Consider the following 57,671-nt stretch of genomic DNA (forward strand, 5'->3'; position numbering starts at 1 on the left):
CGTCGGGGTCGACCTTCAGCGGATGCATCAGTCCCGGGGAGCTTAGCACCAGACCGTCTTCCAGACGCTCCTTCACCAGCCCTTCAAAGACGTTCACCGAGCCAATAAACTCGGCGCTGTAGCGGGTGGTCGGGTGCTCGTAAATCTCTTCCGGTTCGCCAATCTGCACAAACTTGCCGCGATTCATGATGGCGATACGGCCCGCCATGGTCATCGCCTCTTCCTGATCGTGGGTCACCATCACGCAGGTCACGCCAACGCGCTCAAGAATATCCACCACCTCGAGCTGCATGCGATCGCGAAGCTTTTTATCCAGCGCCCCCATCGGTTCATCAAGCAGCAGCAGCTTGGGCCGTTTCGCCAGGCTGCGCGCCAACGCGACGCGCTGCCGCTGGCCGCCTGAGAGTTGGTGCGGCTTACGTTTGGCAAACTCCTGCATATGTACCAGGGCCAGCATCTCCTGCACCCGGGCGGTGATTTCCGCCTTAGGCAGGCGGTCCTGCTTCAGGCCGAAGGCAATATTCTGCTCAACGGTCATATGGGGAAACAGGGCATAGGACTGGAACATCATATTAATAGGCCGCTGATAGGGCGGCACGCGCGCCAGATCCACGCCGTCGAGCATAATCTGCCCGGCGGTCGGTTGTTCAAAGCCCGCCAGCATGCGCAGCAGCGTCGATTTCCCGCAGCCTGACGCGCCCAGCAGAGCAAAAATTTCGCCTTTGTAGATAGTGAGACTGACGTCGTCGACCGCATGCTGGCCATCAAACGACTTGGTTAAGTTACGGATTTCCAGTAGCGGGGTCAGCGCTTTGGGGGCTTTCGCCTGTGGGCGGGGCATTACGTCGTTCAATCGGGTGCTCTCCGGCAAAAAAACGATCACCATATGGTCCGGTGCCATACTTCGTGCTTAACAGTGCATTTGCACCATCCTGGTGCTTCTGCTCGCCGGGCGCGCTGCTATTTCCCGGCGAGTGCAGATCTGATTTGGCCCGTATTCGACGGGCCGTCAGGAATTATTTGCCGCTCTTCACTTTGGTCCACGCGCGGGTGCGCACGCGGTCAATCTTCGGATCCTGCACCTTCAGCGTGAACAGTTTGGCGAACACATCCGCTGGCGGATAAATCGCCGGGTTGTTACGGATAGTCTCGCTGACCAGCGGCGTGGAAGCCTTGTTGCCGTTGGCGTAGAACACCTGGTCGCTGATTTTGGCGATGACGTCCGGACGCATCAGATAGTTAAGGAACTGATAGGCTTCATCTTTATTCTTCGCGTCGGCCGGCATGGCAAAGACGTCAAAGAACGCCAGCGCGCCTTCCTTCGGAATAAAGTAGGAGACATTGACGCCGTTCTTCGCCTCTTTCGCGCGGTTGGCCGCCTGCCAGACGTCCCCTGCCCAGCCGATCGCCACGCAGATGTCGCCATTGGCAAGGTCGTTAATATATTGCGAAGAGTGGAAGTAGCGAATGTTCGGCCGCAGCTTCAGCAGCAGATCGGTCGCCGGGCCGGTGTAATCATCCGCTTTGCTGCTGTTCGGATCTTTGCCGAGGTAGTTCAGCACGGTGGCGAAAATCTCTTCCGGCGCGTCGAGGAAGGAGACGCCGCAGCTTTTCAGTTTTTCGAGGTTCTCCGGCTTCAGCACCAGATCCCAGCTGTCCACCGGCGCATCTTTGCCGAGAACGGCTTTCACCTTATCCACGTTGTAGCCAATGCCCGTCGTCGCCCACAGGTAAGGCATGGCGTATTTATTCTCCGGGTCATGCTTGGCGACCAGCTTCAGCACTTCGGGGTCAAGGTTCTTCCAGTTGGGCAGCTTACTTTTATCCAGCGGCTGGAACACGCCCGCCGCCAGCTGGCGTTCGAGGAAGCTTGCCGACGGCACCACCAGGTCGAAACCGGTGCTACCCGCCATTAATTTGCCTTCCAGCACTTCGTTGGAATCAAAAACGTCATACACCACTTTAATCCCGGTCTCTTTTTCGAAATTCGCTACCGTGTCCGGCGCGATATAATCAGACCAGTTATAAACATGCAGGGTTTTTTGTTCGGCGGCGAGCGAACCGGCAGAGACGGCCATCAGCGCACCCGTAACCAGACCTGTTAACCATTTTTTACCAAAGGCGGTCATATCTCTTTTCCTTCTCAACGCCCGTTAACTTACGGGCTCAAATATACGCATTTCTACGCATGCAAAAATCATGCATATTTTTTCATTGCCTGAGAAAAGGAGAGCGGATCTCTCCCGGAGTGGTTGCTCGCAACTGGAAGCATCGTCAGAATAACTGTAGCCAGAATAAGAGGCTATAGCCCAGGTAAAAAAACGCCTTTTATCAAATTTTTATGCAATAACGGTCTACGTGATAAGCCAAAACGGCCTGAATGGCGGTGAATAATGCTTTAAAGAAAGGTTAAATGCAGAATAAAAGCGGGTAATACGCAGCCGCTGCGGTAGTGGCTGCGCTAATTTTAGGCAGGTTTAGTGAAGAAAATGGTATTGCACGTTTTCCGCCGCAGGCTCTTCTTCTTCGCCTTTGTACAGCAACTGATTTGCGCCAGCTTCGAGGATTACCATCGAGATCTGCTCTTCGCTTTGGCGGAAGAACCAGGCGAACTGCTCCATGGTCACCCCTGGGCCGATAGACAGCGACTGGCAAACCACCAGCTTGGGCAAATTATCGTCCTGAATGTCGATAAACGCCTTCACGGTTAACGAGCTGGCGTTGATGGCCGAGAGATCCGCCGACAGCGCCAGCAGGGCAGACGGCTTCACCTCCGCCAGGGCGGAAAAGAGCACCACGTTGTCCACCAGGTCAATTTTGGCATCAAAAATACCGTCGAAATTCTGCATATGCGGCAGGTGCAATGCCTGACAGGAATCGCACTCAAAAAAGCTGATGCCGATTTCGTCCAGCCAGCGACGTAGCGTATCCAGACCTGGAACGACCAGTGAATCCATAGTGCCTGTGACCTCTTACAGTGGAAAAACGACGCCATAGCTTACGCAAAAAAAGCGCCGCATACCATGGCCGTCTTGCATCCGGCGGTTAGCCGCCTATTTTCAAACAGAATTCCGGCGTCGCCTGGCGCTCGATCCAGGCGATCATCTTGCCGGCGACATCCACGCCGGTGGTGGTTTCCACCCCTTCCAGCCCCGGCGAGGCATTCACCTCCATCACCAGCGGCCCGCGGGCGGCGCGTAAAATATCGACACCGGCGGCGTCCAGCCCGAGAGTTTGCGTTGCCTTGATGGCAATGGCCCGCTCCTCGTCGCTAATCTGCGCCACCGTGGCCATGCCGCCGCGGTGCAGGTTAGAGCGGAAATCCCCCTCTTTCGCCCGCCGCTCGATCGCCGCCACCACCTCATTGCCGACCACCAGGCAGCGGATATCGCACCCTTTCGCTTCGGCAATGTATTCCTGCACCAGAATATGAGCGTTCAGTCCGCGAAAGGCGTCGATCACGCTCTCCGCCGCCTGGCGGGTCTCCGCCAGCACCACGCCGATCCCCTGGGTGCCCTCCACCAGCTTCACCACCAGCGGCGCGCCGCCCACCATGGCGATCAGATCGCTGGTGTCATCCGGGGAATGAGCGATGCCGGTCAATGGCAGATCGATGCCCTGGCGCGCCAGCAGCTGCAGCGAGCGCAGCTTATCGCGAGCGCGGGTGATGGCGACCGACTCATTCAGCGGATAGCTTCCCAGGAGCTCAAACTGGCGCAGGGCCGCGGTGCCATAGTAGGTGATCGCCGAGCCAATGCGCGGGATCACCGCATCAAAGTGCGGCAGCTGACGCCCTTTGTAGTGGATCGACGAGGCCACCGGGCTGACGTTCATATAACAGGAAAGCGGATCGAGGATCTCGATCTGATGACCGCGCTGTTGCGCTGCTTCGCGCAGGCGCCGACATGAATAAAGCGTTCCATCCCGGGATAATATGGCAATTTTCATCCTGCACCTCTGCGAAAAGACCCGCTCTGGCGGGCCTCAGCTATCGAACACACTTTCACCTTTCCTGCGGCCGGCGGCGGATATCACCTGGCCGGAGCAGCAGTGTACACGTAATCAGCGCGTTGCCCACCCCTGCTTATGCAGATAGTCAAGAATAAACGGACGACTCTCTTTCACGATAGTGCGCCGGATATGGTCGCTCCAGGTATCGCGGCGGGCGTTGCTGCCGCGCGACAGATAATAGTGCGCCAGCTGTTCGTCATACTCCGCCAGCAGCGCGTTATCCAGCGGCTGATAGCGGTTCTCATGCACCAGCATGGCCGCCGGCATCCGCGGCTTGATATCCGGGTTATCCGCCGGCCAGCCAAGGCAAAGACCGAACAGCGGCAGGACGTGCTGCGGCAGCTCCAGCAGCTCTGTGACGGCCTCAATGCTGTTGCGCAACCCGCCGATATAGACGCCCCCTAGTCCGAGGGACTCGGCGGCGGTCAACGCGTTTTGCACCAGCAGCGCCGTATCGACAACGCCGATCAGCAGCTGTTCCGCCAGCCCCAGCTGCGCCTGTGGGCAGATCTGCAGGTGGCGATTAAAGTCGGCGCAGAAGACCCAAAACTCCGCTGCCTGGGCGACGTGCTGCTGGCCGCCGGTCAGCGGGACCAAACGTTCACGCAGGGCCGGGTCAGTAATACGGATGATGGAGGTGCACTGTAAAAAACTCGAGGTAGATGCCGCTTGCGCGCTGGCGATAATCTCTGCGCGCTGTTCGTCGCTCACGGGGGCATCGGTGAAGTGGCGGATGGAACGGTGGCTGCGCAGCAGCTCAATGGTCGGCGTCATTACGTTTTTCTCTGTCAGACAAGGATTCAGGCTTTGGAGAGTGCGTTAACTGCGGGGCCACGATCTGCGCCATCCGCCACATAACGACGAGGGCGGCGGGGATCATCAGCACGATCCCGGCAAAGAGCATCACCAGCGCCGCGGTCGGGCTGGCAATGGGCGCAGGCAGCTGGACATACTGGTTAAGGGAGAGCCAGGCGAGGGTTAACAGCCCCATCCCGAGGATCTCAACCAGCAGTATGCTTTTCGGCAATGGGGCAAATTTTCGCATCACGCCTCTCCGGTTGATAAACGCGGCGCGCCAGCCAATTCCACCGCGCCGTCGGGCCAGTATACGGGTTTTGACAGTCCGACATTTATCAAACATAGCCGTAAACCATCGAAGTAAAAGGCAGAACCTTCTTTCCCTCCCCGCCCGTTGCAGGCATCATAAGCGCCATTCGCCATCCGGCTGAGGTTTAAGGAGAGAAGCAATGTTTACCGTTATTTTTGGTCGTCCAGGCTGCCCTTACTGCGTTCGCGCTAAAGAACTGGCAGAAAAACTGACCAACGAGCGTGATGATTTCAACTACCGCTACGTGGATATTCATGCCGAAGGCATCAGCAAAGCTGACCTGGAAAAAACCGTTGGCAAACCGGTTGAAACCGTGCCGCAGATTTTCGTCGACCAGAAACACATCGGCGGCTGCACCGATTTTGAAGCCTGGGCAAAAGAGAATCTCGGCCTGTTTGCCTGAGTCAATTTATTTGCTCGATGAATGACTGCGCCAGGTATCAAGCCAGGCGCAGATAAACAAAAAGCACAATGCCCCAAGCGCGCACCAGAACACGGCGCTCAACACCCACGCCATCTCCTGCCAGAACGTCCGGTGGGTCACGAAGAACAGCCGCATCGTCACCATGCAGACCGGCGCCGCCAGTATCGCGCCGAGCAAAGGACGCAGCACCCGCCGTCCGGGAGAGAGACAGCTCGCCGCCGCCCCTGGCAGCAAAAAGAAGAGCAGGCCCAGCTCCGGGTTGCCGCTGGCGCGAAATGCCCCTTTCATATGTAACAACAACGATAAGCACACCACAATGAACAGAACGAAGCCACAGATAATGCCGGCCCAACTACGCTCAGATTTCACCGTATCCTCCTGATGTTGCCTCTAACTCACGTCCACGTCGCCCAGTCAGATAAAGCATTTCGGCAATCCATGCCAATAACTCCCCTACCAGCCTAAAAACGATTGTCACTAGCCGCCGCATCCAGGAAGGATTAAACTAGCGGTATATTTTTGCTGGTTATAACAGGGTGCCAGAATAGGTTCGCGACAACGCGAACGCCTGAGCAACCTTAGACCAAATAACCATTTCCTTCAACAACTTACTAGTAAATGAGAAGTTGGCTTTCGTGAATATAAACGTCGCAGATTTGTTAAACGGGAATTACATCCTGTTATTATTCGTTGTACTTGCATTAGGACTATGCCTGGGAAAACTGCGTCTCGGCTCAGTACAACTTGGTAATTCCATTGGCGTTTTAGTCGTTTCTCTATTATTAGGCCAGCAGCATTTCGCGATTAACACCGATGCCCTTAATCTCGGCTTTATGCTGTTTATTTTTTGCGTTGGCGTAGAAGCCGGGCCCAACTTTTTTTCTATTTTTTTCCGCGACGGGAAAAACTACCTGATGCTGGCGCTGGTGATGGTCGGCAGCGCGATGCTGATCGCCATGGTGCTGGGTAAAGTGTTCGGCTGGGATATCGGGCTCACCGCCGGTATGCTGGCAGGCGCCATGACCTCCACCCCGGTGCTGGTGGGCGCGGGCGACACCCTGCGCCATTTCGGCCTGCCCAGCGATCAGCTGGCGCAGTCGCTTGACCATCTGAGCCTCGGCTATGCCCTGACCTATCTGGTTGGTCTGGTGAGCCTGATCGTCGGCGCCCGCTATATGCCCAAGCTGCAGCATCAGGATCTGCAGACCAGCGCCCAGCAAATCGCCCGCGAGCGCGGCCTCGATACCGATTCCAAACGTAAAGTCTACCTGCCGGTGATCCGCGCCTACCGCGTCGGCCCGGAGCTGGTGGCCTGGGCGGATGGCAAAAATCTGCGCGAACTGGGTATTTACCGCCAGACCGGCTGCTATATTGAACGCATTCGTCGCAACGGCATTCTGGCCAACCCGGACGGCGACGCGGTGCTGCAGATGGGTGACGATATTGCGCTGGTGGGTTACCCGGACGCCCACGCCCGCCTCGACCCGAGCTTCCGCAACGGTAAAGAGGTGTTCGACCGCGATCTGCTCGACATGCGCATCGTCACTGAAGAGATTGTGGTCAAAAACCACAACGCCGTCGGCCGCCGCCTGGCGCAGCTCAAGCTTACCGACCACGGCTGCTTCTTAAACCGGGTTATTCGCAGCCAGATCGAGATGCCTATCGACGATAACGTCGTACTGAACAAAGGCGACGTGCTGCAGGTCAGCGGCGACGCCCGCCGCGTAAAAACCGTGGCCGACCGCATCGGCTTTATCTCCATTCACAGCCAGGTGACCGATCTGCTGGCCTTCTGCGCCTTCTTTATCGTTGGCCTGATGATCGGCATGATCACCTTCCAGTTCAGCTCCTTCAGCTTCGGCATCGGCAACGCCGCCGGCCTGCTGTTCGCCGGCATCATGCTTGGCTTCCTGCGCGCCAACCACCCAACCTTCGGCTATATCCCGCAGGGGGCGCTGAACATGGTGAAAGAGTTTGGTCTGATGGTGTTTATGGCCGGGGTCGGTCTCAGCGCCGGGGCCGGGATCAATAACGGGCTGGGCGCCGTCGGCGGCCAGATGCTGGCGGCAGGGCTTATCGTCAGCCTGGTGCCGGTGGTGATCTGCTTCCTGTTCGGCGCCTACGTGCTGCGCATGAACCGGGCGATGCTGTTCGGCGCCATGATGGGGGCCCGCACCTGCGCCCCGGCGATGGAGATCATCAGCGATACCGCGCGCAGCAATATTCCAGCGCTCGGCTACGCAGGCACCTACGCCATCGCCAACGTGCTGCTTACCCTTGCCGGGACGCTCATCGTGATCATCTGGCCAGGGCTACAATAATTTTTTGAGAAAAAAGCCGTCACAGGCAGAACTTTTTCTCAGGGCATCAGTCATAAGTAATGCCACTGCTTTTCTTTGATGTCCCCATTTTGTGGAGCCCATCAACCCCGCCACTTCGGTTCAAGGTTGATGGGTTTTTTGTTGCCTGCATTTAGCCATTCCGGGTGAAACGCCGCTTCAGCGCCCCTCTTCCTGCGCCCTCTCCCCCGCCAGCTGCCCGACCATCATGCGGATTGCCGCCTTCGACAGCGGCGCGCGGTCGGTGACAAAGTGCAAGGTCATCCCTTCAATAAAGGCGTCGAGACCGCGGGCGGTATCGGGGGCGAACCACTGCTCCAGCGTCTGCTGGCTGCGCCGCATCCAGTTCTGCATCACCGCCTTCAGCGCCGGCTGACTGCTGCAGAACGCGTACAGCTGGTACATCAGCTCCATATTGCGCGCCGTGGTCACCTGGGCGCTGAAGATCAGATCCGCGATGGCATCGCAGGCTTGTTCCCGGTTCGTTACCCCGACGAAGCCTTGCTGATACTGCGCCGACATCTCGGCGGTAAACAGGCTGAACGCCTCCTCAATTAACGCCTCAATGCCGCTGAAATAGTAGGTCAGCGATCCCAGCGGCACATTCGCGCAGGTGGCGATTTTACGGTGCGTCACCGCATGGATGCCGTGCGCCGCGATGGTATCCAGCGTCGCCTGCAGGATGCGCTCGCGGCGCTGCGGATCGTTTGGTCTACGGGCCATGATTTTCCTCTTCCGGTTTATGTACAAATGTACACATACTTGCTACTGTTGTCTTCACTCTTCTCCTTTAAGGCGTTTACGGATGACGACGCAATCCTCGCGCAGAGCGCTGCAGCTTCGGCTATGGGCGCTGTTTATGTTCTTTTTCATCCCCGGCTTGTTAATGGCCTCCTGGGCCACCCGCACGCCGGCGATCCGCGATCTGTTGGCGCTATCCACCGCAGAGATGGGCGTGGTGCTGTTTGGTCTGTCGGTGGGGTCGATGAGCGGTATTCTCTGCTCGGCGTGGCTGGTGAAGCGCTTTGGTACCCGCAAGGTCATCCGCACCACCATGTCCTTCGCCGTGCTTGGCATGCTGGTGCTCAGCCTGGCGCTGTGGGTCACTTCCGCCCCGCTGTTCGCCTTCGGTCTGGCTATCTTCGGCGCCAGCTTCGGCTCTGCAGAGGTCGCTATCAACGTCGAAGGCGCGGCCATCGAGCGGGAGATGAATAAAACGGTGCTGCCGATGATGCATGGCTTCTACAGCTTTGGCACCCTGTTCGGCGCCGGGGTGGGCATGGCAGTGACCGGATTCGGTCTGCCGGCCGCCCCGCACATTCTGGCGGCGGCGCTGGTGGCTATCCTGCCCATCGCCATTGCTATTCGCGCCATTCCCGACGGCACCGGTAAAAATGCCGCCGAAGTCGCCCACGGTGAGGCGAAAGGTCTGCCGGTGTGGCGCGACGCGCAGCTGCTGCTGATCGGCGTCATTGTCCTGGCGATGGCCTTTGCCGAAGGCTCGGCCAACGACTGGCTGCCGCTGCTGATGGTGGATGGCCACGGCTTTAGCCCCACCTCCGGCTCCCTGATTTATGCCGGTTTCACCCTCGGCATGACGCTGGGCCGCTTTACCGGCGGCTGGTTTATCGATCGCTACAGCCGGGTGGCGGTGGTCCGCGGCAGCGCAGTGATGGGCGCCCTCGGCATAGGCCTGATCATCTTCGTCGATAACCCCTGGGTGGCGGGCATCTCGGTGCTGCTGTGGGGCATTGGCGCCTCGCTCGGCTTCCCGCTGACCATCTCCGCCGCCAGCGATACCGGGCCGGACGCGCCCAAGCGCGTCAGCGTGGTGGCGATCACCGGCTATCTCGCTTTCCTCGTCGGGCCGCCACTGCTGGGTTTCCTCGGCGAACACTTCGGCCTGCGCAGCGCCATGATGGTGGTGCTGGGTCTGGTGATGGTGGCGGCGCTGGTCGCCCGCGCGGTGGCTAAGCCACAATCTGAACCCGTTATGGAGAACAGCTAATGAGCATCAAACTGATTGCGGTGGATATGGACGGCACCTTTTTAAGCGATGCCAAAACTTACAACCGGCCGCGCTTCCTCGCCCAGTACCAGCGAATGCGCGAACAGAATATTCGCTTCGTGGTCGCCAGCGGCAACCAATATTATCAGCTGATCTCCTTTTTCCCGGAGATCGCCCATCAGATCGCCTTCGTGGCGGAAAATGGCGGCTGGGTGGTGAGCGGCAATGAAGACGTCTTCAACTGCCAACTGCCGGTTCACCACTTCAACGCCGTGGTCGACCATCTGCAGACGTTGCCGAATATCGAAATCATCGCCTGCGGGAAGCGCAGCGCCTACACCCTCAATCGCTACAACGACGCGCTGAAGACGGTGGCGGCGAAGTATTATCACCGCCTGGAACTGGTGGATGATTTTAACCATCTCGATGACACCATCCTCAAATTTGGTCTCAACGTGCCAGACAGCCTGATCCCGGAAATTCAGCCGAAGCTGCACGCGACGCTGGGGGACATGGTCACCGCGGTGGCCACCGGCTACGGCAGCATCGACTTAATTATCCCGGGTGTGCACAAAGCCAACGGGCTGCGCATTTTGCAGCAGCGCTGGGGCATTGAGGATCACGAGGTGGTGGCGTTCGGCGACAGCGGCAACGATATCGAAATGCTGCAGCACGCCGGGTTTGGCTTTGCCATGGCCAACGCCCGGGAAGACGTCAAAGCCGTCGCCCGCTATCAGGCGCCGCATAACAACGAAGAAGGTGTCCTGCAGATTATTGATAAGGTGTTGGATCGCGAAGCGCCGTTCGCCTGATAAGACCCGGATGCGAGCGCATCCGGGTTGAAAACAACTACCCCTGCTGCGAATTGCCGACGCTTTTATCTTTCAGAAAGTAAATCATCAGCCCCAGCCATAGTACCCCACCCAGCAGGTTAAACAGGCTGAACAGCCCGTTGCCGCCCAGCTCGTAAGCATGTTTGCTGAGCTCGATGCCGACGGTGAAGATCAGCATCTGCAGCATTCCCATCGCCGCCGAGACCGTGCCTTTACTCATCTCGCTGGCGAACAGGGTTAAACGCACCAGGCCGGCGTTCGCGAGGCCAATCCCGAAGGCGTAGAAGCTCAAACCGGCCGTCATCCACAGATAAGCGTGGGAAGAGACCACGGTCGCCGCCGCAGAGAGGATCAGGCCAAACATGATCGGCCAACCGCCCATGATAATCAGCGAGCGCACGGTCCGGCGCGCAGTCAGGCGCGCCAGCACCAGGTTGCCGGCAATCAGCGCCCCGAAAATCGGCACCTGCAGCATGCCGTACTCATAGCTGGTGGCCTGTTCGCCGCTGATAATAATCACCGGCGACTGGGCAATCCACGCCAGCAGCGGCAGGCTGACAAAGCCGGTGGCCAGCGCGCCGGCGACGAAGCGCAGGTTCTTCAGCACCAGCCGATAGTCGCGGCCCAGCTCTTTCACCGACAGCTTTTCGCCCAGCCGCGTCGCGGTCTCCGGCATCGCCCGCTGCAGGCCGAAGAACGAGATGGCCGCCAGCACGGCGAACAGGACAAACATCATCTCCCACGGCAGGACATGCACCCAGGCGGCGCCCACCAGCGGCCCCAGCAGCGGGGCAATCAGCGCCACGTTAGCCATCAGGGCGGTGATTTTGATACACACCGCCTCCTCAAAGGACTCCTGTATCGCCGCATAGCCCACCGCGCCAATAAAGCACAGGCTGATCCCCTGCAGGAAGCGCAGCAGGGTAAACTGCTCAATGGTCTGCGCCAGCAGCGTCGCCAGGCAGGTGACGATGAACCATACTACGCCGGTCAACATCACCGGACGGCGGCCAATACGATCCGACAGCGGCCCCAGCAGCCACTGTAAAAACATGCCGCCTGCCAGATAGGCAGTCATTGAGGTAGGTACCCATTCGTTGCCCACCTGAAATTCCTGCACCACGGCTAACATGCCCGGCTGAATCATATCGTTGCCGATATAAGTGGAAAACTCGTACAGCACCAGACATAACGGGAACAACAGCGCCTGCCTTCCGAGGCGGCGGCCTGAAAGCGAATAATTTTGCATGAAATCTCTTATCTATCAAAAATCGCGCAAAGTGTAATGAAACTCCCGGCGCGGAGATAGTGAATTGTGGGTGACACCGCACAATATTACGAGCCGTGCGCCATCGTCCTGCCTCTCCCCTGTTATTCAGCCTGTGTATATATTCCGTTTATGTTTCAGCAATGTGACAAACGATATACTGACGTTTTTCAGGCTGTTAGCCGTAGACTTTATGGTAGTGGATTTCATAACAACCTGATCTTTAAGACAATGCCGCCTTTAACTCCGCACCGCTTTTATTTAGGGTAGGCGGCTTAATTGCTATCGGACCAACGAGCCTGGAAGTCTATGCTGGAAAATATTAACTATGCGCTGTTCGCCCTGCTCAACGCGACGCCTGCCTCGCCGCAGTGGGCCATTGAGATGGCGATCTTCATCGCTAAAGATCTGATTCTGATCGTACCTCTGCTGGTGGTGACATTGTGGCTGTGGGGGCCTGCCCAGCGGCAGATGGTGTTTAAGCTGATGCTGGCGCTGACGATCAGCCTGACCGTGTCGTGGGCGATCGGCCATCTTTATCCGCACGATCGGCCGTTTGTCGCCGGCGTAGGCTATAACTTCCTGCACCACGCGGCGGACGACTCCTTCCCCAGCGACCATGGCACCGTCAGCTTTACCTTTGCCCTGGCCTTCCTGTTCTGGCATCGCCTGTGGTCCGGCGCCCTGCTGATGGCCATTGCCGCCGCCATCGCCTGGTCCCGTGTCTATCTCGGCGTGCACTGGCCGCTGGATATGGTCGGCGGGCTGCTGGCCGGGATGTGCGGCTGCCTTGGCGCGGCGCTGATCTGGCACACGTTCGGCCCGGCGCTATACCATCAGCTGCAGCGGCTGTATCGTCTCTGCTTCTCCTTGCCAATCCGCAAAGGCTGGGTGCGCGGCTAAACGCCGCCGTCGCTGCGGCCACCGCGTGACTAACCCGCAAGCGACAGGTAAAATCCCGCTAACGCCCTGCCCCCGCAGGGCGATTTTAGCGCAGAGGGAATATGGAAACTCGCCGTGACGAACGTATCAGTCAGCTCATTCAGGCACTTAAACGCAGCGATAAGCTGCATCTGAAAGAAGCCGCTTCCCTGCTTGGGGTGTCGGAAATGACCATTCGTCGCGACCTCAATGGCCACAGCGGCCCGGTTGTGCTGCTCGGCGGATACATTGTGCTGGAGCCGCGCAGCGCCACCCATTATCTGCTCAGCGATCAAAAAACCCGGCTGGTCGAGGAAAAACGCCGTGCCGCTCGCCATGCGGCCGCGCTGCTGGAGGCCCATCAGATGGCCTTCTTCGACTGCGGGACCACCACGCCGTGGATTATTGACGCCATTGACGATGCCCTTCCCTTCACCGGCGTCTGCTACTCCCTGAACACCTTTCTGGCCCTGCAGGAAAAACCCCAGTGCCGCGCGGTCCTGTGCGGTGGGGAGTTTCATGCCAGCAACGCGATTTTTATGCCGCTGAGCCTTGAGGATACCCTCAGCCATCTGAGCCCTGATATCGCCTTTTACTCGGCGGCGGGGATCGACTGCGAGCAGGGGGCGACCTGCTATAACCTGGAAGAGCTGCCGGTTAAGCACTGGGCGATGCGTCACGCGCGCTACCACGTGCTGGTGGTCGACCACAGCAAGTTTGGCAAAGTGCGTCCGGCGCGCATGGGGGCGTTAGCGAAATTTGACGTGATCGCCAGCGATATCTGCCCGGATGATGAGCTGGTCGCGCTGGCGAAGGCGCAGCAGATTTCCCTACTGTATTGAAGCGTCGCTGCCCGCGCCCCGCAGGGCGCGGGCAGGCATCAGGAGAACCAGCTGCCGAACCAGCCGTGCAGTTTCATCAGCACGAAGTCGATCATCCGGCTGAAGAAGCCGCCCTCTTTTACCGACTCCATGACAATCAGCGGACGCTGTTCAATGGTTTTATCATTTAGCTTAAAGTCGATAGTCCCGACCACCTGTCCCTTCTCCAGCGGCGCGGTAAGCTGCGGCTGATTTAAGGTATAGCTGGCTTTCAGGTTTTTCAGCTGGCCCTTCGGCAAAGTGATAGAGCCCGCCTCGCCAGCCCCCAGTTTCGCTTCATTGCTATCGCCAAACCACACGCGCTGGGTAACGAAGGTGGCATCTGGTTTAATCGGCGTCACGGTTTCAAAGAAGCGGAAGCCCCAGGTCAGCAGTTTTTCTGACTCGTTAAAGCGAATGCGGTCGGTTTTGGTCCCCAGCACCACGGCGATCAAACGCATATCACCCTGAGTGGCCGAGGAGACGAGGTTATAGCCGGCCCCGGCGGTGGTCCCGGTTTTCACGCCATCGGCGTTGAGGTTGCTGCTCCACAGCAGGCGGTTGCGGTTCGGCTGGCGAATTTTATTGAAAGTGAACTCTTTCTCTTTATGTACCGCGTACTCTTCCGGTACGTCGTGGATCATCGCTTTGGTCAGCAGCGCCATATCGCGGGCGGTGCTGAACTGCCCCGGCGCGTCAAGGCCGTGGACGGTCATAAAGGTGGTGTTGGTCAGCCCCATTTTTTTGGCGTAGCCGTTCATCAGGCTAACGAAAGCGTCCTGGCTGCCCGCTACGTAGTCAGCAATCGCAATGCTGGCGTCGTTACCGGACTGAATGATGACCCCTTTGTTCAGATCTGCTACGGAAACCTGCATGCCAGGCTTGAGGAACATCACCGATGAGCCGCGCAGCGCCGGGTTGCCGGTCGCCCAGGCATCGCGCCCAACGGTCACCATATCGGTCAGTTTGATTTTTCCCGCTTTTATTGCCTGCCCTACCACGTAGCTGGTCATGATCTTCGTCAGACTGGCCGGGTCGAGTTTTTCATCGGCATTGCCTTCGCTGAGCACCTTCCCGCTGGCATAGTCCATCAGGATCCAGGCGCGAGCGTCAATTGAAGGGGCGTCGGGGAGTTGTTCCGCAGCCTGCACCGCAGGTGCGACAAGAAATAACAGCGCGCAACCTGCCGCGAGGCCGCGAAGGGAAAAAGCGTCATGCATCATAAGAGCCACCCAAGTATCCTTTCCAAACAAAATATGCCGCGCCACTCTGACCGCGCCGCAGCAACCGGTGAGTAAAGCGTACAAATGACCTTAAAGAAACAGCGAGTTGGTAAAGTTTTTAAAGTTTACGCAATAACATGCCGCTGTGCTTTAATCAGAACAATTTTTTTGATCGTAATCGCCTTAATGTTAACTTTATTATGGCAAGAAAAAAATCGCCTTTCAAAACCAATTAGTCACCGAAATTTCAATGACATAGCTCACTTGCCTTCGGGAAAAATGCTACTAAAGAGAGGTCGCAAGCGTGTCTTTCATTGTGGTTTGCCTGGTTATAGATTCTCATTATGGCGGGGCCGTGTGGGGTAAGCGAAAGCCTGGCCAGTGATATCCAGTCGCGTCGCCCCTACCCCCTTCACCTGAGAACCGGGGATGGTTGTTACTGCTGATACCCTTCACAAAACTCAAAATGTCGGCCCGGTTGCATTCCATGAGGCCCAGTTCAACTTCCGAACTCACAATAACCACATCTGGCTTGCTGCTGTAGAAGTCTCAGACGCTTAAATATAAACCTGAAGGTTCTGTAGGCCGTATTTACGCCTGAAATGCAGTTGAGAACTCCCGGGCTATGCTTGAGACGGTCATTACGCCCGTCTCAGGAAATTAGCAACAACGCCCGCACTTTTCTCTCCATCGGGCCTGCCTGATCGCCATGTTCAGCAGGGCTTCGATTGCCATAGCATTCCGCCGATGGAGGCGCAATCTCCTTGATAAAGGATATCAATCAGCTATCCCCTCTATACGCCACCATCAGGAATTGAGGTCAGGAAGGGAGAGCCTCCCGCTAATGATATGAATTATTCGCCCACTGGATAAGCAGGCAGACGGCTTTCCTGTTTTAGTCGGCATATCGGTAAAAGATAGTTTATCGGGCTATTTTCCCTTTCCGTATTACACAAGTAAGAAAAATAGCACATCGATAAGGATGGATTCCTGGTCATTAAATACAGTATAGTTTCCCCTGCAATCTTTATGGAAGCGGGTAGCTCACCCGCAGTTATTCCATAAATTAAGATTCGCATATTGTGTTGAAAATGGCATATCCCTTTATGCGTGTAATTACACCCCAGCCTGTCGCTGGGCTTTTTTTTTCAAGGCGACTCTGGATGGTGATAAATTTTACAAATACATTCATAACAGCGCATCCACAGCCGTGGCCTTTACAGAAGTATTGCTCTCAAAACCCCGGGCCGCTCTGATTCTGTTGCCCGTTATTAATCACGCCGGTTTGATGAAAAGGTTAACATCTCTTCCCGGGTAATCTCCTACCCTTCTCGTCCGATGCCATATCGAGCTCTACGACTCGCTCTTCCAGACTGCAGTTCGCCAGTGCTTCTTTTATCCCTATTTCGTTTTGCAGGGATGTTTTGATAGCACCGCGATAGTATGCTGGCCATCCTTATCAGTCATTCATTTTAACCGCCTTTTTCAAATCCTTCCGGGGAAAGTAAAGTCCTCTACCAGGCTCTGCTCGTTTAACGCTATAGATTCAAATACTGATTATTGCATTATATACCACTTACCCCCGCCGTGATTACCCAGGTAAGATAAATAGCACAAAAGTAAGGGTGGATTCCTGGTTATTTAATACAGTATATTTCCCATGTAGTCTGTATGGAAGTTGATGGTTACCTTTGGTTAACCCATACTTCGAGACTCGAATATTATCTTGAGAACAGCATGCAACCCTGAGTAAATTTACTCCCCAGTGCCAGTCACTGGGTTTTTTTTGCTATTTTTCAGAATATCTTCCAGCCAGTCGGCGCCTCTCATGGTCTATTTTTTCTGGGTGGGATGAAAAAGATGTATATCCGATCGATAAAAACAACAGTTCATCCCTGTAAAAATATAATTCTTTCACTGACTTTCTATTTATTAATATTAACCTGTGTTCCTCAGATGATTGCGATGCAATAATCAGCATCAAATTATACCCTCAGGCGACATTGAGATTTTAACCGAGACGGAGAGGGAGCGTTTTTATAGATGCATGCATGATTTAAAGCTTTAATTATCAATAAGATACACCATATTCACGCCCTTTCCTTCGTAGCGTAACACCCTATAGATATTACTCCTGTAAAATAGTAAAAACACTTTCCGGGCCCTGTAACCCAGGAGTGCCCCTGGCTGAAGGGAGTAAGCATAAAAACCTTTAATAACAGCCAAATAAAAAAGCTTGCCGGATTTTTAACTTTATCCCAACATGATCGCCGATCGCGCTGCAACGGCAGTGAAACAAACTCAGGAGCGAAAATGATTACACTGTGGGGACGTAATAACTCGACCAACGTGAAGAAAGTACGCTGGGTGCTGGAGGAGCTGGATCTACCTTATCAGCAGATCCTCGCCGGGCTGGAGTTTGGTCTCAATCATGACCCGGAATATCTGGCGATGAACCCGAACGGGCTGGTGCCGTTGTTAAAGGACGATGCCACCGGGGTGGTATTGTGGGAATCAAATACGATTATTCGCTACCTGGCGGCCCAGTATGGCGTTGACCGTCTGTGGCTGGCCGCGCCGGCGCAGCGCGCGCAAGGGGAAAAGTGGATGGATTGGTCCAACGGCACCCTCTCACCCGCCCATCGCCCGGTATTAATGGGCCTGGTGAGAACGCCACCGGAGCAGCGCGACCCGGCGGCCATCGCCGCGGGGATCAGCGCCTGCGAAGCGCTGTTCGCCATGCTGGATGACGAACTGGCCAAAACGCCGTGGCTCTCCGGCGAGCAGTTCGGCCTTGGCGATATTGCCGTCGCTCCCTTCGTCTACAATCTGTTGTCGATCCTCGACAGCTGGCAACCGCGGCCCCATCTGCAGCGCTGGTATCAGCAGATTAGCCAACGTCCTGCCTGGCGCGAAGTAGTGCAGATCCCGGTGACCTGAGGCTAAGCCTCGGGACTCAACCGCAATAGCTCGCCGTTAGACTCGTCGGTTAAAACGTACAGATAGCCGTCGGGTCCCACGCGAACATCGCGGATGCGTTTTCCGCGCGCCTCCAGTAATCTCCCCTCCTCGCGGACCTGATTACCGTCCACCGCCAGGACAATCAGCGATGTCTCCTTCAGCGCGCCGATAAACAGCTTATGCTGCCACTGGGGAAAGGTCGGCGCCGAATAAAAGGCCATCCCGCTCACCCCGGGAGAGACCGGCCAGACATACAGGGGAGGTTCGGTCCCCGGAACCGTTTTGCCTTTTGCTTCCGGAATGGGCAGGCCGCTGTAGTTAATACCGTGCGTCGCCAGCGGCCAGCCGTAATTTTTCCCCGCCTGCGGAATATTAATTTCATCTCCGCCGCGCGGGCCATGCTCGTTCAGCCACAGCGCCTCGCTCCAGGGATTCATCGCCATGCCCTGCGGATTACGGATGCCGTAAGCCCAGATCTCCGGCCTGGCGTCAGCCCGGCCGACAAAAGGGTTATCCGGCGGTACACCTCCGGTCTCCGTCAGGCGGACCACTTTCCCCTGCAGCTTGCTGAGATCCTGGGCGGTGGCGCGCTGATTATTTTCGCCCAGCCCGATAAACAAATATCCTTTGCCGTCGAACACCAGCCTGCCGCCAAAATGATTGCCGACGGAGAGCTTCGGCTGCTGGCGAAAGACCACGGTAAAGTTCGTCAGCTGCGTGGCATCCTCGCTCAACCGCCCATAGCCCACCGCGGTGCCCGCCTTACCGCTGGCGTCGCTTTCCGCATAGCTCAGCCACACCCGCCGCGACTGGGCGAAATCCGGGGCCAGCGCCACGTCCAGTAGGCCACCCTGGCCGTTGGCCCATACCTGCGGCACGCCGGCTATCGGCGCCGACAGACCTTTACCCGGCTGCCAGCGCTTGAGCTCGCCGCCGCGCAGGGTGATCAGTATGCCCTGATCGTCAGGCAGAAAGGCCATGCCCCACGGCTGGGCCAGCCGGTTTTGCAATACCTCCACCCGCACCGCGGCCTGGCTCAGGGCTGGTAGCGCTAAGGCGCTCAATATCAACAGCAGTGGGATCGGACGCATGGCATTCTCCTTTCGTCAGCTCTGGGCTAAAGGGTAGCCAGCGGGGAAATTTGCGCGGGGATTTTTACATAACCTTTAACAGGGGAAGCATTCACTTCCCCTGGGTTTCAGCCGATCAGGCATGAGTGATTGGCGCCAATTTATTCAATTTATGAATATTTGAGGTCAATCCTGTCAGACAGCGTTCTAGCTTCTCTACGTTAACAGCGATGTATAGCGGACAATCATGATGCCCGCTCATCAGGCATAGTGCAGCGGCGGCGACCGATTCGCCGGCCAGGCGAAGGACATCCCTCTCCTCCGGTGAAATGGCATTCTGCAGGCGCGGCGCCTGCGCACGCATTTCACGGCAAAGCTCAAACAAGTTATCACGCAGATGGTCATTTTCGCTGACTGACATGTAGCCTTTGGCCTTTCGCAGTTGCAGATAGGCGTCAATATCGATATTGGCGTTAATAAGCTTCTGCAGAAGGTGGCGGTATAGTCTGTCAACGGTCATCACGGTTCCTCCTCTGTCGTCCTTTACCCTTTCCATAATACGGTTATTTTTTGTGCAAAATGATGCGCCAGGTCAATAATCCCCAGTTCTTTAACATCATTTACAATGTGGAAACTTTAACGCATTGTAGGGTGTATAACAAAAACAATGTTATACGATCACAATTAATTTCAATCTGAAATTAATAAACAGAAAATGGCAATAAGAGACAAAATTAGTGCAGCAATGATCACAATACCTCATATGACCTGTTGCACCATCGTCAATTAGGATGTCATAACAAATAATTAATGTAATACGTATAACATGCCTGGAAAACAGCGAACGCGGCCCGCGGATCGCTGACATTCTCTCTGCCCATTTGCAAGGAACTGAAACATGACGTCCGGTAAAAGAAACTACCTTCTGTTGAGTCTTTTCGATTTCCTCTACCTGTTCGCCTGGTCGTCGACCATGGCTTTCTTCGTTATCTGGACCACCCAGCATCTTGGCATCAGCGCCACGAAGACCGGGCTGCTTTACTCGGTCAACGCCTTTATCGCCCTGCTGATGCAGCCTTTCTTCGGCTTTATCTCTGACAAGTTCGGCCTGAAAAAACGGCTTATCTGGCTGCTGGTCGCCCTGCTCCTGCCGGTGGGCCCCTTCTTTATCTACGTTTACGCGCCGCTGCTGGTGCACAACTTTTGGTTTGGCGCCTTGCTGGGAGGGATCTATCTGGGGATCATCTTTAACTCCGGCTGCGGAGTAATCGACTCTTATATCGATAAGATTTCCCGGCGCTATCAGTTCGAATATGGTCGTGTGCGGATGTGGGGCTCGTTAGGCTGGGCAGCGGCGGCCTGGATTGTGGGTAAGTATATCGACAGCAATCCTAATCTGGCCTTCTGGCTCGCCAGCCTCGCCATTGTCATCGCCGCCATCTGCTTTATGCTAACCAAAATTGAATTAACCGACGCCGATGTGGCGCGAAGCGAATCGCTGAAGGTCTCTCATGCCCTTGAGCTGGCGAAGAATGGTCAGTTCTGGATGCTGCTGCTCTTTACCCTGTTCGTCACGCAGATTTACGACACCTACGATCAGCAGTTTGCCCAGTACTTCTCGCTACAGTTCCCGACGCCGGAGGAAGGCAACCGCTGGTACGGGATCCTCGCGTCTATTCAGGTCTGCGGTGAAACCCTGTTCCTCTGCCTGATGCCATGGTTTGTTAACCGGACCGGCGCCAAATGGGCGCTGATCATCGCCGGGCTGATCATGTCGGTACGTATTGTCGGCTCAGCCGTGCCCCTCGGCCCGGTGTGGATTGGTGCGGTGAAAATGATGCATGCTCTGGAGAAGCCGTTGATTCTGGTATCGGTCTTTAAATTCATCGCCGCCAACTTCGACCACAAGCTCTCTTCGACGGTCTATTTGCTGGTGCTGTTCGTCGCCTCGATCGCCACCGCCATTTACTCTCCGCTGGCAGGCTATCTGTACGATACCATTGGCTTCGCCAACACCTATCTGATTCTCGGCAGCGTCGCCGGGCTCTTTACCCTGATCTCTATTTTCACGCTGCAGGATAAGCGCGAGCCGAAAAAAACCGGCGCCACGCCCTCCGCAGCCATTAACCCGGCGCAATAAGTCTCTGCCCGGCAGCCACGCCGGGCTTGAGCCGCCTGTGCGCACGGCTTGTCAGAAGCGTGTCCCGCCCCTCTGCTCCGGGGCGTGTGGGATCCGCTCTGGCGGTGGGGGGCGTAAAAGACAGGTCGGGGGCGCTTTTTCACCATTAACCGCGACGGAGCTATACTCTTTTTCGCAAAGATCTGTAGAATTCCTGCCCTGACCACTCCAATAATTGAACACTTTTTAAGCTATGAGCAATGTCACGCATCAGCCGAAAATCGGCTTCGTCTCCCTGGGCTGCCCGAAAAACCTCGTGGACTCAGAGCGTATCCTGACCGAACTGCGCACCGAAGGTTATGACGTCGTACCGACCTACGACAACGCCGATATGGTGATCGTTAACACCTGCGGCTTTATTGATAGCGCTGTGCAGGAATCGCTGGAAGCGATCGGCGAAGCGTTGAAAGAGAACGGCAAGGTAATCGTCACCGGCTGTCTCGGCGCGAAAGAGGATCAGATCCGCGAAGTGCATCCGAAGGTGCTGGAGATCACCGGTCCGCACAGCTATGAGCAGGTGCTGGAGCATGTCCACCATTATACGCCGAAGCCGAAGCACAACCCGTTCCTGAGCCTGGTGCCGGAACAGGGGGTTAAGCTGACGCCGCGCCACTACGCCTACTTAAAAATTTCTGAAGGCTGCAACCATCGCTGCACCTTCTGCATCATCCCGTCCATGCGTGGCGATCTGGTGAGCCGTCCGATTGGCGAAGTGCTGGCCGAAGCCAAACGCCTCGCTGACGCCGGCGTGAAAGAGCTGCTGGTGATTTCGCAGGACACCTCTGCCTACGGCGTCGACGTCAAGCACCGCACCGGCTTCCACAACGGTATGCCGGTGAAGACCAGCATGGTCAGTCTGTGCGAAGAGCTGGCGAAGCTCGGCATCTGGGTGCGCCTGCACTATGTCTATCCGTACCCGCACGTTGACGATGTGATCCCGCTGATGGCGGAAGGCAAGATTCTGCCGTACCTCGATATTCCGCTGCAGCACGCCAGCCCGCGTATTCTGAAGCTGATGAAGCGTCCAGGTTCTGCGGACCGTCAGCTGGCGCGCATTAAGCAGTGGCGTGAAATTTGCCCGGATCTGACCCTGCGCTCCACTTTTATTGTGGGCTTCCCGGGCGAAACGGAAGAAGATTTCCAGATGCTGCTCGACTTCCTGAAAGAGGCGCGTCTCGACCGCGTCGGCTGCTTCAAGTACAGCCCGGTTGAAGGCGCTACCGCCAACGAGCTGGCGGACCAGGTGCCGGAAGAGGTGAAAGAAGAGCGCTGGAACCGCTTTATGCAGCTGCAGCAGCAGATCTCTGCCGAGCGTCTGCAGGAGAAAGTGGGGCGCGAAATCCTGGTGCTGGTAGATGAAGTTGATGAAGAAGGCGCCATTGGCCGCAGCATGGCCGACGCTCCGGAAATCGACGGCGCGGTGTACCTGAACGGCGAAACCCGCGTTAAGCCGGGCGACGTGGTGCGGGTGAAAGTCGAGCACGCCGACGAATACGACCTGTGGGGTACCCGGGTCTAGTCCAGCTTCCCGGATAGCGGCTTAGCGCATTCCCCAGCCTACGGGGTCCTCCCGTAGGCTCACCCCCCAGGTCCGCGCAAGCGCAGCGCCACGGGCAAGCATTGATTACCTTCCAGGCAGCCCTGTTGCGCCGTTATTTTGCTGCGCCATAAGAGACATAACGCAGACGATTAACCGGGAGCGCAAACTACGCTGAAGCCACAGATAACATAAAGGACTTTCCAGCGATGCTTCGCCTCACCCTGGCCCTCTCCCGGGAGGAGAGGGAACCGTCCGGCGGTCGTTTCCGCCTCACACCGCTCCCTGCGCCATGAGAGACATAACGCAGAAAATTAACCGGAAGCGCAATGTGCGCTGAAGCCGCAGATAACATAAAGGACTCCCGGCGGAGCTTTCCCTCACCCTACCCCTTTAACTTCGGATCCAGCGCATCGCGCAGGCCATCTCCCAGCAGATTAAACGCCAGCACGGTCACGAAAATCGCCACCGCCGGAAAGAGCGCCACGTGCGGAGACATCACCATATCCGCCCGCGCTTCGTTGAGCATCGCGCCCCACTCCGGGGTGGGCGGCTGCGCGCCGAGGCCGAGAAACGACAGACTGGCCGCCGAAATAATCGATACCCCAATGCGCATGGTGAAATAAACCACGATCGATGACACCGTCCCCGGCAGAATATGGTTGAACAGAATGGTGGCGTCGCTGGCGCCGATGCTGCGCGCCGATTCAATAAAGGTCTGCTGCTTCAGAACCAGCGTATTGCCGCGCACCAGACGAGCAAACGCCGGGATCGAGAAGATCGCCACGGCGATGATCACGTTGGCCATCCCGCTGCCCATGACGGCGACCACCGCGATCGCCAGCAGGATCCCCGGAAAGGCGAACAACACGTCGCAAAGTCGCATAATGAGCCGGTCCCACCAGCCCTCATAGTAGCCAGCCAGCAGCCCAAGCACCGTGCCGATGGCCGCGCCAATCAGCACCGCCAGTACCCCGGCGGCCAGCGAGATCTGCGCCCCGACCAGCACCCGGCTGAAAATATCCCGTCCCAGGGAGTCGACTCCGAACCAGTGCACCAGCGAAGGTCCCTCGTTCAGACGGTCGTAGTCGAAATAATTTTCCGCATCGTACGGCGCTATCCATGGGGCAACGATGGCTACCGCAATCAGCAACAGCACGAAAATACCAGCGCCCATCGCCACCGGCTGGCGACGAAAGCGCCGCCAGAACTCATGCCAGGGGGTATGGATCTCGCCGGGTCTGATGCCCGGCATGGCGTTCAGCGCCGCCTGCCTTCTCCAGTTAAGCAATCGCACCTTACTTATACCTGATAGCCGGGTTTATGGCCGCGTACAGCACATCCACCACTAAATTGATAAGAATAAACTCCAGCGAAAAGAGCAGCACTTCCGCCTGAATCACCGGATAATCGCGCATCTCCACCGAATCGACCAGCAAGCGCCCAAGCCCCGGCCAGTTAAACACCTTCTCCACAACGATCGACCCGCCGAGCAGAAAGCCGAACTGCAGCCCCATCATGGTCACCACCGGGATCATCGCATTGCGCAGACCATGCTTGAGCACCACCCTCGTTTCGCTCACCCCCTTCGCCCGGGCGGTACGCATATAGTCTTCATGCAGCACATCGACGAATGACGCGCGGGTAAAGCGCGCCATGACCGCCGCCACCGCCGCGCCAAGGGTCAACGACGGCAAAATATAGTGCCGCCAGCTGTCGGCCCCCACCGTCGGCAGCCAGCCCAGCTCAACCGAAAACACCTGCATCAGCAGCATACCAAGGGCAAAAGCCGGAAACGAAATGCCGCTCACCGCCAGCGCCATTCCCAGACGGTCGGGCCAGCGATTGCGCCACACCGCGGCCGCAATCCCCGCCGCCATCCCGAACAGTACCGCCCAGCTCATGCTGGCCAGCGTCAGCCACAGCGTGGGCATAAAGCGACTGGCTATCTCACTGGCAACGGGACGCCGCGAGGCCATGGAAATGCCAAAATCGCCGCGCAGCACGTTGGTGATGTAGTGCCAGAACTGGACATGCAGCGGCTGGTCAAGCCCCAGCTGCTGGCGCACCATCGCCACCACCTGGGCATCGGCCTCAGGTCCGGCAATCAGCCGCGCCGGGTCACCGGGCAGCATATGGACGAACAGAAACACCAGCACCGCGACGATAAGCAGAGTAGGGATCAGGCCCAGCAGGCGCTTAATCACATAATTCAGCATCGCTCCCTCCCATTCCGGGAGAGAGGACGCATGAAGATGAACATGATCACGGCGTCAGGTCCGCCTGTTCGAAGCTAAAGCCGGTATCCGGCTGGATATAGAAACCGGTGAGGTTCTTGCTGTGGGCGGAGACCAGTTTCTCGACCACCAGCGGCACCCACGGCGACTCTTTCCAGATAATATCCTGCGCCTCTTTATAGAGTTTGGTTTTCTGTTGCGGATCGGTGGTTTTCAGCGCCTCGCTCAGCGCGTTATCCACCTGCGGGTTGCTGTAAAACGCGGTATTAAACAGCGTCGGCGGCCAGTTTTGCGAGGCGAACAGCGGCGACAGCGCCCAGTCGGCTTCACCGGTGGAGGCGGACCAGCCGGTATAGAACATCCGTACCCCGCTCTCTTTCTGCCCTTTACCTTCCACTTCCGCCGCCCGCTGACCAGCGTCCATCGCCGTCACCTGCGCCTTAATCCCCACCTGCGCCAGCTGCTGCTGGGTGAACTGCAGTACTTTCTGCGCGGTGCTGTGATTATGTGATGACCACAGCGTGGTGCTGAAACCGTTAGGGTAGCCCGCCTCTTTCAGCAGCTGGCGCGCTTTCGCCGGATCGTATGGCCAGGCGGTGTAGGTCTGGGCATAGGCGATCGACGGCGGCACCACTCCGGTCGCCGGGGTGGCGTAGCCGGCGAACGCTACCTTCACCAGCGCCTGGCGGTTAATCGCATAGTTGATGGCTTCCCGTACCTTCGGATTATCGAACGGCTTCTGCGTCACGTTCATGCTGATGTAGCGCTGCATGATCGACGGGCTGGCCACCAGCTCCAGTTTGCTGTTTTTCGCCAGCAGCGGCGCCTGTTCGTAAGGGATCGGGAAGGCGAACTGCGCCTCGCCGGTCTGCAGCATCGCCGCCCGGGTATTGTTATCCACCACCGGACGCCAGGTGATAGAATCCAGCTTTGGCAGCCCCGGCTGCCAGTACCCATCGAACTTGCTGACCTTCACAAAATCCGTCTGGTTCCAGGTGTCGAGCTTATACGGCCCGGTGCCCACCGGGTGGAAGCCGATATCCTTACCATATTTTTTCAGCGCCGCCGGCGAAATCATCGCTGTCGCCGGATGGGCGAGAATGTTAATAAACGCCGAGAAGGGCTGCTTCAGGGTAATTTTGACCGTAGTCGGATCGACCGCCTCGGTACTGGCGATATTTTTATATAGGTTATAGCGCTTGAGATGGTTATCCGGGTTACTCGCGCGATCGAGGTTAGCCTTTACCGCCTCGGCGTTAAAGTCAGTGCCATCCTGGAATTTCACCCCGCTGTGCAGCTTAACGGTGTACACCAGGCCGTCCGGTGACACGGTATAGCTCTCAGCAAGAACGTTTTGCAGCTTCATCTCTTTATCAAGGCCGAACAGGCCTTGATAAAAGGACTTCGCCACCGCCTGCGACAGGGTATCGTTGGCATCATAGGGGTCGAGGGTCGTGAAGTTAGACCCGACCGCCACCACCACATCTTTGGCGGCAAAGGCGGGAGCGCTCGCCAGGGCTGCCGCGATACTCAGCGCCAGCCACCATTTGCGTGAAACAGGTTGTGTCATCGTGTTCTCCTGAAAAGATGCGTTATGTGTTGTTATGTTCTGCCCAGCACATCGGCGGATTCGCGGGCGACGAAGTGGCCCGGCCCGACCTGCTGCAACGGCACGCTGGCGATCTCCTCGCCCCGCTTATAAATATTGCCCGGGACGTCATCAGACAGCAGGACCCGCTGCGGATGACGGTGGCCCGGGTCGGCCACCGGTACGGCGGCCATGAGCTTACGGGTATAGGGGTGCTGCGGGTTTTCAAACACCGCGCGGCGCGGGCCTATTTCGACAATGCGACCGCGATACATCACCGCCACGCGGTGGCTGATGCGCTCCACCACCGCCATATCATGGGAAATAAACAGAAACGCGATGCCCATCTCGCGCTGCAGGTCGAGCATCAGGTTGATAATCTGCGCCCGAATGGAGACATCCAGGGCCGACACCGACTCGTCGGCTATCACCACCTTCGGATTCAGCGCCAGCGCGCGGGCAATGCAGATCCGCTGCCGCTGGCCGCCGGAAAAGGCATGGGGATAGCGCCAGGCATGCTCCGGCTGCAACCCCACGCGCTTCAGCAGCCAGGCGACCCGCTCACGCGCTGCTTCCCCACGCAGCAGGCCATGCACCCGCAGCGGCTCCATAATCGAATCGCCGACCGTCTGACGCGGATCAAGCGAGGCGTAAGGATCCTGAAAAATAAACTGAATATTGCGCCGCAGAGCCTGCAGCTTGCCGCCGGCGAGGGTATCGATCCGCTGACCGTCGAAGGTAATGGTGCCTCCCTGGGTCTCTACCAGCCTCAGCAGCGCCCGGCCGGTGGTCGACTTGCCGCAGCCGGACTCGCCCACCAGCGACAGGGTCTCTCCCGGCCAGAGATCAAAACTGACCTTCTCCACCGCATGCACTTCGCGCGTCACGCGATTGAGCAGCCCGCCGCGCACCGGAAAACGGGCCACCAGGTCACGCACCTGCAGGATCGGCTCGCCGGCGACTACCGTATCGGGCGTTTCGCTCTCCGCCAGCGGCTGGCCCGGCAGCGGAAAACGGCGCGGCAGATCCTGGCCACGCATCTCCCCCAGCCGCGGGACCGCCGCCAGCAGCGACTGCGTATACGGGTGCTGCGGCGAACGAAAGATCTCCTCAACGCTGCCGGTCTCTACCGCCTCACCGCGATACATCACCAGCACCCGATCGGCGATATCGGCCACGACGCCCATATCGTGGGTGATAAAGATCACCCCCATCGCCATCTCCTTTTGCAGGACGGCAATGAGTTGCAGAATTTGCGCCTGGATGGTGACATCCAGCGCCGTGGTTGGCTCATCGGCTATCAACACCGCCGGCCGACAGGAGAGCGCCATGGCGATCATCACCCTCTGGCGCATGCCGCCGGAGAGCTGGTGCGGATAGCGCGAGAGCATCTCTTCCGCCTGGGGAATACGCACCTGATCGAGCATCTTTTTCGCCGCGCGCAGCGCCTCTTCGCGCCCCAGCCCCTGGTGCAGGCGCAGGGATTCGGCAATCTGCTCGCCGATGGTAAAAACCGGATTCAGCGAGGTCATCGGCTCCTGAAAAATCATGGCCAGATCCGCGCCGCGCACCCGGCGCATCTCAGCGTCCGTTTGCTCATTGAGCGCGATCACCTGCCGGTTACGCCGCCGCAACCACAGCCCCTCGCTGTTCACCTCGCTGCTGGCCGCGTCTAGCAGACGCATCAGCGCCAGCGCGGTCACCGATTTTCCCGAACCGGACTCACCCACTATCGCCAGCGTCTCGCCGCGGCGCAGGCTGAAGGAAAGCTGACGCACGGCCTGCACCTCCGGCGCATCCTGCTGGCGGAACGCCACGTTCAGGTTGCGCACCACCAGCACTTCGCAGGTATCGGTTTCGTGAGTTTGCGACACTCGCCCTCTCCCTTGTTCTATTCGCGATAAATGCCAATGGTCGGCGTATCGCCGGCATAGCACCAGGCGCGGTACATGCCTTCACTGTTAAACGGTAAAACGACGTTGCCTTCGCGATCGACGGCTATCAGCCCGCCGCTGCCGCCGAGAGCCGGCAGTTTCTCCATCACCACCCGCTCGCAGGCGGAATAGAGACTGAGCTGCCCATACTCCATCAGGGCGGCGATATCGTAGGCCGCCAGGGTGCGCATAAAGACTTCGCCGGTGCCGGTACAGGAGACCGCCACGCTGGCATTATTGGCATAACACCCCGCGCCCGGCAGCGGGCTGTCGCCGACGCGTCCGGGCAGTTTGTTGGTCATGCCGCCGGTGGAGGTCGCCGCCGCCAGATTGCCGGCCAGATCGAGCGCCACCGCGCCGACGGTGCCCATTTTCTGGCGTTCGTCGAGGGGAGCGGCGTGGTGGTCGAGGATAATCTCCCCGCCCGCTTTCGCCTCCTGCAGCTGCAGCAGCCTTTCAGGAGTGGAAAAGAGATCGTTATCCACGCGCGCCATCCCGTGGGAGATGGCAAAATTTTCCGCCCCCTCGCCGATCAGTAATACGTGCGGACTCTTCTCCAGCACCAGACGCGCCGCCAGCACCGGATTACGCAAATGTTTGACCCCGGCTACCGCGCCCGCCTGCAGGCTGTAGCCGTCCATTACGCAGGCGTCCAGCTCGTGGGTTTGATCGCGGGTAAATACCGCGCCCATTCCGGCGTTGAACAACGGACACTCCTCCAGCAGCCGAACGGCCTCGGTCACGGCATCCAGCGCGCTGGCGCCCGCGGCCAACATTTTCTGCCCGCTTTCGACGATAGTCGACAGCGCCGCCACATACTCTCGCTCCCGCTCCGGCGTCATTTGCGCGCGAGAAATCGCCCCTGCGCCGCCGTGAATTGCTATAACCGCCTTGCCCATTTCGCCAGTCCTTAACGATGAAGTGGATCGCCCCTGCCCTGTCGTACCGCGGCGCGGCGCCGGTCACGTCATGAATAAGGGTATTGATATCATTATATTGCTGAATGTCTTATACAATTTTTGAATATAGAAAGAGCGGCGGGCGATGTAAAGCCTCGTACCCAGGTGGCATACAGCCCGCGCCGCTTTTCTGCCATAATAGGCGTTTTCGCTGTTTTGCCCGCAGGAGTGACCCATGGATTTTACCGCCGGACTGATGCCGCTCGACACAGCCCTCGCCCAGATGCTCGATCGTATTACGCCGCTGAACGCGACGGAAACTGTACCGCTGTTGCAGGCCTTCTCGCGTGTGACCGCCCATGACATCGTCTCCCCGCTGGATGTGCCCGGCTTTGATAACGCGGCGATGGATGGCTATGCCGTCCGGCTGAACGACCTTCGCGACGGCGCGGCGCTGCCGGTCGCCGGTAAGGCCTTCGCCGGCCAGCCGTTCAACGACGCCTGGCCGTCGGGGACCTGTATCCGCATCATGACCGGCGCGCCGGTGCCGGAAGGCTGCGATGCGGTGGTGATGCAGGAAGAGACTGAACAGACCGAGGCCGGCGTGCGCTTTATCGCGCCGGTAAAAGCCGGGCAGCATATTCGCCGCCGCGGAGAAGATATTGCCCACGGCGCGGTGGTCTTCCCGGCGGGGACACCCCTGACGGTGGCCGAGCTGCCGGTGCTGGCCTCGTTCGGCATTGCCGAGGTCGAGGTGGTGCGCAAGGTACGCGTCGCGGTCTTCTCAACCGGCGATGAGCTGCAGCTGCCGGGTCAACCGCTCGGCGACGGCCAGATTTACGATACCAACCGCCTGGCAGTGCACCTGATGCTGCAGCAGTTGGGCTACGAGGTCATTAACCTCGGCATTATTCCTGACGACCCGGCGAAGCTGCGTGACGCTTTTATCGCCGCCGACCAGCAGGCCGATGTGGTCATTAGCTCCGGCGGCGTCTCAGTGGGTGAAGCCGATTACACCAAAACTATCCTCGAAGAGCTGGGGGAGATCGGCTTCTGGAAGCTGGCGATTAAGCCGGGGAAACCCTTCGCCTTCGGCAAGCTCAGCAGCAGCTGGTTCTGCGGCCTGCCGGGTAACCCGGTGTCCGCCACCGTCACCTTCTGTCAGCTGGTGCAACCCCTGCTGGCGAAACTCTCGGGCAAGCACGGCCCGCTTCAGGCGCCCCGCCTGCGGGTCCGCGCCGCCACGCGCCTGAAAAAGTCGCCTGGCCGCCTCGATTTTCAGCGCGGTATTCTGCAGCGCAACCCGGACGGCGAACTGGTGGTGAACACCACCGGCCATCAGGGCTCGCACATTTTCAGCTCCTTCAGCCTCGGCAACTGCTTTATCGTGCTGGAGCGTGAGCGCGGCCATGTTGAAGCAGGTGAATGGGTCGAGGTCGAACCCTTCAGTCACCTGTTTGGGGGGCTGTAATGACCGTTGAGCTGAGCGATGAAGAGATGCTGCGCTATAACCGGCAGATCGTCTTGCGCGGTTTTGATTTTGACGGCCAGGAGCGGTTAAAAGCCGCTCGCGTGCTGGTGGTCGGCCTCGGCGGGCTCGGCTGCGCCGCCGCGCAGTATCTGGCCGCCGCCGGGGTCGGGCAGCTCACCCTGCTCGATTTCGACACTGTCTCGCTCTCCAACCTGCAGCGCCAGACGCTGCACAGCGACGCCACCCTCGGCCAGCCGAAGGTGGATTCCGCCCGCGAGGCGCTGGCGCGCATTAACCCGCACGTCCGTCTGGTCCCGCTCAATGCCTTGCTGGATGAGGCGGCGCTGGCGGCGCAGATTGCCGATCACGATCTGGTGCTCGACTGCACCGACAACGTCGCCATTCGCAACCAGCTTAACGTCGGCTGCTTTCAGCACAAAACCCCACTGGTCTCCGGAGCGGCGATCCGTATGGAGGGGCAAATCAGCGTCTTTACCTATCAGGATGGCGACCCCTGTTACCGCTGCCTGAGCCGTCTGTTCGGCGAAAATGCCCTCACCTGCGTCGAAGCCGGGGTAATGGCCCCGCTGGTAGGCACCATCGGTTCGCTGCAGGCGATGGAGGCGATTAAGCTGCTGAGCGGCTACGGCACCCCTGCCAGCGGAAAAATCGTCATCTACGATGCCATGACCTGCCAGTTTCGCGAAATGAGGCTGATGCGTCACCCGCAGTGCGAGGTATGCGGCTCGCACTGACCCCCACACCGGCGACGAGAGTCGCCGGTGGTTTTGTGACCGCTCTCGTTATTTTCTCCTCTCTGACTTATCCCCATCCCGCTTGTTGATTTGCGTCAACATAACTTTCATTCGAAAGTGTTTTTATATTCATACGCAAAAAAGAGGATAAGCCATGATCTTCAACATCCAGCGCTATTCCACCCATGACGGCCCAGGGATCCGCACCGTCGTCTTCCTGAAAGGCTGCTCGCTGGGCTGCCGCTGGTGCCAGAACCCGGAGAGCCGCGCCCGTAGCGAAGATCTGCTGTATGACTCGCGGCTGTGCCTGCCCGGCTGCGAGCTGTGCCAGCAGGCGGCGCCGGCGGTTATCACCCGCACCCTCGATGGCCTGATCATTCACCGGCAAAACGTTAACGACAGCCATATCGCCGCGCTGCGCGACTGCTGCCCCACCACCGCACTCACGGTGTGCGGCGAGGAGAAGAGCGTCGAGGAGATCATGGCGACGGTGCTGCGTGATAAACCATTCTACGATCGCAGCGGCGGCGGCATCACTCTTTCCGGCGGCGAACCCTTTATGAACCCAACGCTGGCGCAAGCGCTGTTCGAAGCCAGTCATCAGGCAGGCATTCACACCGCCGTGGAAACCTGCCTGCACGTGCCGTGGAAATACATTGAACCGTCTTTACCCTTTGTCGACCTGTTTCTCGCCGATCTGAAGCACGTTGACGAGGCCGTTTTTCAGCAGTGGACCGACGGCAGCGCCCGCCGGGTGCTGGATAACCTGCAGCGTCTGGCGCAGGCGGGGAAAAAAATGATTATTCGCGTGCCGTTGATCCAGGGATTCAACGCCAGCGAAGCCGACATTGCCGCGATCACCGATTTTGCCGCCGATCGCCTGCAGGTCAGCGAGATCCATTACCTGCCGTACCACACGCTGGGAATGAACAAATACCAGTTACTCAGTCAGCCCTACACCGCACCGGACAAACCGCTGGACGCTCCTGAGCTGCTCGCCTTCGCGCAAGATTATGCGCGGAGCAAGGGGCTAACGGCGATATTACGAGGATAACCCTATGACAACCCTGAAGCTCAACACCCTCAGCGCCCGTATCCAGGCCCATAAAATGGCGCTGGTGCATATCGTCAAGCCGCCGGTCTGTACCGAGCGCGCCCGTCACTATACGGAGATGTATCAGCAGCATCTCGATAAACCGATCCCGGTGCGCCGCGCGCTGGCGCTGGCTCACCACCTGGCGGAGCGCACCATCTGGATCAAGCACGATGAGCTGATCGTCGGTAACCAGGCCAGCGAAGTGCGCGCCGCGCCTATTTTCCCGGAATACACCGTCAGCTGGATTGAGAAAGAGATCGACGATCTCGCCGACCGCCCCGGCGCCGGCTTCTCGGTCAGCGAGGAGAATAAACGCGTATTGCATGAAGTGTGCCCATGGTGGCGCGGCCAGACCGTACAAGACCGCTGCTACGGTATGTTCACCGATGAGCAAAAGGCGCTGCTCGCCACCGGCATTATTAAGGCGGAAGGCAATATGACCTCCGGGGATGCTCACCTCGCGGTCAACTACCCCTTGCTGCTGGAGAAAGGGCTCGACGGGATGCGTGCGAAAGTCGCCGAACGCCGCTCGCGTATCAATTTGACGGTACTGGAAGACCTGCACGGCGAGCAGTTCCTGAAAGCGATTGATATCGTGCTGGAAGCGGTCAGCGATCACAGCAAACGCTTCGCCGCGCTGGCGCGCGAGATGGCGACAGCAGAATCCCGCGAATCACGCCGCCACGAACTGCTGACGATTGCCGAAAACTGCGACGTCATCGCCCATGAGCCGCCGAAAACCTTCTGGCAGGCGCTGCAGCTGTGCTACTTCATTCAGCTTATCCTGCAGATTGAATCCAATGGCCATTCGGTATCCTTCGGCCGTATGGACCAGTACCTCTACCCGTACTACCGCCGCGACGTTGAGTTGCAACAGTTGCTGGATCGCGAACAGGCCATTGAGCTGCTGCACAGCTGCTGGCTGAAGCTGCTGGAGGTCAATAAGATCCGTTCCGGCTCGCACTCCAAAGCCTCTGCCGGCAGCCCGCTATACCAGAACGTCACCATCGGCGGCCAGAATCTGGTGGATGGTAAGCCGCAGGACGCGGTCAACCCGCTGTCGTATGCGATCCTGGAATCCTGCGGTCGCCTGCGTTCTACCCAGCCGAACCTCAGCGTGCGCTACCACGCCGGGATGAGCAACGACTTCCTCGACGCCTGCGTCCAGGTGATCCGCTGCGGTTTCGGCATGCCGGCGTTTAACAACGATGAAATCGTCATCCCGGAATTCATTAAGCTGGGCATTGAGCCGCAGGACGCCTACGATTACGCGGCTATCGGCTGTATTGAAACCGCGGTCGGCGGTAAGTGGGGCTACCGCTGTACCGGCATGAGCTTTATTAACTTCGCGCGGGTGATGCTGGCGACGCTGGAAGGCGGCCGCGATGCCACCAGCGGTCAGGTGTTCCTGCCGCAGGAGCACGCCCTGTCGAAAGGCAACTTCGCTAACTTCGATCAGGTGCTGGCCGACTGGGACCGCCAGATTCGTTACTACACCCGTAAATCCATCGAGATTGAGTACGTGGTCGATACCATGCTGGAAGAGAACGTCCACGATATTCTCTGCTCGGCGCTGGTCGATGATTGCATCGAACGGGCGAAAAGCATTAAGCAAGGCGGCGCGAAGTATGACTGGGTTTCCGGCCTGCAGGTGGGTATCGCCAACCTCGGCAACAGCCTCGCGGCGGTGAAAAAACTGGTCTTCGATCAGGGCGCCATCGGCCAGCAGGAGCTGGCGAAGGCGCTGGCGGAAGATTTCGACGGTCTGACCCACGAGCAGCTGCGCCAGCGGTTGATCAACGGCGCGCCGAAGTATGGTAACGATGATGACAGCGTCGACGAGTTGCTGGCGCGGGCCTACCAGACCTATATCGACGAGCTGAAGCAGTATCACAACCCGCGCTATGGCCGCGGCCCGATTGGCGGCAATTATTACGCTGGCACCTCCTCTATTTCCGCTAACGTCCCGTTCGGCGCGCAGACCATGGCGACGCCGGATGGCCGTAAAGCGCATACCCCGCTGGCGGAGGGGGCCAGCCCGGCCTCCGGTACCGATCATCTGGGGCCGACGGCGGTTATCAGTTCGGTGGGCAAGCTGCCGACCGGGGCGATCCTCGGCGGCGTGCTGCTTAATCAGAAGCTGAATCCGTCAACGCTGGAGAACGAGTCCGATAAGCAGAAGCTGATGGTGCTGCTGCGCACTTTCTTCGAGGTACACAAAGGCTGGCATATCCAGTACAACATCGTGTCGCGCGACACGCTGCTGGAAGCCAAGAAACATCCTGACCAGTACCGCGATTTAGTGGTCCGCGTCGCTGGATACTCGGCATTCTTCACCGCCCTGTCGCCGGATACCCAGGACGATATCATCGCCCGTACCGAACATACGCTGTAATCCTTCGTGCCCGCTGGCGCTATGCTTAGCGGGCCAACCCTGTTCTGCAGGCCGGAAAAGACATGCCCTTCCGGCATTTTCTGAATGCCTGAACTTTCATTCGAAATAAATTTGTGCTCCTCATCACATTGTAATTAGAATGTTACTGGTCGAAGTTAAGCCAGGAGCACTCTCTTATGACCGTTAAAGTTATCGTCACCGATATGGACGGAACTTTTCTCAATGACGCCAAGCAGTACGACCGCCCGCGTTTCCTCGCCCAGTTTGCGCAGCTCAGGCAGCAAGGTATTGAATTCGTTGTCGCCAGCGGCAACCAGTACTATCAGCTGATCTCATTTTTCCCGGAAATTCGCGAGCAGATTTCATTCGTCGCAGAAAACGGCGCTCTGGTTTATGAACATGGCAAGCAGCTGTTCCACGGCGAACTGACCCGCCACGAATCACAAGTGGTGATTGGCGAATTGCTCAAAGATCCGCAGCTCAACTTTGTCGCCTGCGGCCTGCAGAGCGCCTACGTCAGCGATAAAGCTCCGGACGCCTTTGTTGAGCTGATGTCGAAGCACTACCATCGCCTACAGCGGGTGAGCGACTATCACGCCATCGACGATACGCTGTTTAAATTCTCTCTCAACCTGCCGGACAGCGAGATCCCACAGCTGATTGATAAACTGCACGTGTCGCTCGACGGCATCATGAAGCCGGTCACCAGCGGCTTTGGCTTTGTCGATTTGATTATCCCTGGCCTGCATAAAGCCAACGGCATCAGCCGTTTGCTCAAGCGCTGGGATCTTTCGCCGCAGCAATGCGTCGCCATCGGCGACAGCGGCAATGACGCCGAAATGCTGAAGCTGGTGAAATACGCTTTCGCCATGGGTAACGCTGCCGACAGCATCAAGGCCATCGCCGGCTACACTACCGACGATAATAACCATGACGGCGCGCTGAACGTTATCCAGGCCGTCCTCGATAACACCCCGCCCTTTAACGCCTGACCCTTCGCCGGGGCATCGCGCCCCGGTTTTCCATTTTGTGCGCCGCAGCAAGATTTTAAACTTGCATTAACTCCATTTTAACTTAAATTAACGCTTGTAAGATTTTATACTTTCGAATGAAAGATACAGCGAGGTTATTATGGCTGCTCTCCCGATCCACGAAACACTTCCCGCCGATCACAAAGCGGCGATTCGCCAGATGAAACAGGCCCTGCGGGCGCAAATTGGCGACGTCCAGGCGGTGTTCGATAAGCTCTCAGCGCGCATCAGCGAGCGGCTGCAGGAGATTGAGACACTGAAAGCCGCAGGCCAGGAGGTCTGGCCAACCATTCCGTTCCGCGATATCGCCGAAGGAACAGTGAGCGATGAGCAGCGCGCGGCCATTAAGCGCCGTGGCTGCGCGGTGATTAAAGGCCACTTCCCACGCGAACAGGCGCTGGCGTGGGATACCGCGATGCTGGAATATCTGGATCGCAACCATTTCGACGATGTTTACAAAGGGCCTGGCGACAGCTTCTTCGGTTCGCTGGAGGCTTCGCGCCCGGAGATCTACCCGATCTACTGGTCGCCCTCGCAAATGCAGGCGCGGCAGAGCGATGAAATGGCGGCAGTGCAATCTTTCCTCAACCGCCTGTGGCGTTTTGAACAGAATGGCAAACGCTGGTTCGATCCGGACGTCAGCGTGATCTATCCCGACCGCATCCGCCGCCGCCCGCCGGGAACCACTTCGAAGGGGCTGGGGGCGCATACCGATTCCGGCGCGCTGGAGCGCTGGCTGCTTCCCGCCTATCAGCAGGTTTTCGCCAACGTTTTTAATGGCAATATCGACGCCTACGACCCGTGGGACGCCGCGCACCGTACCGAAGTGGAAGAGTATACCGTCGACAACACCACCAAATGCTCGGTGTTCCGTACCTTCCAGGGCTGGACCGCGCTGTCGGACATGATCCCGGGTCAGGGGCTGCTGCACGTGGTGCCGATCCCGGAGGCGATGGCTTATGTGCTGCTGCGCCCCCTGCTCGACGATGTGCCGGAAGATGAGCTGTGCGGCGTTGCGCCGGGCAGAGTGCTGCCGATCTCTGAGCAGTGGCACCCGCTCTTAATTAAAGCGTTAAGCTCGATTCCAGCGCTGAATGCCGGGGACTCCGTCTGGTGGCACTGCGACATCATTCACTCGGTGGCGCCGGTGGAAAATCAGCAGGGCTGGGGAAATGTGATGTACATTCCGGCCGCGCCGATGTGCGAGAAGAACCTCGCCTACGCGCAGAAAGTAAAAATCGCTCTGGAAAAAGGCGCCTCGCCGGGGGATTTCCCGCGCGAGGACTATGAAGCCAGCTGGCAGGGGCGCTTCACCCTGGAGGATCTGAATATCCACGGCAAACGGGCGCTGGGTATGCCGGTCTAATCGTCATACAGCCCCTGCGGCTCGACGGCGGTATGGCCTTTGCCCGGCCGGATCCGCCGTACCGAATCGCGTACCACCAGCGTGCCATGCAGCAGTAGCGAGCCGTGCGGCGCCTCCGGGCGCAGCAGGCGCTGCTGCAGGAGATGCACCGCCTCGCTGCCCAGCTCATCCCGCGGCACATGCACCGCGGTCAGCGGCACCTCCTGAATCGCCGCCAGATTAAATCCGTCAATGCTCATCACCGAGACATCCTGCGGCACCCGCAGGCCACGCTTTTGCAATGCGCTGACGGTGCCGGCGGCCATAAAATCGCCGCCCACCAGGAAGGCGGTGGGCATCGGGCGCCCCTGTAAGCCGTCAAGCCAGGCCCCGACCTGCTCTTCCGTCTCTCTGGCGCTAAAGTTGGCGACGCTGATAAGATCCCGGCTGGCGGTAAAGCGCAGATTACGCGCGCGCCACGCCTCCTGAATCCCCCCCAGCCGCAGCTCCATGGTATAGCGGCGCAGGCACATCACGTTCATCACCGCCCGATGCCCCATATCAAACAGATAGCGGGCCGCGCACTGGCCGATCAGCCGATGATCGGGAGCGATGGACGGCAGCCGCATCCCTTCATCCCGACAGTTGATCAATACGCAGGGTTTGCCCAGATCCGCCGCCAGGCCATGAATATGCGGATCGTCGATCCCCAGCAGCACCGCGGCCTGGGTCTCAGGTTCATTCATGCGGGCAAGAAACAGGTTGGCGTCGCTGTCGTTCTCATCCAGCGCGCAGTAGCGCAGGCGCACTTCATGCGCCGCCAGCGCGTTATTGATACTCTGGATCACCCGGTAGTAGAAGATATCCGATCGCTCATCGAATGCGCGCTGCGGGGCAAACACCAGCAGATGATTGAGCAGCAGACGCCCGGCGGCCAACCCCTGCATGACACCCAGCTCGCGGGCGCACTCCAGCACCGCCCGGCGCGCCTTGTCGCTGGTATTCGCTTTCCCGGCCAGGACGCGTGAAACGGTGCTGGGCGATAGCCCGGTGCGGGCGGCAATTTCGGCGACGCGCAGCTTTTTATCCATTTTGTGATCCAGCTCCGATTGAAAAATGAAAGAATTTTCATAATCACCAAAGCACACGTTACAAGCAAATTCCGCTGTCAAATATGCGATCTCGCTCATTTCATGAAAAAACTTGCATAAATAGCGCTTTGCCAGACGATTTTTCTGCCCTAGCCTGAATTGGTCCAACATCTCCCATACTAGTTATACCAATGATGTTGAGATTAAAAATAGACTATTCAAATAGTTAATAAATCTACGTGACCACTCAGGGAGTGAGACCGTCACTTTCCCCTACAAACGTCTTGTGGAGTGTGCTATGAGTCAAGGCCTCAACAATGATATCGCCGTCAGCAAAACGCGCCGGGTAGTGAAAAACCTGCGCTGGTGGGTGCTGGTCCTGTTTTTACTTGGCGTTACCGTCAACTACATCACACGCAACTCGCTGGGAATTATCGCGCCGGAACTGAAAGCGACCCTCGGCATTACTACCGAACAATACTCGTGGATCGTCGGCGCGTTTCAGCTGGCTTACACGATTTTCCAGCCGCTGTGCGGCTGGCTTATCGACGTCATCGGCCTGAAGCTTGGCTTTATGATCTGCGCCACCCTGTGGGCGCTGGCCTGTATCGCCCACGCCGGTGCCGGTAGCTGGCTGCACCTGGCTATGTTGCGCTTCTTTATGGGTGGGGCCGAGGCGGCCGCTACTCCGGCCAATGCCAAAACCATCGGCGAATGGTTTCCGAAATCTGAACGCCCGATTGCCGCCGGCTGGGCTGGCGTTGGGTTCTCCATCGGCGCGATGCTGGCCCCGCCGATCATCTACTTCGCCCACGCCTCCTTCGGCTGGCAAGGGGCGTTTATGTTTACCGGCGCGCTGGCGCTACTGTGGGTAGTACTATGGTGGGCCTTCTATCAGACCCCGGAAAAGCACCCCAATCTCAGCAAAAGCGAGCTGGAGTACATCAAACAGGATAACGAAGCCCCGCCGGTAAAACAGCCCTTCTTTACCGCGCTCAAAACCGTCTCGAAAAATAAACGTTTCTACGGGATCGCCATTCCCGCCTTTATGGCCGAGCCCGCCTGGGCGGTGCTGAGTTTCTGGGTGCCGCTGTACCTGGCGAAAGAGCACGGCATGGATTTGAAGCAGATCGCCATGTTCGCCTGGCTGCCGTTTCTCGCCGCCGATCTCGGCAGCGTGGTCAGCGGCTACCTCACCCGCCTGTATGTTCGCTGGTTCGGCTGTACGCGAGTGAACTCGGTGATCGCCAGCTCGGTAACCGGCGCGTTCCTGATGCTCTCCCTGGCCCTCGTCGCCATCACCCGCGATCCCTATATCACCATCATCCTGATCTCCATTGGCGGCTTCGGCCATCAGATCATCTCCTGCATGCTCAGCGCGCTGGTGGTGGAGTCTTTCGACAAGGGACAAATGGCGACGGTCAACGGTATGCGCGGCTCCGCAGCGTGGATCGCCAGCTTCTTGTTCTCGTTATTAATCGGGGTGACCGCCGACAAAATCGGCTTCAACCCGCTATTTATCGCCATGGGTTTCTTTGACCTGATTGGCGCCGTTTTCCTGGTGGCATTTATTGCTGAACGTCGCGCCAAGCGCGCCTGAGAGTGGATGTAAGATATGAAGACGCTGAAACACTGGAGTTTGCATCAACAGCTGGAGCATCACGTTGAACTGACGGTCGATGGCCAGCACACCCTGTGCCTGTACGTACTGGAAGAGAATTTGTTCCGCGTCCTGCTAAAACGCCAGGGCCAGCTGGCGCTGGATCGCACCTGGAGCATCGCTCCGCAGCAGGATGTGCCGTGGGAAGGCCGCGCCCGGGATGACCTCAGCGGTTTTAGTCTCCCGGCCTGGCAGCTGGCCCAGGAGGGCGATACGCTGACTATCGCCACCCGCCAGCTGCGCGTCACCGTTCACCAGCCGCTGTGGCTGGAGTGGAGCTATCGCGACGAGGCCGGCGAATGGCAGCCGCTTGCCAATGACCGTCCGACCAGCGCCTACCTGGCGAATGCCCACGGCGACGGCGTCGCCCATTATCTGAGCCGCCGCAAAGACGAGCGTTTTTACGGCCTGGGCGAAAAGGCCGGCGACCTGCAACGCACCGGTAAACGCTATGAGATGCGTAACCTCGATGCCATGGGCTACAACGCCGTCAGCACTGACCCGCTGTATAAACATATTCCGTTCACCATCACCCAGCGCAGCGATATCAGCTACGGCCTGTTCTATGACAACCTGAGCAGCTGCTGGCTGGATCTGGGGAACGAGATCGACAACTACCACACCGCCTATCGCCGCTGGCAGGCGGAAGCCGGCGACATCGATTATTACCTGTTTACCGGTAAGCAGGTGCTGGATGTGACCAAAGCCTTCGTTCGCCTGACCGGTAAAACGCTGTTTGGACCCAAATGGAGCCTCGGCTACAGCGGCTCCACCATGCACTATACCGACGCGCCGGATGCGCAAAATCAGCTGATGAACTTTATCCGCCTGTGCGAGCAGCACGCGATCCCCTGCGATTCGTTCCAGCTCTCTTCCGGCTATACCTCAATCAACGGCAAGCGCTACGTCTTTAACTGGAACTACGACAAGGTGCCGCAGCCCAAAGTGATGAGCCAGTCGTTTCACGATGCCGGGCTGAAGCTGGCCGCCAATATCAAACCGTGCCTGCTGCAGGATCACCCGCGCTACGGCGAGGTGGCGGAGCGCGGTCTCTTCATTCGCGATTCGCAAACTGACGCTCCGGAGCGTTCCAGCTTCTGGGATGATGAAGGGTCGCATCTCGATTTCACCAATCCGCAAACCGTGGCCTGGTGGCAGGAAGGCGTGACCACCCAGCTACTGGAGATGGGCATCGATTCGACCTGGAACGATAATAACGAATACGAAGTATGGGACGGCGAAGCCCGCTGCTACGGCTTTGGCCGCGAAATCGCCATCAAACATATTCGCCCGGTGATGCCGCTGTTGATGATGCGCGCCTCGCTGGAAGCCCAGCAGCGCTTTGCGCCGCAAAAGCGCCCATATCTGATCTCCCGCTCCGGCTGCGCCGGGATGCAGCGCTACGTCCAGACCTGGAGCGGCGACAACCGCACCAACTGGGATACGCTGCGCTATAACATCCGCATGGGCCTGGGGATGAGCCTTTCCGGGCTGTTTAACGTCGGCCACGACGTCGGCGGTTTCTCCGGCGATAAACCCGAGCCGGAACTGTTTGTGCGCTGGGTACAAAATGGCGTCATGCATCCGCGCTTTACTATTCACTCGTGGAATGACGACCAGACGGTAAACGAAGCATGGATGTATCCGGCCATCACTCCGGCGATCCGCTCAGCCATTGAGCTGCGCTACCGCCTGCTGCCCTATCTGTACACTCTGCTATGGCAGGCGCATGCTGATGATGAGCCGATGCTCCGCCCGACCTTCCTCGATCACCAGCACGATGCGCAGACCTTCGCCGAATGCGATGACTTCCTGCTGGGCCGCGACCTGCTGGTGGCCAGCGTGGTCGAGCCGGGCGCCCGCCAGCGTGAAGTATGGCTGCCGGATAATCAGGCCGGTTGGTACGATTTCTACAGCCATCAGTGGTTCGCCGGCGGCCAGTGGGTGACGCTGGACGCGCCGCTGGAAAAACTGCCGCTGTTGGTCCGCGCCGGCGCTGGTCTGCCGCTTAGTGAACGTATCAGCCATGTCGATGCGCAAAAAGACGATCGTCGCGAACTGCAGCTGTTCCCGCTGAAAGGTACCGGCTCAACCCGCGGTCTGCTGTTTGAAGACGACGGCGAAAGCTGGGGCTATAAACAGGGGGATGCGCTATGGCTGGAGTGGGAAATGACCTGCAGCGCCAGCAGCATAAACCTGGATATCAACGCCCGCGGCAACTATCGCCCGGCGTGGAAAGCGTTGAAGCTGTCATTACCGGTAGGAGAAAAGCGTAAGCTGCTGGTGAATGGCGTTGAAGGAACGGAGTGGAGGTTCTGACCATAGGCCGGTAGTTTCAGCCAGCGCGGTGAAGACATTAAAGGCAGGTCGCAAGAACCGTAGGTCGGGTAAGGCGTTAGCCGCCACCCGACAAAAAAACGGCACCGCGTGTCGCCCGGGTAAGGCGTAGCCGCTACCCGGGTAACGGACAGGGATTACTCGATACCTTTGCTGCGCAGGTAGTCTTCGTAGTTGCCGCTGAAGTCGATCACGCGGTCCGGAGTGATCTCCAGGACGCGGGTCGCCAGCGAGCTGACAAACTCACGGTCGTGGGAGACAAAGATCAGGGTGCCCTGATACATCTCCAGCGCCATGTTCAGCGATTCAATCGACTCCATATCCAGGTGGTTGGTCGGTTCGTCCATCACCAGGATGTTTGGCTTCTGCATCATCAGCTTACCGAACAGCATGCGCCCTTTCTCGCCACCGGAAAGCACCTTCGCCGGCTTTTTGATATCGTCCTGGCTAAACAGCAGACGGCCGAGGATGCTGCGTACTGCCTGCTCGTCGTCGCCTTCCTGCTTCCACTGGCTCATCCATTCGAAGACCGTCAGGTCGTTTTCGAACTCGTACTCATGGTCCTGCGCGTAGTAGCCGATTTGCGCGTTTTCAGACCATTTCACGCTGCCGTTGTCCGGCTGCAGTTCGCCTACCAGGGTTTTCAGCATGGTGGATTTACCCACGCCGTTGGCGCCCAGAATGGCGATCTTTTCGCCCACTTCCAGCAGCAGGTTGACGTTTTTGAACAGCGGACCTTCATCAAAGCCTTTGGTAAGGGCTTCCACTTCCAGCGCGTTACGGAACAGTTTCTTATCCTGCTCGAAGCGGATAAATGGGTTCTGACGGCTGGAGGCTTTAACCTCTTCCAGCTTGATTTTGTCAATCTGGCGCGCGCGCGAGGTGGCCTGACGCGATTTAGAGGCGTTGGCGCTGAAGCGGCTAACGAACGACTGCAGGTCCGCAATCTGCGCTTTTTTCTTGGCGTTGTCCGCCAGCAGACGCTCACGCGCCTGGGTGGCCGCGGTCATGTATTCGTCGTAGTTGCCCGGATACACGCGCAGCTCGCCGTAGTCGAGATCCGCCATGTGGGTGCAGACCATGTTCAGGAAGTGACGGTCGTGCGAAATGATAATCATGGTGCTGTCGCGATCGTTCAGCGTCTGCTCCAGCCAGCGAATGGTGTCGATGTCCAGGTTGTTGGTCGGTTCATCGAGCAGCAGGATATCCGGATTGGAAAACAGCGCCTGCGCCAGCAGGACGCGCAGCTTCCAGCCCGGCGCGACTTCGCTCATCGGGCCATAATGCTGTTCAACCGGAATGCCGACGCCGAGCAGCAGTTCGCCGGCGCGCGCTTCCGCCGAGTAGCCGTCCATTTCGCCATATTTGACTTCCAGGTCGGCCACTTTGTAGCCATCTTCTTCGCTCATCTCAGCGAGGGCGTAGATACGATCGCGCTCCTGCTTCACTTCCCACAGCTCGCCGTGGCCCATGATGACCGTATCCAGCACGGTGAACGCTTCAAAGGCGAACTGATCCTGACGCAGCTTACCGATGCGCTCGTTCGGGTCGAGAGAAACGTTGCCCAGCGTCGGTTCGAGATCGCCGCCGAGGATCTTCATAAAGGTCGATTTACCGCTGCCGTTGGCGCCGATCAGACCATAACGGTTGCCGCCGCCAAATTTAACGGAGATATTTTCGAACAGCGGCTTACTGCCAAACTGCATGGTAACGTTGCTGGATACTAGCACGGGGATATCCTGAAAAAAGAGTATGAGGGGTGTGATACAGCAGACATTATGCCAGCAAATGACACACTTTTCACGGCCTGCGGTAAATTCCACCGCGGCGCTTGTGCTAAGGTCTTTGTCAGATGAGCCGGAAACCCGCGCTCAAACGGTTATTCTGTACGTATTTATAAGGAGTCCCATGACCAGCAGCCTATCGCGACACCCGGCTTTTTTATCCCTGCAGGGCGGCATCAATTTTCGCGACCTGGGCGGCCAGCTTGCCGCCGACGGACGCCGCGTCCGCAGCGGCAAGCTATTGCGATCCGGCGCGCTAAACCGGTTAACGGCGGAGGATCTCAACCACCTCGATACTTTGCCGCTCAGCCGGGTGCTCGACTATCGCGACCCCGGAGAGGTAGCCCGTACTCCGGACAAGCTTAGCCCGCTTACCCATTATCTTAACGCGCCGGCCAATCCGCCGGTGAGCGAGGTTAATGCGAAGGTCACCGAGCTGAATGCCGCCACCCTTAACGCGCTGAACGGCGAGCAGTTTATGCTGCAACTCTACCGCCAGCTGCCGTTTAACAACCCGGCCTATCGCCAGCTCGCCGCCTGGCTGACCACGCCTTTTGAAGGCGCTTTACTGCAACACTGCGCGGTCGGCAAAGATCGTACCGGCGTCGGCTGCGCGTTAACGCTGTTCGCCGTCGGCTGCGACAGCGAAACGGTGATGGAGGAGTATCTCCTTACCCACGGCATGCTGACGCAGGTGGAGGCCTGGATGTTGGAGCTGCTCGGCAACGACCTCACTGCCCAGGGGCGCCAAAGCCTGGCGGATATTCTGACGGTAAAAGAGTCCTATCTCGCCGCCGCGCTGTCGGCTATTCACCAGCGCTATGGCACCGTCGACGCCTGGCTGGCGGCAGAGTACCAGCTTACCGCGCCGGTTCGCGCCGCGCTGCAGGCCCGGCTGCTGGAAGAGTAACCGCCCGTTACCCGCGCGGCGAGCGATGCTTCGGCCGCCTGCCGGACCGCGGCAGCCGAGGCGACAGGGAAAAAAATGTGATTTCGTACACATCTGATTTACCTGTTCAGCGGAATGCACATATAATGCGCTCCCATCTACTGTCTCAATCATTAACAAAGGCCTGTGTGGCGTTGATTTCGCACACGACATTAAAGACTATGAAATTATCTACACTCTTAGCGGCAGCCTTCGCCATCGTAGGCTTTTGCAATACAGCGTCTGCTGTCACCTATCCTTTGCCAACCGATGGCAGCCGTTTGGTTGGTCAGAATCAGGTCATTACCATTCCGGATGATAACAAACAGCCGCTGGAATACTTCGCGGCGAAATATCAGATGGGGCTTTCCAACATGCTGGAAGCCAACCCGGGGGTGGATACTTACCTGCCGAAGGGCGGTAGCGTCCTGAACATCCCTCAGCAGCTGATTCTGCCGGATACCGTGCATGAAGGGATCATTATCAACAGCGCGGAAATGCGTCTGTACTACTACCCGAAAGGCACCAATACCGTGATCGTTCTGCCGATCGGCATCGGCCAGTTAGGTAAAGATACGCCGATCAACTGGACCACCAAAGTCGAACGCAAGAAGGCCGGCCCGACCTGGACACCGACCGCCAAAATGCATGCTGAATACGCCGCCGCCGGCAACCCGCTGCCCGCCGTCGTACCGGCCGGTCCGGATAACCCGATGGGGCTGTACGCGCTGTATATCGGCCGTCTGTACGCCATCCACGGCACCAACGCTAACTTCGGTATCGGCCTGCGCGTGAGCCACGGCTGCGTGCGTCTGCGTAACGATGACATCAAATTCCTGTTTGAGAACGTGCCGGTCGGCACCCGCGTACAGTTTATCGATGAGCCGGTAAAAGCGACCACCGAGCCGGACGGCAGCCGTTACATCGAGGTGCACAACCCGCTGTCGACCACCGAAGCGCAGTTCCAGGGCGGCGAGATCGTGCCGATCACCCTGACTCAGCCGGTACAGGCAGTTACCAGCCAGTCTGATGTCGATCAGAACGTGGTTGAGCAGGCTATCCAGAACCGCTCCGGTATGCCGGTGCGTCTGAACTAAGTTGTGCATGACAAGAAAAACGGCGGGCCTGATGCCCGCCGTTTTTTTATCGGCATTTTCCCTCGAGGCGGCTAACGCTCGCCCGGGCTACCAAACCCTACCACGCCGTAACCCCGCTATGCGCAGCCGCCAGCAGGAGCCCCGGCCTAGCCGTTATTCACCAGAATAATCCCGCCGTGATCGTAGCGATAATGGCAGTGGGCGTACTCCAGCGGCGTGCCATCCTCCAGATAGATAACCTGCTCCACCTCCAGCACCGGATCGGTCGGTTCGCAGTGAAGATGCTGTTTATCCAGTTCCCCGGGCTTCATCGCCCGCACCACGCGGTAAGATCCCATCAGCTTCAGCCCCAGCGTCTCCTGCACATAGCGAAACACGGAACCTTCCAGATGGCTTTTGGTTAACCCCGGCACCAGCCCCACCGGCATGACCGTCAGATCCAGCGATACCGGCTCGCCGTTGAGCAGCCGCAGGCGAACAAAGTCATACACCGGGGCATCGGCGTCGATAAGCAGCGAACTTTGCTCCTTGTCGCTGGGAAAGCGCACCGCAAAGCGCACCACTTCGCTTTGCACCTCGCCAAGATGCTCCCAGGTTTTGGTGGCGCCGAAATAGTCGCTGCCGGGCAGCTCCCACTGCGACAGCTGAAGGAAATTTTTCCGCACAAAGGTGCCCTGCCCTTTTCGGGTATAGATCAGCCCTTCGACGATTAACTGGCGCATCGCCTGCTGGATGGTCATCCGGCTGGTGCTGAACTCCGCCGCCAGCGCAAACTGGTCGGGTAGCGGCGCGCTGGCAGGATACTGCTGGCTGATGATGCGTTTTTTTATTTCCCGCGCGATTTGCAGATACTTCGCCGTCATTTCCCGGTCCTTATCCATTCAGTGAGTGGCTGGCGGGCTGGATACACCATCTGACCGCCAGGGCAGCGTTACATCGCTTCGCCGTTGCTGCGGAACACCTGCTTCAGCCATGCATAGCTCTTCTTCGGCACCCGCCGCAGGTCCTTGAGGTCATGGTTTTCGCGATTGACGTACACCACGCCGTAGCGCTTACGCATATCGCCCTGTGAGCTCAGGATATCGATTAATCCCCAGCCGAGATAGCCGATCACCTGCGCCCCATCCTCAAAGATGGCCGCTTTCATGGCGTTGATATGGTCGCGATGGTAAGCAATGCGGTAATCATCGGCAATGGGATGTTCGCCGTCCCAGGACTCAATCACCCCGATGCCGTTTTCAATCGGGAACACCGGCAGGCGCCAATCGTTATAGTAACGAGTGATGATCGTCCGGAAGCCCAGCGGATCAATCTGCCAGTTCCATTCCGTCGCTTTCAGGAACGGGTTATCCTGGTTGCCAAACAGCATATAGTTGTTGACCGCCGTTCCCGGCGGGATCGCGTCGCTGTTCAATGTGCGGCTGGCGTAATAGCTGAACGCCAGATAATCGACCCTCACCGTCGCCATCAGGGCGAGATCCTCCGGACGATAGATATCATCGAACCCTTCCGCGGCGACAAAATGCATCACCTCCGGGCTATAACCCTCACCCGCGTAGGCGCGCAGCAGGTTCTGGTTTAAGAACTCATCCAGCTGCTGGGCGCAGAGGATATCGCGTGGTTTGCAGGTAGCCGGATAGACCAGAGCGTGAGCCAGCATTCCGCCCATCAGACACTGCGGCTTCGTCTGGTGCAGATAGTGAGTCAGATGGACGTGCGCCATCATCACATGATGCTGGATCAGATACAGTTCGCGCAGGGTCTTCTCCCCCTGCAGATAGCCGGAAATCAGAAACGCTTCCGGCGAATGGTACAGATTCTGCTCATTAAAGGTGAGCCAGTATTTCACCTTGTCGCCATAGCAGGCGATCATCTTCTGGCCGTAGCGGATAAAAGCGTCCATCACCCGGCGGTCGGTAAAACCGTTGTAGCGCTCCGCCAGCGACAGCGGCATATCGAAGTGGTACAGGCAGATCATCGGCTCAATGCCGCGGGCGATCAGTTCATCTATAAATTGATGGTAGAAGGCAATCCCCTGTTCATTGAATTCGCCATCTCCGTCAGGGCACACCCGGCTCCAGGCGATCTGAAAACGGTAGCAGTTCATGCCCAGATCCTGCATCAAATCGAAATCTTCCCGATAACGATGATAAGAGTCGGTCGCCACCTTCCAGTCGGAGGCGAACTCCGCCGGTTGACGGATATCATACACCGACATCCCCTTGCCACCCTCGTTCCACGCCCCCTCCGTCTGCATGCTGGAGACGGAATTTCCCCATAAAAAATCTGCCGGTAGTCTGTTCTTCATGCTGCGCCTCGGTATATGACTAGCCATTTAAACATAATGACTAGTCATATACCGGAAAGTGAAAAGGTAAGCAAAGGCCGGGATCGGTTTCTGTGAGCCGGACAAAAAAAGATCGCCCCGAAAGGCGATCCTGGCGATCGATGTGAATGATGGCGCGATTCTGTTGAGATCAGGCGCTGAGTTTGAAGAGCCAGTAGCCGCTGAGTGCCGCCCATAGCAGCATTGGAATGGAGTAGAGATGGAAGCGCCACCAGATGCGCCGATCGCTGGCCATACGCAGGGCGATAATATTGGCCAGCGAGCCCGGCAGCAGGCCAAAGCCGCCCACGTTAACCGCCCATGCGAGCAGTATCGACGGCGGGACATAGTTGAGCAACAGAATAGTCGAGGGCACATTACTGATCACCTGCGACAGGCCAATAGCAGTAAGCCACAGTCCACCGCCGGAGAGGGTCCCCACCCCGCTCAGCACCTGGTGCAGCGCCGGAAGCTGGGTCAGCAGATGGACGTCAATAAACATCACCATAAACACCAGCAACAGCGACCAGTCGACATGGACGATCACCGCCCGGGCCAGCACCAGGAAGCCCAGCAGCACCAGCGCCAGCCCCCACAGGGCCTGATTCATCTCCAGCGCCGTCAGAAACACCACATACAGTCCCAGACAGCTCCAGACGAGCTTGGGTTGCCATGACGGCGCCCTGTCGCTGCTCTGGTAACTGAGCCGCTTCGCCGGAAAACAGAACCAGCACAGCGCCAGCAGGGTCAGCATCATCGCCGCTGCCAGAGGCAGCATCTGACCGATAAACCCGAAGAAAGAGAGGCCGGATCGTCCCCACAGCAAAATATTCTGCGGGTTGCCGATCGGCGTCAGCAGCGAACCGGCGTTCACCGCCAACGCTTCGAAAATAATCAGCCGGTTCACCGGGATGGCGCACCATTTTTTTAGCGTCAGCGTCAACGGCACCACAATAAACAGCGCAACGTCGTTGGTAAGAAAGGTAGACAACAGCGCCGCCGCCAGCACCATAAAGATGGCCAGCTGGCGCTCAGTCACAAAGCGGCGGGCCATTTTTCGGCCCAGCACGTCAAAATAGCCGCTCAGTTCGATCCCCTTAGTCAACAACATCAGGCCGCTAAGCGTGACGATGGTATGCCAGTCAATGGCCGCCGGCCAGCTTGCCGGGACAAACGGCACGATGGCGCTGAGCACGCAGGCGATAATCAGCAGCAAATGGAGAAAACGATCGCGCAGCAGCGACTGGACGAAGGGAAGAGTCATGCTTCCTGAGATCCCTGTGTTTGGGTAAATTTCAGGAACATCGCCAGCGTCTCTTCGCTCACGTGATGCTCCATCCCTTCCGCATCACGTCGGGCAATCTCCGGGCTGACGCCGATCGCCAGCAGGAAGTTCTCCACGATTTGATGGCGCTCGCGGCTCTCCTGGGCTAGCTTCTCACCTTCCGGGGTTAAGAAGATCCCGCGCCAGGGGATCTGTTCAATAAGACCGACGCTGGCCAGGCGTTTGAGCATTTTAGCGACCGTAGGTTGCGAAACGCCAAGACGCGCGGCCATATCCACCTGGCGCGCCTCGCCCACTTCGTTGATCAGATCGGAGATCAGCTCCACATAGTCATCGATCAGCTCGCGGCGATGCGCTTCCCGCACCTGGCGAAACCCTTCCACGTGCTCTTCAACATTCACTAACTGCGTCACTTTTTTTGTTATTGGCTTACCTGCGCGACGGTTCATTGTGCTTCCTCATTCGTGTGACGCGTCAAGCATCGTATAAAAAGATCCACATTGTAATGGATTGCGCCAAGAGCACAAAAAATTAACGTTTTAGCCATAGCTATAAAATATAGCCTGTGCTATATCTGTATATAATGCAAACATCCATCAGGGAATGACGGAGCGAACTGGCAGGAGGAGAGCAGATGAATGAATTCAAGAGGTGCATAAACGTGTTTAGCCATTCACCCTTTAAAGTACGATTAATGCTGATCGGTATGCTGTGCGAGATGATCAACGGTAAACCGCAGCAGGGCAAACCCAATTCCTAAGGCGGCGTCGCGGTACGCCGCTTCATTTTTCTGTCATTTTCTGCCGGTAAAATGACCGGTTCCCCCCGTTTCCCTGACCTTTTTTCAAGTTTTGTAAGCGCCCTCGCAAAACAATCTGTTATGTCTGGTTGACCTTACCATTTACAAGCCCTATCTTTGCACAGCCCTGCCACATTCGCGGCTCGCAGAGACCCTCTTCACGCACTGTCCAGCAGGTTTTACCCCTTGACGCCAGGGGATGCGCATGGCCTCTTTTTGATTGTTTACTATGAATGTCACCACCCTGAAAGATACGCTGGTCGCCCGCCGACTGGCACTGAACCCATGGACGGGATTCTACTTTTTACAGTCGCTGTTAATTAACCTGGCGCTGGGCTATGAATTTAGCCTGCTTTATACCGTGGCATTTACCTGCGTGTTACATCTGCTCTGGCGCGCCTTTCCGCGCGTCCAGAAAGCGGTGGTCGGCGCCTATTCCCTGCTGGCGGCTCTGTACTATCCCTTTGGCCAGGCCTACGGTGCCCCCAACTTCAACACTCTGCTGGCGCTGCACGCCACCAACGTGGAAGAGTCTACGGAAATCCTGACCATCTTCCCGTGGTACAACTATCTGCTGGCGGTCTTCATCTTCGCTCTCGGGGTCATTGCGGTTCGTCGTAGGATCGTTGAGCCATCACGCTGGGGAAAAATGGATACGCTGGGCCTGTTGTTCAGCATCGGGATCTTCTTTCTCCAGCCGGTGCAAAACCTTGCCTGGGGCGGTGTATTCAAGGTGATTGACACCGGTTATCCGGCCTTTCGTTTTGTCAAAGACGTGGTGGTGAATAACAACGAGGTGCTGGACGAACAGGCTCGGATGGCGCAGCTGGCTGGCATGAAAGACAGCTGGCACGTGCTGGCGGTAAAGCCAAAATACCATCTCTATGTGGTGGTGATCGGTGAAAGCGCGCGCCGCGATGCCCTCGGCGCTTTCAGTGGCCATTGGGACAACACGCCGTTTGCCAGCTCGGTAAACGGTTATCTGTTTAACAACTACATCGCCGCCAGCGGCTCAACGCAGAAATCGCTCGGCCTGACGCTTAACCGGGTGGTCGATGGCAAACCACAGTATCAGGATAACTTTGTCACCCTCGCCAACCGCGCCGGTTTCCAGACCTGGTGGTTCTCCAACCAGGGGCAAATTGGCGAGTACGACACCGCTATCGCCAGCATCGCCAAACGGGCGGATGAAGTACAGTTCCTGAAAAACGGCGATTTCGAAGCCAATAAAAACACCCAGGACGAGCAGTTGCTGAAGCTGACCGAGCAGGTGCTCTCAACCCAGCGTACCCAGCCGCAGCTGATTGTCCTGCACCTGATGGGCTCTCACCCACAGGCCTGCGATCGGACCAAGGGCAAATACACGGTTTTCGTTCAGTCGAAAGAGACCTCATGCTACCTCTACAGCATGACGCAGACCGATTCGCTGCTGGCTAAGCTTTATCATCAGTTGCAAAATTCCGGTGACACTTTTTCCCTGACCTATTTTTCCGATCATGGTCTGGCGTTCAAGGAGCGGGGCAAAGAGGTGCAGTATCTGGCGCATGACGATAAGTTCCAGCAGAACTTCCAGGTGCCGTTTATGGTGCTATCCAGCGATGACAAAGCGCATAAAGTGATTAAGGCGCAGCGTTCGGCGAATGATTTCCTCAGTTTCTTCTCCCAGTGGACCGGGATCCAGGCGGCGGAAATCACCCCACGCTATCGGTTTATCTCTGAGCAAAAGGCCGGTCCGGTGTACATCACCAACTTCCAGCTGCAGAAGGTGGACTACGCTCACCTCGGTACCGATGAGTTCACAGTCAATTAATCGCGCCGGCCCGGCCAGTCGCCCGGGCCGGCCGTCAGCAGGCAAAAAAAATCCGCCTCGAGAGGCGGATTTTTCATATCACCGGAGTGATTAGAAGCGGTAACCCACGCCAGCAATCCAGGTGCCGACGTCAACGTTACGAATACGAGACTGCTCGTAGGAGAAGTCCAGAGCAACGTTTTCGATCGGGTTGAACTGCAGACCAGCACCATAGGAGAAACCGTAGTCGCTCATATCGGATTTATGAGGGTAGTTGTTGTTCTGGAATTTACCGTAACCAACACCCACTACGCCGTAGATGCTTGCCCAGTCGTTCAGACGGTAAGCCGGACCAGCGGTGATGCCGTAGTACTGACCTTTGTTGTAAGTACCGTTGCTGTTGTTATCCTTCTCGGTGTAGGTGAAGGAACCGATAACGCCCAGCGGGTTGTTATCTTGCTCGTAACGGTATTTCAGGTTGAAACCGCCAGCTTTGTTCGCTTTACCCTGCATGTCGCTCTGCGCGTAACCGCCGGTTACGGTAGAAGTTGCAGCAAATGCAGTGGTACCTACGGATGCAGCCAGAACAACGGCCAGTGCTGAAAGACGTGCAATTTTATTCATAACCACCTCAAATGTGTTTCTAATAAGTCCTAAGCCTTAAATATATCAAAAACTTTTGGGAAACTCTTTGGAGTTTACATTGTCTAACATACTTTTTCATGTAACCAAAAGTTTCCATATTTCTGTAACAATATGGAAAACAACAATTTTTGGCGTTAACTTACATCTTAACGCTCATTAAGAAATTCGCAAGCATCCAGATTAATCCTAACCGCCTGGTGAATTTCTCAGCAGTTTTCGCCATTGTACTGTTTTTGCCCCTGTTTTTTTCAACATTAGCTCAACCGCCGGCAGGTAATTCCAGTACACTGGAACTTTTACCCCTTTTGACAAAACCTGACAGGAGAAAGGATGCCCGGTCCATCCAGAAAAGCGGCGGCATGGTTGCCGATACTGGTGATTTTAGTCGCCATGACCTCGATTCAAAGCGGCGCATCGCTTGCTAAATCGCTGTTCCCGGTGGTCGGCGCCCCGGGCGTCACCGCCCTGCGTCTGGCGCTGGGAACGCTGATTCTGGTGGTGGTGTTCAAGCCATGGCGGCTACGTTTCTCCCCGGCGCAGCGCGTGCCGCTGCTACTGTACGGCCTGGCGCTCGGGGCGATGAACTATCTCTTTTATTTATCCCTGCAGCGCATTCCGCTCGGCGTGGCGGTGGCCCTGGAGTTTACCGGCCCGCTGGCGGTGGCGCTGTTTGGTTCGCGCCGCCCGCTGGATTTTGTCTGGGTGGCGCTGGCGATCCTCGGACTATGGTATCTTCTGCCGCTGGGGCAGAACGTGGCGCAGGTCGATTTAACCGGCGCGCTGTTCGCCCTCGGCGCCGGGGCGTGCTGGGCGGTCTATATTCTGACCGGACAGCGTGCCGGTGAAGAGCATGGTCCAGCCACGGTAGCGATGGGGTCGCTCATCGCCTCGCTGGTGTTTGTGCCGTTAGGTATGGCGCAGGCCACCGATACGCTGTGGCAGTGGTCGCTGCTGCCGCTGGGTTTGGGGATCGCGATTCTCTCCACCGCGCTGCCCTACTCCCTCGAGATGATGGCCCTGACGCGCTTGCCGACGCGCACCTTCGGCACGCTGATGAGCCTTGAGCCAGCGTTAGCAGCCCTCTCCGGTATGATCTTCCTCGGTGAAACGCTGAAGCTCTCCCAGACCCTGGCGCTCGGCGCGATCATTATCGCCTCGATGGGCGCCACGCTGACTATGCAACGGCAGAGTAAAGTCGAGCAGGTCGATATCAATTAACATTCTGTTACGGCGCCGGCTCGAGAGAAATCCGGGCCGTTCAGCCGAATATAAATACCTGATATTTAAATATTTTTAAAATAACCAACCACTTTGCGCTATCGGAGTGATATAGCCTGCCGATGCCTCACTCTTGAAAACCCTTGCTATACTTATTTCCGAAGTCATTTGGGACAACGCTCCACATCATTCAGATCTGAAGTGTGATGAGCATCAATATCAAGAGGATATGAAACGATGAGTACCGCAAAACTGGTTAAATCAAAAGCGTCTAATCTGGTCTATACCCGCAACGATGTCGCTGACAGCGAAAAGAAAGCGACCATTGAGCTGTTGAATCGCCAGGTGATCCAGTTCATTGACCTGTCACTTATCACCAAGCAGGCACACTGGAATATGCGCGGTGCGAACTTTATCGCCGTGCACGAAATGCTGGATGGCTTCCGTACCGCGCTGACCGAACATCTGGACACCATGGCCGAGCGCGCGGTGCAGCTGGGCGGCGTCGCCCTGGGTACCACTCAGGTCATTAACAGTAAAACCCCGCTGCAGAGCTACCCGCTGGACATCCATCACGTTCAGGATCACCTGAAAGCCCTGGCTGACCGCTACGCGGTAGTGGCGAACGATGTGCGTAAGGCGATCGACGAAGCAAAAGACGAAGACACTGCAGATATCTTCACCGCGGCTTCCCGCGATCTGGATAAATTCCTGTGGTTCATTGAAGCCAACATCGAGTAAGGCTTTGCCGCCGGCCCAGCGCGGTCGGCGGCGCCTCAGCGTTTCTCCCTGCCCTATATTCCATCCTTTGCTTTTCATCCCCCACTGGCCTTGCACCGTTTCAGGGCACCAGATTGATGAAAATGCGCGCAAAAGTAAAAAGATTGTAATAATCACCTCACACAATCGTTACGTCGAGATTGTTTTCCCATCAGGGTTTGCGCTAAAAATGGGCTGGTAATTCAGCACCCTTATGACGCACCAAAATGACGCCCCATCATGGTGCAGTCACTGCCTGAAATGATCGATCTTGTGCAACGACTTACGCTTCGTTTGTTGAAAAACAACAGCTTGTAAAAGTGGCACGATTTTTTCATTAGGCTAGTCGTTCTCGCAGGGGATCGTCCCGTGGATATAAAAGGAAATGCTATGAAGTCTGTATTTAAAGTTTCACTGGCTGCACTGACCCTGGCTTTTGCGGTTTCTTCCCATGCCGCCAATAAGACCCTGGTTGTCGCCACCGATACGGCGTTCGTCCCGTTCGAATTTAAGCAAGGCGATAAGTATGTGGGTTTTGACGTTGACCTGTGGGCGGCTATCGCCAAAGAGCTGAAGCTCGACTACACCCTGAAGCCAATGGACTTCAGCGGCATTATCCCGGCGCTGCAAACCAAAAATATCGATCTGGCGCTGGCGGGGATCACCATTACCGACGAGCGTAAAAAAGCGATCGACTTCTCCGACGGCTACTACAAAAGCGGCCTGCTGGTGATGGTCAACGCCAATAATAACGACATCAAAGATGTCAAAGATCTGAACGGTAAAGTGGTCGCGGTGAAGAGCGGCACCGGCTCCGTTGACTACGCGAAAGCCAATATCAAAACCAAAGATCTGCGTCAGTTCCCGAACATCGATAACGCCTATATGGAGCTGGGAACCGGTCGCGCGGATGCCGTGCTGCACGATACGCCGAATATTCTGTACTTCATCAAAACCGCGGGCAACGGTAAGTTCAAAGCGGTAGGCGAATCACTGGAAGCGCAAAACTACGGTATCGCCTTCCCGAAAGGCAGCGACGAGCTGCGTGAGAAAGTGAACGGTGCGCTGAAAACGCTGCGCGACAATGGTACCTATAACGAAATTTATAAAAAATGGTTCGGCACTGAACCCAAATAATAAAAACGTACTTCGCCGGACCGAGGTCCGGCGACACCACAACGGTCTTCCGGCACAGGCTCAGCGGGAGACGGTATTTTGGCGGAGGCTTTCCTCTGCTCTCGACACGGTAACAGGAACGTATTATGCAGTTTGACTGGAGTGCCATCTGGCCTGCCATTCCGATTTTGCTGGAAGGCGCCAAAATGACGCTGTGGATTTCCGTCCTCGGCCTGGCCGGCGGTCTGATAATTGGTCTGGTGGCCGGTTTCGCCCGCTGCTTCGGCGGCTGGATCGCCAACCACATCGCGCTGGTCTTTATTGAAATCATTCGCGGCACCCCGATTGTGGTGCAGGTTATGTTCATCTACTTTGCGCTGCCGATGGCCTTTAGCGATCTGCGCATCGACCCCTTCTCCGCGGCGGTAGTGACCATCATGATAAACTCGGGCGCCTATATCGCGGAAATCACCCGCGGCGCGGTGCTCTCCATACATAAAGGCTTCCGCGAAGCGGGCCTGGCGCTTGGCCTGTCGCGTCGCGAAACCATTCGCCACGTGATCCTGCCGCTGGCGCTGCGCCGCATGCTGCCGCCGCTGGGCAACCAGTGGATCATCAGCATCAAGGATACCTCGCTGTTCATCGTCATCGGCGTCGCCGAACTGACCCGTCAGGGACAGGAGATCATCGCGGGCAACTTCCGCGCGCTGGAAATCTGGAGCGCTGTAGCCGTGATCTACCTGATTATCACCCTGGTCCTGAGCTTTATTCTGCGTCGTCTTGAAAGAAGGATGAAAATCCTGTGATTGAATTTAAAAACGTCTCCAAGCACTTTGGTCCGACCCAGGTGCTACACGATATCTCTCTGAAAATTAATCAGGGTGAAGTGGTGGTCATTATCGGCCCTTCCGGTTCCGGTAAATCAACGATGCTGCGCTGCATCAATAAGCTGGAAGAGATCACCAGCGGCGATCTGATTGTCGATGGTCTGAAGGTCAACGACCCGAAGGTGGACGAACGTCTGATTCGTCAGGAAGCCGGGATGGTTTTCCAGCAGTTTTATCTGTTCCCGCACCTCACGGCGCTGGAAAACGTGATGTTTGGCCCGCTGCGGGTACGCGGCGCCAGCAAGCAGGCGGCAGAGAAGCAGGCGAAAGAGCTGCTGGCGAAAGTCGGTCTGGCTGAGCGCGCGCATCACTATCCGTCCGAACTCTCCGGCGGCCAGCAACAGCGTGTGGCCATCGCCCGCGCGCTGGCGGTGAAGCCGAAGATGATGCTGTTTGATGAACCGACCTCCGCGCTCGACCCGGAGCTGCGCCATGAAGTGCTCAAGGTGATGCAGGAC

At 57.6% G+C, this 57,671-nt stretch carries 50 protein-coding genes and 1 pseudogene (2 of these 51 running past the window's edge); 26 read left to right on the forward strand and 25 right to left on the reverse strand.

Features of this window, described 5'->3' with window-relative positions; translation table 11 throughout:
• The 6 genes from potG to OHJ17_RS16980 form a co-directional block, all read right to left on the reverse strand.
• Nucleotides 1–853 carry the 5' portion of a putrescine ABC transporter ATP-binding subunit PotG gene (gene potG / locus OHJ17_RS16955; protein WP_002896370.1) on the reverse strand. The gene continues 281 nt to the left of window position 1, outside the view, so only the first 853 of its 1,134 coding nucleotides appear in the window; its start codon is at nucleotides 851–853; the stop codon falls past the left edge of the window.
• Between the two features lie 163 nt (nucleotides 854–1,016).
• Nucleotides 1,017–2,129 (reverse strand): spermidine/putrescine ABC transporter substrate-binding protein PotF, encoded by a 1,113-nt coding sequence (gene potF / locus OHJ17_RS16960; RefSeq protein WP_002896368.1) that lies wholly within the window; start codon nucleotides 2,127–2,129, stop codon nucleotides 1,017–1,019.
• Nucleotides 2,130–2,477: 348 nt separating this feature from the next.
• Nucleotides 2,478–2,957, reverse strand: coding sequence for a type III secretion system chaperone family protein (locus tag OHJ17_RS16965; RefSeq protein WP_002896365.1), 480 nt, complete (start codon nucleotides 2,955–2,957; stop codon nucleotides 2,478–2,480).
• An 88-nt stretch (nucleotides 2,958–3,045) separates the two neighbouring features.
• Nucleotides 3,046–3,948, reverse strand: a complete 903-nt coding sequence (gene rimK, locus OHJ17_RS16970; protein ID WP_002896363.1) for a 30S ribosomal protein S6--L-glutamate ligase — start codon at nucleotides 3,946–3,948, stop codon at nucleotides 3,046–3,048.
• Nucleotides 3,949–4,062: 114 nt separating this feature from the next.
• The gene (gene nfsA, locus OHJ17_RS16975; RefSeq protein WP_032432843.1) at nucleotides 4,063–4,785 is read right to left on the reverse strand and encodes a nitroreductase NfsA; all 723 of its coding nucleotides are present in this window, start codon (nucleotides 4,783–4,785) and stop codon (nucleotides 4,063–4,065) included.
• On the reverse strand, nucleotides 4,769–5,056 hold the full coding sequence (locus OHJ17_RS16980; RefSeq protein WP_004179132.1) for a YbjC family protein: 288 nt from the start codon (nucleotides 5,054–5,056) through the stop codon (nucleotides 4,769–4,771). The genes nfsA and OHJ17_RS16980 overlap by 17 nt, the downstream gene beginning before the upstream one ends.
• Nucleotides 5,057–5,258: 202 nt before the next feature.
• Between OHJ17_RS16980 and OHJ17_RS16985 the strand changes: the two genes are divergently transcribed.
• Nucleotides 5,259–5,522 carry a GrxA family glutaredoxin gene (locus OHJ17_RS16985; protein ID WP_002896352.1) on the forward strand — a complete coding sequence of 88 codons (264 nt, stop codon included), beginning with the start codon at nucleotides 5,259–5,261 and terminating at the stop codon, nucleotides 5,520–5,522.
• A gap of 6 nt (nucleotides 5,523–5,528) precedes the next feature.
• Here the strand turns inward: OHJ17_RS16985 and ybjM are convergent, their stop codons facing one another.
• Nucleotides 5,529–5,912, reverse strand: a complete 384-nt coding sequence (ybjM, locus tag OHJ17_RS16990) for an inner membrane protein YbjM (RefSeq protein ID WP_002896351.1) — start codon at nucleotides 5,910–5,912, stop codon at nucleotides 5,529–5,531.
• Between the two features lie 266 nt (nucleotides 5,913–6,178).
• On the opposite strand from ybjM, the gene OHJ17_RS16995 reads away from it, so the two are divergent.
• Complete coding sequence (locus OHJ17_RS16995) at nucleotides 6,179–7,864, forward strand: aspartate:alanine antiporter (RefSeq protein ID WP_004179131.1); 1,686 nt, start codon at nucleotides 6,179–6,181, stop codon at nucleotides 7,862–7,864.
• 177 nt (nucleotides 7,865–8,041) lie between these two features.
• On the opposite strand, the gene OHJ17_RS17000 is transcribed toward OHJ17_RS16995, so the two are convergent.
• Entirely contained in the window at nucleotides 8,042–8,605 is a 564-nt protein-coding gene (locus OHJ17_RS17000; protein WP_004141969.1) for a TetR/AcrR family transcriptional regulator, read from the reverse strand.
• 82 nt (nucleotides 8,606–8,687) lie between these two features.
• Between OHJ17_RS17000 and OHJ17_RS17005 the strand changes: the two genes are divergently transcribed.
• Both OHJ17_RS17005 and OHJ17_RS17010 read left to right on the forward strand, forming a co-directional pair.
• Nucleotides 8,688–9,890 (forward strand): MFS transporter, encoded by a 1,203-nt coding sequence (locus OHJ17_RS17005; RefSeq protein WP_004151719.1) that lies wholly within the window; start codon nucleotides 8,688–8,690, stop codon nucleotides 9,888–9,890.
• Nucleotides 9,890–10,702, forward strand: coding sequence for a Cof-type HAD-IIB family hydrolase (locus OHJ17_RS17010; RefSeq protein WP_004179130.1), 813 nt, complete (start codon nucleotides 9,890–9,892; stop codon nucleotides 10,700–10,702). The genes OHJ17_RS17005 and OHJ17_RS17010 overlap by 1 nt, the downstream gene beginning before the upstream one ends.
• Nucleotides 10,703–10,739: 37 nt before the next feature.
• Here the strand turns inward: OHJ17_RS17010 and kdeA are convergent, their stop codons facing one another.
• On the reverse strand, nucleotides 10,740–11,972 hold the full coding sequence (gene kdeA / locus OHJ17_RS17015) for a multidrug efflux MFS transporter KdeA (protein WP_004151718.1): 1,233 nt from the start codon (nucleotides 11,970–11,972) through the stop codon (nucleotides 10,740–10,742).
• A 327-nt stretch (nucleotides 11,973–12,299) separates the two neighbouring features.
• Between kdeA and ybjG the strand changes: the two genes are divergently transcribed.
• Nucleotides 12,300–12,893: an undecaprenyl-diphosphate phosphatase gene (ybjG, locus tag OHJ17_RS17020; RefSeq protein ID WP_004141974.1), complete on the forward strand. Its 594-nt coding sequence runs from the start codon at nucleotides 12,300–12,302 to the stop codon at nucleotides 12,891–12,893.
• Nucleotides 12,894–12,994: 101 nt separating this feature from the next.
• Entirely contained in the window at nucleotides 12,995–13,753 is a 759-nt protein-coding gene (gene deoR / locus OHJ17_RS17025; RefSeq protein ID WP_004151717.1) for a DNA-binding transcriptional repressor DeoR, read from the forward strand.
• A 38-nt stretch (nucleotides 13,754–13,791) separates the two neighbouring features.
• On the opposite strand, the gene dacC is transcribed toward deoR, so the two are convergent.
• The gene (gene dacC / locus OHJ17_RS17030; RefSeq protein WP_032432841.1) at nucleotides 13,792–14,994 is read right to left on the reverse strand and encodes a serine-type D-Ala-D-Ala carboxypeptidase; all 1,203 of its coding nucleotides are present in this window, start codon (nucleotides 14,992–14,994) and stop codon (nucleotides 13,792–13,794) included.
• 652 nt (nucleotides 14,995–15,646) lie between these two features.
• Entirely contained in the window at nucleotides 15,647–15,775 is a 129-nt protein-coding gene (locus OHJ17_RS17035) for a hypothetical protein (protein ID WP_020806119.1), read from the reverse strand.
• Between the two features lie 1,532 nt (nucleotides 15,776–17,307).
• Here OHJ17_RS17035 and OHJ17_RS17040 point away from each other — a divergent pair.
• Nucleotides 17,308–17,934: a glutathione S-transferase family protein gene (locus tag OHJ17_RS17040; protein ID WP_004176727.1), complete on the forward strand. Its 627-nt coding sequence runs from the start codon at nucleotides 17,308–17,310 to the stop codon at nucleotides 17,932–17,934.
• Nucleotides 17,935–17,936: 2 nt separating this feature from the next.
• On the opposite strand, the gene OHJ17_RS17045 is transcribed toward OHJ17_RS17040, so the two are convergent.
• Together OHJ17_RS17045 and bssR are read right to left on the reverse strand one after the other, a co-directional pair.
• Complete coding sequence (locus tag OHJ17_RS17045) at nucleotides 17,937–19,046, reverse strand: PQQ-dependent sugar dehydrogenase (RefSeq protein WP_004141981.1); 1,110 nt, start codon at nucleotides 19,044–19,046, stop codon at nucleotides 17,937–17,939.
• 115 nt (nucleotides 19,047–19,161) lie between these two features.
• Nucleotides 19,162–19,545, reverse strand: a complete 384-nt coding sequence (gene bssR, locus OHJ17_RS17050) for a biofilm formation regulator BssR (protein WP_004151712.1) — start codon at nucleotides 19,543–19,545, stop codon at nucleotides 19,162–19,164.
• A 378-nt stretch (nucleotides 19,546–19,923) separates the two neighbouring features.
• Here bssR and OHJ17_RS17055 point away from each other — a divergent pair, with 378 nt between their 5' ends.
• Nucleotides 19,924–21,165 carry an oligosaccharide MFS transporter gene (locus OHJ17_RS17055; protein ID WP_004147732.1) on the forward strand — a complete coding sequence of 414 codons (1,242 nt, stop codon included), beginning with the start codon at nucleotides 19,924–19,926 and terminating at the stop codon, nucleotides 21,163–21,165.
• Nucleotides 21,166–21,397: 232 nt separating this feature from the next.
• Nucleotides 21,398–22,723, forward strand: coding sequence for a 30S ribosomal protein S12 methylthiotransferase RimO (gene rimO, locus OHJ17_RS17060; protein WP_004141985.1), 1,326 nt, complete (start codon nucleotides 21,398–21,400; stop codon nucleotides 22,721–22,723).
• Between the two features lie 403 nt (nucleotides 22,724–23,126).
• Here the strand turns inward: rimO and gsiD are convergent, their stop codons facing one another.
• The 5 genes from gsiD to iaaA are packed head-to-tail and all read right to left on the reverse strand — an operon-like array spanning nucleotide 23,127 to nucleotide 29,399.
• Nucleotides 23,127–24,038: a glutathione ABC transporter permease GsiD gene (gene gsiD, locus OHJ17_RS17065; protein ID WP_004147729.1), complete on the reverse strand. Its 912-nt coding sequence runs from the start codon at nucleotides 24,036–24,038 to the stop codon at nucleotides 23,127–23,129.
• Between the two features lies 1 nt (nucleotide 24,039).
• Nucleotides 24,040–24,960, reverse strand: coding sequence for a glutathione ABC transporter permease GsiC (gene gsiC / locus OHJ17_RS17070; RefSeq protein ID WP_002892997.1), 921 nt, complete (start codon nucleotides 24,958–24,960; stop codon nucleotides 24,040–24,042).
• A gap of 46 nt (nucleotides 24,961–25,006) precedes the next feature.
• Complete coding sequence (gene gsiB, locus OHJ17_RS17075) at nucleotides 25,007–26,548, reverse strand: glutathione ABC transporter substrate-binding protein GsiB (protein WP_012068490.1); 1,542 nt, start codon at nucleotides 26,546–26,548, stop codon at nucleotides 25,007–25,009.
• Between the two features lie 32 nt (nucleotides 26,549–26,580).
• The gene (gsiA, locus tag OHJ17_RS17080) at nucleotides 26,581–28,440 is read right to left on the reverse strand and encodes a glutathione ABC transporter ATP-binding protein GsiA (protein ID WP_004151710.1); all 1,860 of its coding nucleotides are present in this window, start codon (nucleotides 28,438–28,440) and stop codon (nucleotides 26,581–26,583) included.
• A 17-nt stretch (nucleotides 28,441–28,457) separates the two neighbouring features.
• Complete coding sequence (iaaA, locus tag OHJ17_RS17085; protein ID WP_004147725.1) at nucleotides 28,458–29,399, reverse strand: beta-aspartyl-peptidase; 942 nt, start codon at nucleotides 29,397–29,399, stop codon at nucleotides 28,458–28,460.
• Between the two features lie 235 nt (nucleotides 29,400–29,634).
• Here iaaA and moeA point away from each other — a divergent pair, with 235 nt between their 5' ends.
• From moeA to OHJ17_RS17115, 6 genes are all read left to right on the forward strand, one after another.
• Nucleotides 29,635–30,870, forward strand: coding sequence for a molybdopterin molybdotransferase MoeA (gene moeA, locus OHJ17_RS17090; RefSeq protein ID WP_032432840.1), 1,236 nt, complete (start codon nucleotides 29,635–29,637; stop codon nucleotides 30,868–30,870).
• Nucleotides 30,870–31,625 carry a molybdopterin-synthase adenylyltransferase MoeB gene (gene moeB, locus OHJ17_RS17095; RefSeq protein ID WP_032432838.1) on the forward strand — a complete coding sequence of 252 codons (756 nt, stop codon included), beginning with the start codon at nucleotides 30,870–30,872 and terminating at the stop codon, nucleotides 31,623–31,625. Before moeA ends, moeB begins: the two co-directional genes overlap by 1 nt.
• A 154-nt stretch (nucleotides 31,626–31,779) precedes the next feature.
• Nucleotides 31,780–32,679, forward strand: coding sequence for a glycyl-radical enzyme activating protein (locus tag OHJ17_RS17100; protein ID WP_004212171.1), 900 nt, complete (start codon nucleotides 31,780–31,782; stop codon nucleotides 32,677–32,679).
• 4 nt (nucleotides 32,680–32,683) lie between these two features.
• The gene (locus OHJ17_RS17105; RefSeq protein WP_023286182.1) at nucleotides 32,684–35,116 is read left to right on the forward strand and encodes a formate C-acetyltransferase/glycerol dehydratase family glycyl radical enzyme; all 2,433 of its coding nucleotides are present in this window, start codon (nucleotides 32,684–32,686) and stop codon (nucleotides 35,114–35,116) included.
• A gap of 176 nt (nucleotides 35,117–35,292) precedes the next feature.
• On the forward strand, nucleotides 35,293–36,108 hold the full coding sequence (locus OHJ17_RS17110; RefSeq protein ID WP_004176742.1) for a Cof-type HAD-IIB family hydrolase: 816 nt from the start codon (nucleotides 35,293–35,295) through the stop codon (nucleotides 36,106–36,108).
• 139 nt (nucleotides 36,109–36,247) lie between these two features.
• The gene (locus OHJ17_RS17115) at nucleotides 36,248–37,513 is read left to right on the forward strand and encodes a DUF1479 domain-containing protein (RefSeq protein ID WP_032432835.1); all 1,266 of its coding nucleotides are present in this window, start codon (nucleotides 36,248–36,250) and stop codon (nucleotides 37,511–37,513) included.
• Here the strand turns inward: OHJ17_RS17115 and OHJ17_RS17120 are convergent.
• Nucleotides 37,510–38,640: a LacI family DNA-binding transcriptional regulator gene (locus tag OHJ17_RS17120; RefSeq protein WP_072159857.1), complete on the reverse strand. Its 1,131-nt coding sequence runs from the start codon at nucleotides 38,638–38,640 to the stop codon at nucleotides 37,510–37,512. The genes OHJ17_RS17115 and OHJ17_RS17120 overlap by 4 nt on opposite strands.
• 241 nt (nucleotides 38,641–38,881) lie before the next feature.
• Here OHJ17_RS17120 and OHJ17_RS17125 point away from each other — a divergent pair, with 241 nt between their 5' ends.
• Complete coding sequence (locus OHJ17_RS17125) at nucleotides 38,882–40,183, forward strand: MFS transporter (RefSeq protein ID WP_002895884.1); 1,302 nt, start codon at nucleotides 38,882–38,884, stop codon at nucleotides 40,181–40,183.
• Nucleotides 40,184–40,198: 15 nt separating this feature from the next.
• Complete coding sequence (locus OHJ17_RS17130) at nucleotides 40,199–42,562, forward strand: glycoside hydrolase family 31 protein (protein ID WP_021463009.1); 2,364 nt, start codon at nucleotides 40,199–40,201, stop codon at nucleotides 42,560–42,562.
• A gap of 155 nt (nucleotides 42,563–42,717) precedes the next feature.
• On the opposite strand, the gene OHJ17_RS17135 is transcribed toward OHJ17_RS17130, so the two are convergent.
• A complete protein-coding gene (locus OHJ17_RS17135) occupies nucleotides 42,718–44,310 on the reverse strand; it encodes an ABC-F family ATPase (protein WP_002895876.1) in 1,593 nt (530 codons plus the stop codon).
• Nucleotides 44,311–44,358: 48 nt separating this feature from the next.
• On the opposite strand from OHJ17_RS17135, the pseudogene OHJ17_RS17140 reads away from it, so the two are divergent.
• Nucleotides 44,359–45,274, forward strand: a pseudogene (locus OHJ17_RS17140) (tyrosine-protein phosphatase).
• A gap of 200 nt (nucleotides 45,275–45,474) precedes the next feature.
• The gene (gene ldtB / locus OHJ17_RS17145) at nucleotides 45,475–46,389 is read left to right on the forward strand and encodes a L,D-transpeptidase (protein ID WP_002895871.1); all 915 of its coding nucleotides are present in this window, start codon (nucleotides 45,475–45,477) and stop codon (nucleotides 46,387–46,389) included.
• Between the two features lie 146 nt (nucleotides 46,390–46,535).
• Here ldtB and OHJ17_RS17150 read toward each other — a convergent pair whose 3' ends face one another.
• The 4 genes from OHJ17_RS17150 to mntR all read right to left on the reverse strand — a co-directional run bounded on the left by OHJ17_RS17150 (nucleotide 46,536) and on the right by mntR (nucleotide 50,449).
• A complete protein-coding gene (locus OHJ17_RS17150) occupies nucleotides 46,536–47,252 on the reverse strand; it encodes a GntR family transcriptional regulator (RefSeq protein WP_004151705.1) in 717 nt (238 codons plus the stop codon).
• Between the two features lie 68 nt (nucleotides 47,253–47,320).
• A complete protein-coding gene (locus OHJ17_RS17155) occupies nucleotides 47,321–48,697 on the reverse strand; it encodes a glycoside hydrolase family 1 protein (RefSeq protein WP_020802651.1) in 1,377 nt (458 codons plus the stop codon).
• Nucleotides 48,698–48,866: 169 nt separating this feature from the next.
• On the reverse strand, nucleotides 48,867–49,979 hold the full coding sequence (locus tag OHJ17_RS17160) for an anion transporter (RefSeq protein WP_002895863.1): 1,113 nt from the start codon (nucleotides 49,977–49,979) through the stop codon (nucleotides 48,867–48,869).
• Complete coding sequence (mntR, locus tag OHJ17_RS17165; RefSeq protein WP_004176765.1) at nucleotides 49,976–50,449, reverse strand: manganese-binding transcriptional regulator MntR; 474 nt, start codon at nucleotides 50,447–50,449, stop codon at nucleotides 49,976–49,978. Before mntR ends, OHJ17_RS17160 begins: the two co-directional genes overlap by 4 nt.
• A gap of 185 nt (nucleotides 50,450–50,634) precedes the next feature.
• Here mntR and mntS point away from each other — a divergent pair, with 185 nt between their 5' ends.
• Both mntS and OHJ17_RS17175 read left to right on the forward strand, forming a co-directional pair.
• On the forward strand, nucleotides 50,635–50,760 hold the full coding sequence (mntS, locus tag OHJ17_RS17170; RefSeq protein ID WP_002895851.1) for a manganase accumulation protein MntS: 126 nt from the start codon (nucleotides 50,635–50,637) through the stop codon (nucleotides 50,758–50,760).
• Between the two features lie 268 nt (nucleotides 50,761–51,028).
• Complete coding sequence (locus OHJ17_RS17175) at nucleotides 51,029–52,609, forward strand: phosphoethanolamine transferase (protein WP_032432832.1); 1,581 nt, start codon at nucleotides 51,029–51,031, stop codon at nucleotides 52,607–52,609.
• A gap of 90 nt (nucleotides 52,610–52,699) precedes the next feature.
• On the opposite strand, the gene ompX is transcribed toward OHJ17_RS17175, so the two are convergent.
• Complete coding sequence (ompX, locus tag OHJ17_RS17180) at nucleotides 52,700–53,212, reverse strand: outer membrane protein OmpX (protein WP_002895845.1); 513 nt, start codon at nucleotides 53,210–53,212, stop codon at nucleotides 52,700–52,702.
• 351 nt (nucleotides 53,213–53,563) lie between these two features.
• Here ompX and rhtA point away from each other — a divergent pair, with 351 nt between their 5' ends.
• From rhtA to glnQ, 5 genes are all read left to right on the forward strand, one after another.
• Nucleotides 53,564–54,451 (forward strand): threonine/homoserine exporter RhtA, encoded by an 888-nt coding sequence (rhtA, locus tag OHJ17_RS17185; RefSeq protein WP_002895842.1) that lies wholly within the window; start codon nucleotides 53,564–53,566, stop codon nucleotides 54,449–54,451.
• A gap of 237 nt (nucleotides 54,452–54,688) precedes the next feature.
• Entirely contained in the window at nucleotides 54,689–55,192 is a 504-nt protein-coding gene (dps, locus tag OHJ17_RS17190) for a DNA starvation/stationary phase protection protein Dps (protein ID WP_002895841.1), read from the forward strand.
• 408 nt (nucleotides 55,193–55,600) lie between these two features.
• Nucleotides 55,601–56,347, forward strand: a complete 747-nt coding sequence (glnH, locus tag OHJ17_RS17195) for a glutamine ABC transporter substrate-binding protein GlnH (protein ID WP_002895839.1) — start codon at nucleotides 55,601–55,603, stop codon at nucleotides 56,345–56,347.
• Between the two features lie 125 nt (nucleotides 56,348–56,472).
• Nucleotides 56,473–57,132, forward strand: a complete 660-nt coding sequence (gene glnP, locus OHJ17_RS17200) for a glutamine ABC transporter permease GlnP (protein WP_002895837.1) — start codon at nucleotides 56,473–56,475, stop codon at nucleotides 57,130–57,132.
• Nucleotides 57,129–57,671 carry the 5' portion of a glutamine ABC transporter ATP-binding protein GlnQ gene (gene glnQ, locus OHJ17_RS17205; protein WP_004142040.1) on the forward strand. Its footprint extends 180 nt past the window's final position, so 543 of the gene's 723 nt are visible here — the first part of the coding sequence; its start codon is at nucleotides 57,129–57,131; the stop codon falls past the right edge of the window. The genes glnP and glnQ overlap by 4 nt, the downstream gene beginning before the upstream one ends.

The sequence above is a fragment of the Klebsiella sp. KP20-425-1 genome, from assembly GCF_025813515.1.
Taxonomy (GTDB): domain Bacteria; phylum Pseudomonadota; class Gammaproteobacteria; order Enterobacterales; family Enterobacteriaceae; genus Klebsiella; species Klebsiella pneumoniae.

Bases quoted from the DNA above. Each gene is read 5' to 3' on its own strand.
- potF (WP_002896368.1), bottom strand. From the start codon at position 2,129: ATGACCGCCTTTGGTAAAAAATGGTTAACAGGTCTGGTTACGGGTGCG.
- OHJ17_RS16965 (WP_002896365.1), bottom strand. From the start codon at position 2,957: ATGGATTCACTGGTCGTTCCAGGTCTGGATACGCTACGTCGCTGGCTG.
- rimK (WP_002896363.1), bottom strand. From the start codon at position 3,948: ATGAAAATTGCCATATTATCCCGGGATGGAACGCTTTATTCATGTCGG.
- nfsA (WP_032432843.1), bottom strand. From the start codon at position 4,785: ATGACGCCGACCATTGAGCTGCTGCGCAGCCACCGTTCCATCCGCCAC.
- OHJ17_RS16980 (WP_004179132.1), bottom strand. From the start codon at position 5,056: ATGCGAAAATTTGCCCCATTGCCGAAAAGCATACTGCTGGTTGAGATC.
- OHJ17_RS16985 (WP_002896352.1), top strand. From the start codon at position 5,259: ATGTTTACCGTTATTTTTGGTCGTCCAGGCTGCCCTTACTGCGTTCGC.
- OHJ17_RS17000 (WP_004141969.1), bottom strand. From the start codon at position 8,605: ATGGCCCGTAGACCAAACGATCCGCAGCGCCGCGAGCGCATCCTGCAG.
- OHJ17_RS17005 (WP_004151719.1), top strand. From the start codon at position 8,688: ATGACGACGCAATCCTCGCGCAGAGCGCTGCAGCTTCGGCTATGGGCG.
- OHJ17_RS17010 (WP_004179130.1), top strand. From the start codon at position 9,890: ATGAGCATCAAACTGATTGCGGTGGATATGGACGGCACCTTTTTAAGC.
- kdeA (WP_004151718.1), bottom strand. From the start codon at position 11,972: ATGCAAAATTATTCGCTTTCAGGCCGCCGCCTCGGAAGGCAGGCGCTG.
- ybjG (WP_004141974.1), top strand. From the start codon at position 12,300: ATGCTGGAAAATATTAACTATGCGCTGTTCGCCCTGCTCAACGCGACG.
- deoR (WP_004151717.1), top strand. From the start codon at position 12,995: ATGGAAACTCGCCGTGACGAACGTATCAGTCAGCTCATTCAGGCACTT.
- dacC (WP_032432841.1), bottom strand. From the start codon at position 14,994: ATGATGCATGACGCTTTTTCCCTTCGCGGCCTCGCGGCAGGTTGCGCG.
- OHJ17_RS17040 (WP_004176727.1), top strand. From the start codon at position 17,308: ATGATTACACTGTGGGGACGTAATAACTCGACCAACGTGAAGAAAGTA.
- OHJ17_RS17045 (WP_004141981.1), bottom strand. From the start codon at position 19,046: ATGCGTCCGATCCCACTGCTGTTGATATTGAGCGCCTTAGCGCTACCA.
- bssR (WP_004151712.1), bottom strand. From the start codon at position 19,545: ATGACCGTTGACAGACTATACCGCCACCTTCTGCAGAAGCTTATTAAC.
- OHJ17_RS17055 (WP_004147732.1), top strand. From the start codon at position 19,924: ATGACGTCCGGTAAAAGAAACTACCTTCTGTTGAGTCTTTTCGATTTC.
- rimO (WP_004141985.1), top strand. From the start codon at position 21,398: ATGAGCAATGTCACGCATCAGCCGAAAATCGGCTTCGTCTCCCTGGGC.
- gsiC (WP_002892997.1), bottom strand. From the start codon at position 24,960: ATGCTGAATTATGTGATTAAGCGCCTGCTGGGCCTGATCCCTACTCTG.
- gsiB (WP_012068490.1), bottom strand. From the start codon at position 26,548: ATGACACAACCTGTTTCACGCAAATGGTGGCTGGCGCTGAGTATCGCG.
- iaaA (WP_004147725.1), bottom strand. From the start codon at position 29,399: ATGGGCAAGGCGGTTATAGCAATTCACGGCGGCGCAGGGGCGATTTCT.
- moeA (WP_032432840.1), top strand. From the start codon at position 29,635: ATGGATTTTACCGCCGGACTGATGCCGCTCGACACAGCCCTCGCCCAG.
- moeB (WP_032432838.1), top strand. From the start codon at position 30,870: ATGACCGTTGAGCTGAGCGATGAAGAGATGCTGCGCTATAACCGGCAG.
- OHJ17_RS17100 (WP_004212171.1), top strand. From the start codon at position 31,780: ATGATCTTCAACATCCAGCGCTATTCCACCCATGACGGCCCAGGGATC.
- OHJ17_RS17105 (WP_023286182.1), top strand. From the start codon at position 32,684: ATGACAACCCTGAAGCTCAACACCCTCAGCGCCCGTATCCAGGCCCAT.
- OHJ17_RS17110 (WP_004176742.1), top strand. From the start codon at position 35,293: ATGACCGTTAAAGTTATCGTCACCGATATGGACGGAACTTTTCTCAAT.
- OHJ17_RS17115 (WP_032432835.1), top strand. From the start codon at position 36,248: ATGGCTGCTCTCCCGATCCACGAAACACTTCCCGCCGATCACAAAGCG.
- OHJ17_RS17125 (WP_002895884.1), top strand. From the start codon at position 38,882: ATGAGTCAAGGCCTCAACAATGATATCGCCGTCAGCAAAACGCGCCGG.
- OHJ17_RS17130 (WP_021463009.1), top strand. From the start codon at position 40,199: ATGAAGACGCTGAAACACTGGAGTTTGCATCAACAGCTGGAGCATCAC.
- ldtB (WP_002895871.1), top strand. From the start codon at position 45,475: ATGAAATTATCTACACTCTTAGCGGCAGCCTTCGCCATCGTAGGCTTT.
- OHJ17_RS17150 (WP_004151705.1), bottom strand. From the start codon at position 47,252: ATGACGGCGAAGTATCTGCAAATCGCGCGGGAAATAAAAAAACGCATC.
- OHJ17_RS17155 (WP_020802651.1), bottom strand. From the start codon at position 48,697: ATGAAGAACAGACTACCGGCAGATTTTTTATGGGGAAATTCCGTCTCC.
- OHJ17_RS17160 (WP_002895863.1), bottom strand. From the start codon at position 49,979: ATGACTCTTCCCTTCGTCCAGTCGCTGCTGCGCGATCGTTTTCTCCAT.
- mntR (WP_004176765.1), bottom strand. From the start codon at position 50,449: ATGAACCGTCGCGCAGGTAAGCCAATAACAAAAAAAGTGACGCAGTTA.
- mntS (WP_002895851.1), top strand. From the start codon at position 50,635: ATGAATGAATTCAAGAGGTGCATAAACGTGTTTAGCCATTCACCCTTT.
- OHJ17_RS17175 (WP_032432832.1), top strand. From the start codon at position 51,029: ATGAATGTCACCACCCTGAAAGATACGCTGGTCGCCCGCCGACTGGCA.
- ompX (WP_002895845.1), bottom strand. From the start codon at position 53,212: ATGAATAAAATTGCACGTCTTTCAGCACTGGCCGTTGTTCTGGCTGCA.
- rhtA (WP_002895842.1), top strand. From the start codon at position 53,564: ATGCCCGGTCCATCCAGAAAAGCGGCGGCATGGTTGCCGATACTGGTG.
- dps (WP_002895841.1), top strand. From the start codon at position 54,689: ATGAGTACCGCAAAACTGGTTAAATCAAAAGCGTCTAATCTGGTCTAT.
- glnH (WP_002895839.1), top strand. From the start codon at position 55,601: ATGAAGTCTGTATTTAAAGTTTCACTGGCTGCACTGACCCTGGCTTTT.
- glnP (WP_002895837.1), top strand. From the start codon at position 56,473: ATGCAGTTTGACTGGAGTGCCATCTGGCCTGCCATTCCGATTTTGCTG.